Origin of the sequence: Pseudomonas sp. OA65 (assembly GCF_017498305.1) — a bacterium.
Classification (GTDB): domain Bacteria; phylum Pseudomonadota; class Gammaproteobacteria; order Pseudomonadales; family Pseudomonadaceae; genus Aquipseudomonas; species Aquipseudomonas zanjanensis.
This window is the reverse complement of record NZ_JAGDEZ010000002.1, coordinates 57,672-115,202: the sequence shown is the minus strand read 5'-3', so window position 1 is coordinate 115,202 and position 57,531 is coordinate 57,672. Positions and strand designations below refer to the sequence as shown.

General features: G+C 61.7%; 51 protein-coding genes (2 of these 51 running past the window's edge). 27 read left to right on the top strand and 24 right to left on the bottom strand.

Annotation, left to right across the window (positions count from 1 at the left end; translation table 11 throughout):
* The 4 genes in view from J3361_RS02220 to yghU are tightly spaced (at most 43 nt apart) and all read left to right on the top strand, a layout consistent with a single transcriptional unit that may run on beyond the window.
* Positions 1-647, top strand: the 3' portion of a protein-coding gene (locus tag J3361_RS02220) for a transporter substrate-binding domain-containing protein (RefSeq protein WP_207962041.1). It extends 112 nt beyond the left edge of the window; 647 of the gene's 759 nt are visible here — the last part of the coding sequence; its start codon lies beyond the left edge, outside the window; its stop codon occupies positions 645-647.
* A gap of 1 nt (position 648) precedes the next feature.
* On the top strand, positions 649-1,992 hold the full coding sequence (locus J3361_RS02215; protein ID WP_207962039.1) for a diguanylate cyclase: 1,344 nt from the start codon (positions 649-651) through the stop codon (positions 1,990-1,992).
* Between the two features lie 26 nt (positions 1,993-2,018).
* Entirely contained in the window at positions 2,019-2,753 is a 735-nt protein-coding gene (locus tag J3361_RS02210) for a transporter substrate-binding domain-containing protein (RefSeq protein WP_207962037.1), read from the top strand.
* A gap of 43 nt (positions 2,754-2,796) precedes the next feature.
* The gene (gene yghU / locus J3361_RS02205; RefSeq protein WP_207962035.1) at positions 2,797-3,636 is read left to right on the top strand and encodes a glutathione-dependent disulfide-bond oxidoreductase; all 840 of its coding nucleotides are present in this window, start codon (positions 2,797-2,799) and stop codon (positions 3,634-3,636) included.
* Positions 3,637-4,672: 1,036 nt separating this feature from the next.
* Here yghU and J3361_RS02200 read toward each other — a convergent pair.
* Positions 4,673-6,775, bottom strand: a complete 2,103-nt coding sequence (locus J3361_RS02200; protein ID WP_207962033.1) for a DUF6311 domain-containing protein — start codon at positions 6,773-6,775, stop codon at positions 4,673-4,675.
* A 702-nt stretch (positions 6,776-7,477) separates the two neighbouring features.
* On the opposite strand from J3361_RS02200, the gene J3361_RS02195 reads away from it, so the two are divergent.
* Positions 7,478-9,505, top strand: coding sequence for a methyl-accepting chemotaxis protein (locus J3361_RS02195; protein WP_207962031.1), 2,028 nt, complete (start codon positions 7,478-7,480; stop codon positions 9,503-9,505).
* Between the two features lie 188 nt (positions 9,506-9,693).
* On the opposite strand, the gene J3361_RS02190 is transcribed toward J3361_RS02195, so the two are convergent.
* Positions 9,694-10,089, bottom strand: a complete 396-nt coding sequence (locus J3361_RS02190; protein WP_053122765.1) for a DUF4280 domain-containing protein — start codon at positions 10,087-10,089, stop codon at positions 9,694-9,696.
* 198 nt (positions 10,090-10,287) lie between these two features.
* Between J3361_RS02190 and J3361_RS02185 the strand changes: the two genes are divergently transcribed.
* The 3 genes from J3361_RS02185 to J3361_RS02175 all read left to right on the top strand — a co-directional run bounded on the left by J3361_RS02185 (position 10,288) and on the right by J3361_RS02175 (position 13,474).
* A complete protein-coding gene (locus tag J3361_RS02185) occupies positions 10,288-11,355 on the top strand; it encodes a phosphotransferase family protein (protein ID WP_207962029.1) in 1,068 nt (355 codons plus the stop codon).
* 23 nt (positions 11,356-11,378) lie between these two features.
* Positions 11,379-12,146, top strand: coding sequence for an SDR family oxidoreductase (locus J3361_RS02180; protein WP_003180553.1), 768 nt, complete (start codon positions 11,379-11,381; stop codon positions 12,144-12,146).
* A 212-nt stretch (positions 12,147-12,358) separates the two neighbouring features.
* The gene (locus tag J3361_RS02175) at positions 12,359-13,474 is read left to right on the top strand and encodes a Gfo/Idh/MocA family oxidoreductase (RefSeq protein WP_207962027.1); all 1,116 of its coding nucleotides are present in this window, start codon (positions 12,359-12,361) and stop codon (positions 13,472-13,474) included.
* 183 nt (positions 13,475-13,657) lie between these two features.
* Here J3361_RS02175 and J3361_RS02170 read toward each other — a convergent pair whose 3' ends face one another.
* A complete protein-coding gene (locus J3361_RS02170; protein ID WP_207962025.1) occupies positions 13,658-15,100 on the bottom strand; it encodes an FAD/NAD(P)-binding protein in 1,443 nt (480 codons plus the stop codon).
* Positions 15,101-15,120: 20 nt separating this feature from the next.
* On the bottom strand, positions 15,121-15,684 hold the full coding sequence (locus J3361_RS02165) for an XRE family transcriptional regulator (protein WP_207962023.1): 564 nt from the start codon (positions 15,682-15,684) through the stop codon (positions 15,121-15,123).
* 12 nt (positions 15,685-15,696) lie between these two features.
* On the opposite strand from J3361_RS02165, the gene J3361_RS02160 reads away from it, so the two are divergent.
* The 7 genes from J3361_RS02160 (at position 15,697) to J3361_RS02130 (ending at position 23,123) form a co-directional block, all read left to right on the top strand.
* Entirely contained in the window at positions 15,697-16,701 is a 1,005-nt protein-coding gene (locus J3361_RS02160) for a DMT family transporter (protein WP_207962383.1), read from the top strand.
* 361 nt (positions 16,702-17,062) lie between these two features.
* Positions 17,063-19,987 (top strand): monovalent cation/H+ antiporter subunit A, encoded by a 2,925-nt coding sequence (locus tag J3361_RS02155; RefSeq protein WP_207962020.1) that lies wholly within the window; start codon positions 17,063-17,065, stop codon positions 19,985-19,987.
* Entirely contained in the window at positions 19,987-20,331 is a 345-nt protein-coding gene (locus J3361_RS02150; protein WP_003202835.1) for a Na+/H+ antiporter subunit C, read from the top strand. Before J3361_RS02155 ends, J3361_RS02150 begins: the two co-directional genes overlap by 1 nt.
* Positions 20,328-22,013, top strand: coding sequence for a monovalent cation/H+ antiporter subunit D (locus J3361_RS02145; protein WP_207962018.1), 1,686 nt, complete (start codon positions 20,328-20,330; stop codon positions 22,011-22,013). The genes J3361_RS02150 and J3361_RS02145 overlap by 4 nt, the downstream gene beginning before the upstream one ends.
* Positions 22,010-22,498, top strand: a complete 489-nt coding sequence (locus tag J3361_RS02140; RefSeq protein ID WP_207962016.1) for a Na+/H+ antiporter subunit E — start codon at positions 22,010-22,012, stop codon at positions 22,496-22,498. Before J3361_RS02145 ends, J3361_RS02140 begins: the two co-directional genes overlap by 4 nt.
* Entirely contained in the window at positions 22,495-22,773 is a 279-nt protein-coding gene (locus J3361_RS02135; protein ID WP_003202841.1) for a K+/H+ antiporter subunit F, read from the top strand. The genes J3361_RS02140 and J3361_RS02135 overlap by 4 nt, the downstream gene beginning before the upstream one ends.
* Positions 22,770-23,123 (top strand): Na+/H+ antiporter subunit G, encoded by a 354-nt coding sequence (locus J3361_RS02130; protein WP_207962014.1) that lies wholly within the window; start codon positions 22,770-22,772, stop codon positions 23,121-23,123. Before J3361_RS02135 ends, J3361_RS02130 begins: the two co-directional genes overlap by 4 nt.
* 209 nt (positions 23,124-23,332) lie before the next feature.
* Here the strand turns inward: J3361_RS02130 and J3361_RS02125 are convergent, their stop codons facing one another.
* From J3361_RS02125 to J3361_RS02115, 3 genes are all read right to left on the bottom strand, one after another.
* Positions 23,333-23,770, bottom strand: a complete 438-nt coding sequence (locus J3361_RS02125) for a DUF3995 domain-containing protein (RefSeq protein ID WP_207962012.1) — start codon at positions 23,768-23,770, stop codon at positions 23,333-23,335.
* 128 nt (positions 23,771-23,898) lie between these two features.
* Entirely contained in the window at positions 23,899-24,909 is a 1,011-nt protein-coding gene (locus tag J3361_RS02120; protein WP_207962010.1) for an ABC transporter substrate-binding protein, read from the bottom strand.
* Positions 24,910-25,062: 153 nt separating this feature from the next.
* Positions 25,063-25,512, bottom strand: coding sequence for a hypothetical protein (locus J3361_RS02115; RefSeq protein ID WP_207962382.1), 450 nt, complete (start codon positions 25,510-25,512; stop codon positions 25,063-25,065).
* Between the two features lie 468 nt (positions 25,513-25,980).
* Here J3361_RS02115 and J3361_RS29785 point away from each other — a divergent pair, with 468 nt between their 5' ends.
* From J3361_RS29785 to J3361_RS02105, 3 genes are all read left to right on the top strand, one after another.
* Entirely contained in the window at positions 25,981-26,202 is a 222-nt protein-coding gene (locus J3361_RS29785) for a hypothetical protein (RefSeq protein WP_347709609.1), read from the top strand.
* Positions 26,203-26,304: 102 nt separating this feature from the next.
* Entirely contained in the window at positions 26,305-26,535 is a 231-nt protein-coding gene (locus tag J3361_RS02110; RefSeq protein WP_207962008.1) for a hypothetical protein, read from the top strand.
* An 85-nt stretch (positions 26,536-26,620) separates the two neighbouring features.
* A complete protein-coding gene (locus J3361_RS02105) occupies positions 26,621-26,857 on the top strand; it encodes a DUF2789 family protein (RefSeq protein WP_207962006.1) in 237 nt (78 codons plus the stop codon).
* A 163-nt stretch (positions 26,858-27,020) separates the two neighbouring features.
* Here the strand turns inward: J3361_RS02105 and J3361_RS02100 are convergent, their stop codons facing one another.
* The 14 genes from J3361_RS02100 to iolC all read right to left on the bottom strand — a co-directional run bounded on the left by J3361_RS02100 (position 27,021) and on the right by iolC (position 44,389).
* Positions 27,021-28,625, bottom strand: a complete 1,605-nt coding sequence (locus J3361_RS02100) for a methyl-accepting chemotaxis protein (protein WP_207962004.1) — start codon at positions 28,623-28,625, stop codon at positions 27,021-27,023.
* Positions 28,626-28,802: 177 nt separating this feature from the next.
* Positions 28,803-29,207: a TraR/DksA C4-type zinc finger protein gene (locus J3361_RS02095; RefSeq protein ID WP_003202859.1), complete on the bottom strand. Its 405-nt coding sequence runs from the start codon at positions 29,205-29,207 to the stop codon at positions 28,803-28,805.
* Between the two features lie 327 nt (positions 29,208-29,534).
* On the bottom strand, positions 29,535-30,557 hold the full coding sequence (locus J3361_RS02090; protein WP_186710404.1) for an ABC transporter permease: 1,023 nt from the start codon (positions 30,555-30,557) through the stop codon (positions 29,535-29,537).
* A gap of 146 nt (positions 30,558-30,703) precedes the next feature.
* Entirely contained in the window at positions 30,704-32,257 is a 1,554-nt protein-coding gene (locus J3361_RS02085) for a sugar ABC transporter ATP-binding protein (protein ID WP_207962002.1), read from the bottom strand.
* 74 nt (positions 32,258-32,331) lie between these two features.
* A complete protein-coding gene (locus J3361_RS02080) occupies positions 32,332-33,255 on the bottom strand; it encodes a sugar ABC transporter substrate-binding protein (protein WP_207962000.1) in 924 nt (307 codons plus the stop codon).
* A 51-nt stretch (positions 33,256-33,306) separates the two neighbouring features.
* A complete protein-coding gene (locus tag J3361_RS02075; RefSeq protein WP_172436103.1) occupies positions 33,307-33,459 on the bottom strand; it encodes a hypothetical protein in 153 nt (50 codons plus the stop codon).
* A gap of 123 nt (positions 33,460-33,582) precedes the next feature.
* The gene (locus J3361_RS02070; RefSeq protein ID WP_207961998.1) at positions 33,583-34,653 is read right to left on the bottom strand and encodes a Gfo/Idh/MocA family oxidoreductase; all 1,071 of its coding nucleotides are present in this window, start codon (positions 34,651-34,653) and stop codon (positions 33,583-33,585) included.
* Positions 34,654-35,052: 399 nt separating this feature from the next.
* Positions 35,053-36,063, bottom strand: a complete 1,011-nt coding sequence (locus J3361_RS02065) for a Gfo/Idh/MocA family oxidoreductase (protein ID WP_207961996.1) — start codon at positions 36,061-36,063, stop codon at positions 35,053-35,055.
* 29 nt (positions 36,064-36,092) lie between these two features.
* A complete protein-coding gene (iolD, locus tag J3361_RS02060; RefSeq protein ID WP_207961994.1) occupies positions 36,093-38,024 on the bottom strand; it encodes a 3D-(3,5/4)-trihydroxycyclohexane-1,2-dione acylhydrolase (decyclizing) in 1,932 nt (643 codons plus the stop codon).
* A 167-nt stretch (positions 38,025-38,191) separates the two neighbouring features.
* Positions 38,192-39,013: a TIM barrel protein gene (locus tag J3361_RS02055; RefSeq protein ID WP_207961989.1), complete on the bottom strand. Its 822-nt coding sequence runs from the start codon at positions 39,011-39,013 to the stop codon at positions 38,192-38,194.
* Positions 39,014-39,049: 36 nt separating this feature from the next.
* Positions 39,050-40,552 (bottom strand): CoA-acylating methylmalonate-semialdehyde dehydrogenase, encoded by a 1,503-nt coding sequence (locus J3361_RS02050; protein WP_207961981.1) that lies wholly within the window; start codon positions 40,550-40,552, stop codon positions 39,050-39,052.
* A gap of 30 nt (positions 40,553-40,582) precedes the next feature.
* Positions 40,583-41,392: a 5-deoxy-glucuronate isomerase gene (gene iolB, locus J3361_RS02045; RefSeq protein WP_207961979.1), complete on the bottom strand. Its 810-nt coding sequence runs from the start codon at positions 41,390-41,392 to the stop codon at positions 40,583-40,585.
* Positions 41,389-42,282 (bottom strand): myo-inosose-2 dehydratase, encoded by an 894-nt coding sequence (iolE, locus tag J3361_RS02040; protein ID WP_207961972.1) that lies wholly within the window; start codon positions 42,280-42,282, stop codon positions 41,389-41,391. The genes iolB and iolE overlap by 4 nt, the downstream gene beginning before the upstream one ends.
* 169 nt (positions 42,283-42,451) lie before the next feature.
* On the bottom strand, positions 42,452-44,389 hold the full coding sequence (gene iolC, locus J3361_RS02035) for a 5-dehydro-2-deoxygluconokinase (protein WP_207961970.1): 1,938 nt from the start codon (positions 44,387-44,389) through the stop codon (positions 42,452-42,454).
* Positions 44,390-44,701: 312 nt separating this feature from the next.
* Between iolC and J3361_RS02030 the strand changes: the two genes are divergently transcribed.
* Together J3361_RS02030 and J3361_RS02025 are read left to right on the top strand one after the other, a co-directional pair.
* Entirely contained in the window at positions 44,702-45,625 is a 924-nt protein-coding gene (locus J3361_RS02030) for a MurR/RpiR family transcriptional regulator (RefSeq protein ID WP_003202885.1), read from the top strand.
* Between the two features lie 29 nt (positions 45,626-45,654).
* Positions 45,655-46,266 carry a glutathione S-transferase gene (locus J3361_RS02025; RefSeq protein ID WP_207961968.1) on the top strand — a complete coding sequence of 204 codons (612 nt, stop codon included), beginning with the start codon at positions 45,655-45,657 and terminating at the stop codon, positions 46,264-46,266.
* Positions 46,267-46,348: 82 nt separating this feature from the next.
* Here the strand turns inward: J3361_RS02025 and J3361_RS02020 are convergent, their stop codons facing one another.
* Positions 46,349-47,410, bottom strand: coding sequence for a hypothetical protein (locus tag J3361_RS02020; protein ID WP_243458708.1), 1,062 nt, complete (start codon positions 47,408-47,410; stop codon positions 46,349-46,351).
* 323 nt (positions 47,411-47,733) lie between these two features.
* Here J3361_RS02020 and J3361_RS02015 point away from each other — a divergent pair, with 323 nt between their 5' ends.
* The 6 genes from J3361_RS02015 to J3361_RS01990 all read left to right on the top strand — a co-directional run bounded on the left by J3361_RS02015 (position 47,734) and on the right by J3361_RS01990 (position 54,742).
* Entirely contained in the window at positions 47,734-48,603 is an 870-nt protein-coding gene (locus J3361_RS02015) for a triacylglycerol lipase (protein ID WP_207961966.1), read from the top strand.
* A 97-nt stretch (positions 48,604-48,700) separates the two neighbouring features.
* Positions 48,701-48,982: a peptidylprolyl isomerase gene (locus J3361_RS02010; protein WP_207961964.1), complete on the top strand. Its 282-nt coding sequence runs from the start codon at positions 48,701-48,703 to the stop codon at positions 48,980-48,982.
* A 204-nt stretch (positions 48,983-49,186) separates the two neighbouring features.
* Entirely contained in the window at positions 49,187-51,055 is a 1,869-nt protein-coding gene (locus J3361_RS02005; RefSeq protein WP_207961963.1) for an extracellular solute-binding protein, read from the top strand.
* Positions 51,055-52,113, top strand: coding sequence for a microcin C ABC transporter permease YejB (locus J3361_RS02000; protein ID WP_207961961.1), 1,059 nt, complete (start codon positions 51,055-51,057; stop codon positions 52,111-52,113). Before J3361_RS02005 ends, J3361_RS02000 begins: the two co-directional genes overlap by 1 nt.
* Positions 52,113-53,135: an ABC transporter permease gene (locus J3361_RS01995; protein WP_207961959.1), complete on the top strand. Its 1,023-nt coding sequence runs from the start codon at positions 52,113-52,115 to the stop codon at positions 53,133-53,135. The genes J3361_RS02000 and J3361_RS01995 overlap by 1 nt, the downstream gene beginning before the upstream one ends.
* A gap of 26 nt (positions 53,136-53,161) precedes the next feature.
* Positions 53,162-54,742 carry an ABC transporter ATP-binding protein gene (locus J3361_RS01990; protein ID WP_207962379.1) on the top strand — a complete coding sequence of 527 codons (1,581 nt, stop codon included), beginning with the start codon at positions 53,162-53,164 and terminating at the stop codon, positions 54,740-54,742.
* A 5-nt stretch (positions 54,743-54,747) separates the two neighbouring features.
* Here J3361_RS01990 and J3361_RS01985 read toward each other — a convergent pair whose 3' ends face one another.
* Both J3361_RS01985 and J3361_RS01980 read right to left on the bottom strand, forming a co-directional pair.
* Entirely contained in the window at positions 54,748-56,082 is a 1,335-nt protein-coding gene (locus J3361_RS01985) for a PAS domain-containing methyl-accepting chemotaxis protein (RefSeq protein ID WP_207961950.1), read from the bottom strand.
* A gap of 161 nt (positions 56,083-56,243) precedes the next feature.
* Positions 56,244-56,459, bottom strand: a complete 216-nt coding sequence (locus J3361_RS01980) for a TIGR02450 family Trp-rich protein (protein WP_207961948.1) — start codon at positions 56,457-56,459, stop codon at positions 56,244-56,246.
* 145 nt (positions 56,460-56,604) lie between these two features.
* Between J3361_RS01980 and J3361_RS01975 the strand changes: the two genes are divergently transcribed.
* Positions 56,605-57,531, top strand: partial view of a sigma 54-interacting transcriptional regulator gene (locus J3361_RS01975; protein WP_207961946.1) — the 5' portion only. Its footprint extends 489 nt past the window's final position; 927 of the gene's 1,416 nt are visible here — the first part of the coding sequence; it begins with the start codon at positions 56,605-56,607; its stop codon lies beyond the right edge, outside the window.

Below are 57,531 nucleotides of genomic sequence, written 5' to 3'. Positions count from 1 at the left end.
ACAACATGACGCAGAACGGGCGCGTGACCGGCATGAGCACCGAGGTGGTCCAGGCCGTGCTCAAGGAAGTCGGCATGGACGCCCCCATCCAGCCCATGCCCTGGGCCCGGGCCTACGAAATGGCGCTCAATGAAAGTAATGTGCTGATCTATTCGATCGTCCGCACGCCCGCACGGCAATCGCTTTTCCAGTGGGTGGGCACCATTGGCCCGACGCAGTGGTACATCTATTCCCTGGCGGACCGGCCGGTCAAACTCAATTCGCTGGCCGATGCCCATGGTTACCAGATCGCCACGGTCAATCAGGATGTGGGCGAGCAGTACCTGGTCTCGAAGGGCTTCCGCATCGGCGAAGACTTGCAGTCGAGCACCAAGTACGAACACAACTACCGCAAGCTCAAGGTCGATCACGTGGAGCTGTGGATTTCCAATGAGCTCAACGCGCTGTACCTGACGCGCCAGAACGGCGAAGACCCGGACAAGGTGCTGATCCGCTCCCTGGCGCTTCCCGAGCTGAGCAGCTCGGACGGCCTGAACATGGCGTTCAGCCGCAAGACATCGGCCGAGACCGTGGAGAAGTTCCGCGTCGGCCTTGAGACCATCCGTCGCAATGGGGTCTACGACGCCATCCTGCGTAAATGGTTATGACATGGGTGACCCTTTCCGCACGACGTCCTCCCTGCCACCAGCGACCAAGGCGTTCAGCTCCCTGGGCCGGCGCCTGGTGCTGGCAACGCTGTTGTTCTGCCTGGTCTTTACCCTGGCGATGGTGACCTGGCGCACCTGGCTGGCCTGGGAAAACAACCTGGCGGACATGAATTCGGAATTGGCCCTGATCGATCAGGTGTTCCAGAACACCCTGGCCTACGCCATTTGGGAACTGGACCGTGAATCCCTCGACCAGCAAATCACCAGCGTCGCCGCGGCCGCTCCCGTGGGTCGCGTGGTGTTGAACATCTTGCGCCCCGGACAAGCGCCGGAAGTCATCGAACTCAAGCGCTACACCGTCGATCAATCGGGCGTGGTGCCGGTGCTGCATCGCCAGCTCATCGCCCACCCCTACGCCGGGGCCCATGAAAAAGTCGGTGAGCTGACCATCGAAGGCGACAATAACCTGCTGTGGGAGCGCCTCTGGAGCGAAGCACGCAGCATCGTCATCACTCAGCTCATCCAGTCCCTGTTGCTGGCCGGATTGGTTATGACCATGTTCAACCGCCTGGTGACCGTGCATGTGGTGCATATCGCCCGTCACCTGGGTGAACTCGCGCCGCACACCCTCAAGCATCATCTCAAGCTGCAACGAGCGGTGCAGCGCCAGGACGAACTGAGCCTGCTCGAGTTCCAGGTCAATGAACTCCAGGACAACCTGCGCGCCCACCTCGAACGCCAACGTTCGGACGAACTGGCCCTGGCCGCCAGCCGCGATCAAATGGCCGAACTGGTCGAGGCACGCACCGCGGAACTGAAGGCGGCCAACCAATCCCTCGAAGCGCTGTCCCGTCACGATGCCTTGACGGGCCTGGCCAACCGTCGCTACTTCGACGAATTGAAGGAGATCGAGTTTCGCCGGGCGATCCGCCACAACACCCCGCTGGCCGTGCTCATGTGCGACGTCGATTTCTTCAAGATCTACAACGACACCTACGGCCACATGCAGGGCGACCTGTGCCTGAAAGAGATCGCCGAAACCCTGCGCACTGTGTTCGGCCGCTCTGGCGAACTGACCGCCCGCGTTGGCGGTGAAGAGTTCGTCGTGGTCCTGCCCAACATCGACGCTGCCCAAGCCTGCGAAGCCGCCCAACGTTTCCGTAAAAGCCTGGCGGAGCGTGAGCTGCCCCACAGCGGCTCCAAAGTCTCGCCTTTCGTCACCGTGAGCATCGGCGTCGCCGAGCTGGACACGGAGACCATGGACCATTTCGATCAACTGCTGCAACGCGCCGATCAGGCGCTGTACCGGGCCAAACACCAGGGTCGCGACTGCGTCGCCCTGTAATACATCGCATGCCATGAGGTCTGTCTATGCACTATCGCCTGATACTCTGCTCGTGCTTGCTACTCACCTCGATCAGCCTGCGCAGCCACGCCGACACAATCGAAGTCGTGACCGAAGACTCCCTGTACGCCCATCAGCGTGAGGACAAGGTCGTCGGGCCAGGCATTCGGATTGCCGAAGAGACGCTGAAAAGCGCGCAACTCACCGACTACAGCCTGTCGCTGTACCCCTGGGCCCGGGCCTACGAAAAGGCGCTGCATGAGCCCAACGTACTGATCTTTCCGTTGGACCGCACCCCGGCCCGCGAACAATTATTCAAATGGGTGGGTGAAATACATCGCGTGGCGAGCCGGCTCTATAAATTGCGCGACAATAAAGACATCGCCGTCAACAGCCTCGAAGAAGCCAAGCAGTACAGCATCGGCGTGGTGCGAAACGACGCCAAGCAGATCTACCTGCAACAACGTGGATTCACCCGGCTGGTCATCTCGGCCAACAACCACGACAACTTTCAAAAACTGCTGAATCGCCAGATCCAGTTGCTACCGATGCCGGAGAATACCGCGCGCCTGATGAGCAAGGATGCCCAGGTGGATTTCACTTCGCTGGAAGAGGTCTATACCCTCGACGAACAACCCCACAGGGTCCACTTGGCCTTCAGCCTGAGTACGCCGGATGACGTCGTCGCCAAGGCCCAACTCGCTTTCGAAAAACTCAAGGCGTCCGGTGAAGTCGCACGGATCATGAACGAACAGCGGTAGACTCTGGGGGATCACACCGCAAGCAACGATGAGGTATGTCCCGATGAGTAAAGCGTCCTACGTTCCGCCCAAGGTCTGGAAAAACGACGCCCCGTCTGGCGGCCAGTTCGCCAGCATCAACCGCCCTGTCGCCGGGCCGACCCACGAAAAAACCTTGCCCGTTGGCAAGCACCCACTGCAGCTCTACTCCCTGGCCACGCCCAACGGCGTGAAGGTGACCATCCTGCTGGAGGAATTGCTGGCGCTGGGTCATACCGGCGCGGAGTACGATGCCTGGTTGATCCGCATCGGCGAGGGCGACCAGTTCTCCAGCGGCTTTGTCGAGGTCAACCCCAACTCCAAGATCCCGGCCCTGCTGGACCGCAGCGTGGAACCCGCCATTCGAGTCTTCGAATCCGGCTCGATCCTGCTGTACCTGGCAGAAAAATTCGGCGCCTTCCTGCCCACCGATCCAGCGGGCCGCACCGAAACCCTGAACTGGCTGTTCTGGCAGATGGGCTCCGCCCCGTACCTGGGCGGTGGATTCGGGCATTTCTATGCCTATGCGCCGGAGAAATTCGAGTACCCGATCAATCGCTTCACCATGGAAGCCAAGCGCCAACTCGACGTGCTGGACCGCCGCCTTGGCGAATGCCAATACCTGGCAGGCAGCGACTACACCATCGCCGACATCGCGGTCTGGCCCTGGTATGGGCAACTGGTGCGCAACAACGTGTACGGCGCTGCCGAATTCCTCAGTGCTCACGAGTACACCCATGTGCAGCGCTGGGCGGAAGAGATCGCCAAGCGCCCGGCCGTACAGCGTGGGCAGCGGGTCAACCGCACGTGGGGCGATGAGGCGAGCCAAGTGCCGGAGCGGCATGCGACTGGGGATTTGGCCTGAGGCCCTGTGGGAGCGGGCTTGCTCGCGAAAGCGGTGGATCAGCTGGCATCGATGCTGAATGTGCCGATACCTTCGCGAGCAAGCCCGCTCCCACACTGGATCGGTGGTGAACCTCAGTTTTCCGACCGGCACCGCCCCCTGTGGGAGCGAGCCTGCTCGCGAAAGCGGTGGATCAGCTGGCATCGATGCTGAATGTGCCGACATCATCGCGAGCAGGCTCGCTCCCACACTGGATCGGCGGTGAGCCTCGCTTTTCCGACCGGCACCGCCCCCTGTGGGAGCGGGCTTGCTCGCGAAAGCGGTGGATCAGCTGGCATCGATGCTGAATTGTGCCGACGCCTTCGCGAGCAAGCCCGCTCCCACACTGGATCGGCGGTGAACCTCAGTTTTTTCCGACCGGCACAGCCCCCTGTGGGAGCGGGCTTGCTCGCGAAAGCGGTGGGTCAGCTTGCATCAATGTTGAATGTGCCGACATCATCGCGAGCAGGCTCGCTCCCACATTGGATGGGTGGTGAACCTCGGTTTCTCGACTGGCACCGCCCCCCTGTGGGAGCGGGCTTGCTCGCGAAAGCGGTGGATCAGTTGGCCTCGACGCTGAATGTGCCGACGCCTTCGCGAGCAAGCCCGCTCCCACACTGGATCGGAGGTGAGCCTCAGTTTTCCGACCAGCACAGCCCCCTGTGGGAGCGAGCCTGCTCGCGAAAGCGGTGGATCAGCTGGCATCGATGCTGAATGTGCCGACGCCTTCGCGAGCAAGCCCGCTCCCACACTGGATCGGCGGTGAACCTCGGTTTTTTCCGACCGGCGCAGCCCCCTGTGGGAGCGGGCTTGCTCGCGAAAGCGGTGGATCAGTTGGCCTCGACGCTGAATGTGCCGACGCCTTCGCGAGCAAGCCCGCTCCCACACTGGATCGGCGGTGAACCTCGCTTTTCCGACCAGCACCGCCCCCTGTGGGAGCGGGCTTGCTCGCGATGGCGGTGGGTCAGCTTGCATCAATGCTGAATGTGCCAGCGTCGTCTCTGCGTCACCAATACAGTTAATTGACAGTCAACGTTTTCAAACCAATCGCGAGCACCCGGGCATCATCACCCAAGCCGAGCTGCTGCGGACTTATCGCGTCCGCAAATTGCAAGTGCATCCTCAAGAAACCCTGATCCGCAATGCGCTGTTGCATCAAGGGCGTAACGGGTATGTCGAGGATGTTGCCTTCTGACTTCTCAAGCGTATGGGCCGATGCCGGCAGGCCATTGATAAGGACAGTGACTTTCTGCTGCGCATGCCCCGGCACAAGAAAGGCGGAGGCCTCCATGCGGACGGAATGTACGAGGCCTGACGCCCGCACTACTATTTGCGCCTCGGTTCCCTCGGACCAAGTGCCCCATTGCTCCGCGTCAAGCCACCCCATGGCCAGATACGGCGTACCTGAATCACGTTCATCGAATCGCACGGTATGCCCAAGCTCAAGTGAGGCGGCTGTCGGCGCCTGTTCATGTGTCAACTCTGGGCATTCGCTGCACTGCTTCCAACCAGGCGCAAGTACGGTAAAACCGTCAACTCTGGCGAAGAGATCAGCGGAGGTATCAACGGTGCCCAACGCACACAACATCGCCCGGTTGTCCATCAAGTACAGCGAGTCCGGTTCATACTTTGCCGAGGCTACGGCCAGGGTGGCTTTTTCGTCAGCCTGCCGCCATTGCTCCATACTCATGCGCCCAAGGTAGGGGGCATCCGTGGACAAATGATGGAGACCTGCAAAGGCAGAAATAGAAAGCCAATGCGGGGAAAGATTCTGCGGTACGACCCATCGAACTTTTTGGTAATGAGATGCAGCGTTTTTCCAAAATGGATCGACAAAAGGTGTTGCCCATTCGGACGCGGACTTGACCATGAATTTCTTTCTGGGGTCCGACCAACCACTGTGAGTATCGAAAACTTGTATCAAGAGTGCCACCCCCAAAAGACAGGCGGCAGCTCTTGACGTGTTGGCGCGAACGACCAAGAAGATAATGACAAAAATCAAAACGTAGTAAACCGGCCAGAACATTCGCCCCGAGGCACGAAAGATGTTCGCGATAGAAATCACTTGAGGGGGCAAGGAATAACCAAACTCGAACGAACCGATCGCGACATGGTTCGAGAACGAAAAAATCGCCAGGCCGATCAACGCCAGCCCTAGCATCGGCCGTTTATACAGCGCGGAACCAAGCCCTGTATTACCGCGCAACCCTCCTGCAAAGGCACAGATCGATAAAACAATCAGGCCCGCCCCCAGGAAAGCGAAACCGTCACTGTCCCCCGGTACACCCGGGAGATTTTTCAACGCATACGACCAGTTCTGGGGATTGAACAGCGTCAATACGTTTGCCCGGTACAGACCGAATCCGGCAGAAGTGACGCCTTCGCGCTCGACGGTGAAATAACCGGCCTGCCAGCAACAGACGGTGACCAGGGCAAACAGCACCCCCAACTCGACGACCGCAGCGCCAAGCGACAACCGGCGTTTAACGTATTGAGCGGCAAGGTCGGCCAGCCAAATAAGTGCAATCATCGCCAGAAAGTAAGCATGGACCAGCGCAGCCGCCGCCAACAATGCTCCCCAGGCCATGCGTCTTCTGCGTAAGGCTGGATGCAGGTTCAGGTACAACGCTGCGAGGACCAAAAAATGCCCGCCCAAAGACAGGTGTACGGTCATGCGCAGGATCATCGGAGGCACAAAGAGGAACAGCGCCGCGCCGAGGGCTCGGATAGCAATACTGGGCGTAATCAATCCCATCAACTTCCAGGCAAACCAGGCCTGAAGCATGAAGCACGCCAGCAACCAGAGACCAAAGTACTGAAACGGCTCAGGAAGCAACGCCGCGAAGGGTTTGAAAATGAAGGCCAGGAGCGGATTGGAATCCGAAAAAATGATGCTGTTGCTAAGTTCGAGCCCATAGGATGGATTCAGACCGATCGGAAACGACCACGGCGACTGCCTGAAGAACACCCAGCCCAAATAATGAGTGGCCGGATCGCCATTTCCCAACCAGGCGATATTTTGCGGATCTAATGCGCGCGGGCCGATGACCATAAAAAAAGCCATTGCACCCATCAACAACGGCAGCAGGTTCAGGGCCCAGCCCTGGCCTAGCGGCTTCATTGCCTCGCCTGCGGCGTGATACAACACAGCGATCAAGTTTCGGTTTGCAAGTGGTCGTGGCGTCCAAGTGCGCCTAGTTTGCGTACTGTGCTGGTGAGTCAATTGTTTTACTCTTTTTTATAGTGTTTTTTTACAACTCGCCGATCCAACGGCGGCTGTTGCGGCCCTGCCACTTCGCTTTAAGCCCTACCCGATCCCACCGACGCTACCTGCTATCCACTGGCCATCATTCTTGCATGGTTTATCGGTATCCCGTCCAGCAAAGGCGCCACTCAGTAACATTTGAAAAGGCGTGAGCCTGCCCAATTCAACCCAATAAAAGCCAGGCAACTCCAGACACTGCTATTTATTCATGGATCATCTTCGCAAAAAGGAAATGACCAGCAGATTCTTGTCTCATTTCGGGGATTGGTTGTGGCGGGCATGACAAGTAGCAGTACGCCATCATCCAAGGATAACGGGTGTCGTTTTCTCGTCCAAGGGTTAGAAACTGATTTTCCCCGCCAGGTTCTCGTGGAACCCATACGAAAGTCGCTAACCAACAGACGCAGCAAACCCCAACCAAAAGCCCCTATGGACTATCCCCGCAAATAGCACAAGCTCACGCCCACACAAGCCTTTCCCCCAGCCGTGACCGCTACAGCGAAAGCACTCCCCACGCATCCCTCGTACCCATCACGTCGCGCTCAACCGAGTCCAGCCATGAACCTACCGAACCTCTTCAACAAAGCCCGAACCCGCACTCAAGGGACGGTCAGCGTGGCCTGCGCTTCGGGTGAACTTGACCAAACGCTGGCCAACCTACGTATCACCCCAGTCCTGATCACCGGTTTCATCTCCCCTCACCTGGACATCGACCAGGTCGCCGCCAAGGTCAAGAAGCGCTTCGCCCACAGCGCCATCAGCCTGTGCACGACCTCGGGTGAACTGTGCAACGCTGCGAACACGCTGTATTGCCAGACCGGCGAGACCTGGGATCGGGTGGTGCTGCAGTTGTTTGACGCCAGTGTGATTGCGTCGGCCGAGGTGGTGATGGTGCCGCTGGAGTGCGAGGACATTCGCGGTGGCGGCAAGCGCTTGGCCATGCGTGAGCGAATCACGCGGTTGGTGAATAACATCAAGCAGGCGCAGGTGCGCACGCCCATTGATCATCGCGATACCTTGGCCTATGTGGTGTTCGATGGTCTTTCGGCCTCCGAGTCGTTCTTTATGGAAGCGCTGTATGAGTCTGGACGCTTCCCCTGCCTGTTCGTCGGTGGTTCGGCCGGGGGCAAGGCTGATTTCAAGAAGACCCTGATCAGTGATGGGCAGCGCAGTTATCAGAACCATGTGCAGATTGTCTTCCTGAAAACCGCGGCGGATGTGCGCTTCGGGGTGTTCAAGAGCCAGAACTTCCAGCCGGCGGGACTGACGTTCAGCGTGCTGACCGCGTCGGTCGAAGACCGCACCATCGATCAGGTCATCGACAGCCGGGGCAATATCAAGAGCATGGTCCAGGCGCTGTGCGATGCATTCGAATGCAGTGCCCAGGCGTTGGAGAAGAAGCTGGCCGATTATTCATTTGCCATTCGCGTGGGCGAAGAATTGTTCGTGCGTTCCATTGCCCGCATCGACCTTCAACAGCAGATCATCCAGCTTTTTTGCGACGTGGCGCCTGGCGAAGAGTTGGTGATGGTCAAGCGCACGCCCCTGCGCGAGGCGACCCGGCTCGACTACGAGAAATTCCTCAAGGGCAAAGGGGGTCGGCCGGTGGCGGCTATTCTCAACGACTGCATCCTGCGGCGACTCAACAACAGCAGCGACCTGGGCAGCATGACCGGTATTTTCGGGGATGTGCCGTTGGCTGGTTTCTCGACGTTCGGGGAAATTCTCGGTCTCAATCTGAACCAGACGCTTACGGCGATTTTCTTCTTCAGGGTCACCAAGGGCGCCGGTTTTGTCGATGAGTACGTCGACAACTTCATCGCCCACTATGGCGAGTTCAAGGCGTTTTTCCTGCGCCGCCAGATCAAGAAATTGGCGGGGCTGAACCATGTGGTGGTCAAGCAGATCAATGCGTTCAAGCTGAATGATTTCAGCAGTGCCTTGGACACCCGCGGCCTGGACCCGACGATCCTGCCGGTGTTCGACGGCCTGACGGACCTGGGCCAGGTATTGGCGCAGGCCAGCCAGCAGCAGGCGCAGATGGCGACGCAGATCAAGCATTACTCCGGCGAGCTGCACCTGTCGATGGATGACCTGACAGGCACGATCGACCGGCAACACAGTGTCGCCGAGCAGGCCGGCACGACCGTCGAGCAGTTGGCCACGCAAGCGGGTGAAGCGGTGGTCGGCGCCCGTGCGCTCGCCAGTTCGAGTTTGCGCATTCAGTCGATTGTCCAGGTCATCCAGCAAATCGCCGGTCAGACCAACCTGTTGGCCCTTAACGCCGCCATCGAAGCCGCGCGGGCCGGTGAGATGGGCAGAGGGTTTGCGGTAGTGGCCGATGAGGTCCGCAAGCTGGCGGAGATCACCCGCAAGAATGCGGCGGAAATCGGTGTGGACATTGATCTGCTCTCGACGGAGATCCAAGGGGTCGCCCAGCAGATCGAAGACCAGTCCGTCGCTGTGAGCGCCTTGCGGGCGATGCTCGATGCCCTGGAAGACTCGAGCCGGACCACCGAAGGCACGGCGCAACGTACAAAGGCCATTGCGGACACCTTGACCGGACTGACCCATGCCAATACTTGAGATCGAATCGCCCAGACAGTGAATCGAGGGTAAGCGCCTGCCACAAATCCCTTTGTGAAAGATTCCCTTGTGGGAGCGAGCCTGCTCGCGATGACGGCGGCCCAGTCAGCATCACTGCAAACTGATCCACCGCTATCGCGAGCAGGCTCGCTCCCACAGGGTCAGTGCAATGCCTGCAAGATCGCCTGTCAGGGAATCAACATCTGCACCTGCCCCGGCACGACGATCTTGATCACCCCGGCCCAGCTGCACATCAAGGTGCTGTTGGCGTCGATGGCCGGCATGTTGCCCAGCAACAGGGTCGGGGCGCCGCCGGGGATCCATGGGGCCGCCGTAGCCGGGATGCAGGGCATGGGCGTCAGCACGCCCAGGGCCGCTGCGGTGGCGGCGGCCACGGTGGGGTTCGCCAGGCTCATGCACATGCCGAAAGTGGTGATGTTCACCAGCGGGATGTGATCCATGATGTTCGCCGCCGGCATCCCGCCGGTCAGCAGGCGATTGACCGGCAGCACATTGAGCACCGCCGGGGCTGCGCCGAAACTGCATTGCAAGGTCGCGGTGCCACAGACTTGCGGGCATCCCATCGCGGTTGCTCCTTTGAAAGCGACAGACCCCAAAACCTTAGCTCGCCCCCATCCAACGCGCACGCCGCCATGCATCAAGCCCGCTGATTATCCGGCAACACGCTAACCTATAAGACCCTGGCGTGCTTGTGACGCCTCCCCCGCGCCATTAGATTAGCCAATGATCGATGGCCTCCAAAATAAGCAGAAGGGATAAGCATGGCGTTTACTGATCAGTCCACCCGCGTGCGCGACGGTGAAGAACTCGATGCCAACCTGATCGACCCGTACCTCAAGGCCCACATTCCCGGCCTGACCGGCCTGCCGCAAATCAGCCAGTTCCCCGGGGGCGCGTCGAACCTGACCTACCTGCTGGAGTACCCCGAACAGGAATTCGTCCTGCGCCGGCCGCCGTTCGGCCACAAGGCCAAGTCCGCCCATGACATGGGCCGTGAGTTCCGCATCCTCAACCAATTGCGCGATGCTTTCCCGTACTGCCCTAAAGCCTATGTGCACTGCACCGACGAGTCGGTGTTGGGCGCCGAGTTCTATGTGATGGAACGGGTCAACGGCATCATCCTGCGCGCCGAGCTGCCGCCGGAGCTGGGTTTTGACGCCGAGCGCACCGAAGCGCTGTGCAAGAGCTTCATCGACCGGCTCGTCGAACTGCACCGCGTCGACTACAACGCTTGCGGCCTGGCCGACTTGGGCAAGCCCGAAGGCTACGTGGCGCGGCAGATCCGTGGCTGGAGCGACCGCTACGAAAAAGCCCTCACCCCCGATGCGCCGAAATGGGAGACGGTCAAGGCCTGGCTCAACGACAAGATGCCCGCCGACCACCCGACGTCGAGCATCGTCCACAACGACTACCGCTTCGACAACGTGATCCTCGACCCGGAAAATCCGATGCGGATCATCGGGGTGCTGGACTGGGAGCTGACCACCCTTGGCGACCCGTTGATGGATTTGGGCAACAGCCTCGCCTACTGGATCGAGGCCGAAGACCCGGCGCCGGTACAACTGTTGCGCCGCCAGCCCAGCCACGCGCCGGGCATGTTGACCCGCCGCGAGTTCGTCGATTACTACGCCGAGCGCGCAGGAATCCGCATCGACAACTTCGACTTCTACTACACCTACGGCCTGTTCCGCCTGGCCGGCATCGTCCAGCAGATCTATTACCGTTTTTTCCACGGCCAGACCCAGGACAAACGCTTCGCGCAGTTCGTTCAGATGAACAAACTGCTGGAGCAGATGAGCCTGCAGGTCATCGCTAAATCCACGCTCTGAGCGCCCCATAACAAGGAAACAGCATGTCCAAGACCCAGTTGTTCGACCTCGACGGTAAAATCGCCTTCGTTTCCGGCGCCAGCCGCGGCATCGGCGAGGCCATCGCCAAACTGCTGGCCCAGCAAGGCGCCCATGTGATCGTGTCCAGCCGCAAGCTCGACGGCTGCCAGCACGTGGCCGATGCGATCATCGCCGCCGGCGGCAAGGCCACCGCCATCGCCTGCCACATCGGTGAAATGGAGCAGATCAGCCAGGTGTTCGCCGGCATCCGCGAACAGTTCGGGCGCCTGGACATCCTGGTGAACAACGCCGCCACCAACCCGCAATTCTGCAACGTCCTGGACACCGACCTGGGTGCTTTCCAAAAAACCGTGGACGTGAACATCCGCGGCTATTTCTTCATGTCCGTGGAAGCCGGCAAGCTGATGCGCGAGAACGGCGGCGGCAGCATCATCAACGTGGCGTCGATCAACGGTATTTCGCCAGGGATCTTCCAGGGCATCTACTCGGTGACCAAGGCCGCGGTGATCAACATGACCAAGGTCTTCGCCAAGGAATGCGCGCAGTTCGGCATCCGTTGCAACGCCCTGCTGCCGGGCCTGACCGACACCAAGTTCGCCTCGGCACTGGTCAAGAACGACGCCATCCTGAAGACCGCCTTGGCGCAGATCCCCCTCAAGCGCGTGGCCGACCCGAGCGAAATGGCCGGCGCGGTGTTGTACCTGGCCAGCGATGCGTCGAGCTATACCACGGGTGTGGCGTTGAATGTGGATGGTGGGTTTCTGTCCTGAGGATATGTCCCTTGTGGGAGCGAGCCTGCTCGCGAAGGCGTCAGGTCAGTCGGCCTCGATGTTGACTGGACTGTCGTCTTCGCGAGCAGGCTCGCTCCCACAGGGATGTTTGCCAGCAATAAAATGAATATTTATTCCAATATTTGCAATTAACGAATATTTATTCCATAAAGAGCCCTTCTGAAAATAAAAACTCAAAAGGGCTCTTTCTCATGCGTGAACTCGGCATCGGTCTGATTGGCACCGGCTTCATGGGCCGTGCCCATGCCTTGGCGTTCCACAATGCCAAGGCGGTGTTCGATCTCCCCTTGAACCTGAAACTGGCGGCCCTGGCCGACGCCGATCCGCAGCGTGCCCGGCAATGCGCCCAGAGCTGGGGGTTCGAGACGGCCCACAGTGACTGGCAACGGCTGATCGACGACCCGAAGGTTCACCTGGTCGCCATCACCACGCCCAACCACCTGCACTTCCCGATGGCCATGGCCGCACTGGCGGCGGGCAAATCGGTGTATTGCGAAAAGCCCCTGGCGGTGTCCCTGGAGCAGGCCGAACAGATGCGCCAGGCCGCCAAGGCCGTCGGGGTGGTGACGCGGGTCGGCTACAACTACCAGCACAACCCGATCATCCAACGGGCGCGGGAGATGATCCAGGGCGGCGAGCTGGGGCGGATCATCAGTTTCCAGGGCGAATTCAGCGAAGACTTCATGGCCGATCCGACCTCACCGTGGTCATGGCGCTGCGAAGCGAGCCATGCCGGTGGCGCGCTGGCGGACCTGGGCAGCCATTTGCTCGCCATGGCGCGGCACTTGTTGGGCGAGGTCGAGGCCGTCTGTGCCGACAGCCAGACCGTGCACCACCAACGCCCTGCCAGCGCCGGCAATGCCGAACAGCGGGCCATCGCCGTGGATGATCAAGTCCATGGGCTGCTGCGTTTCGCCAATGGCGCCCGGGGCACGGTGAGCAGCAGTTGGCTCAAGCACGGCTACAAGAACCATCTGAGTTTCGAGATCAGTGGCACCCTCGGCACCCTGGCGTTCGATCAGGAGCGGTTGAATGAACTTCGCCTGTGCCGCGCCGGCCAGCCCGGCTTCCAGCGTTTGCTGGCCGGCCCGGATCTACCCGGCTATGCCGCGTTCAGCCCCGCCGCCGGGCATCAGTTGGGGTACAACGAATTGAAGACATTGGAAGTGCAGGAACTGATCATGGCGCTGGCCGGCGAAGGCGCCGGCGGGACGGACTTTGACGAGGCTTGGGAAGTGGAGCGGCTGGCGGCGGCGATTCGCATCGCGGCACGGGAAGAACGTTGGGTGAAGGTCAGCGAGCAATAACTTGCTGAGCAAACCGCTCATGTGAACGGTTCTTGTGGCGAGGGAGCTTGCTCCCGCTGGGTTGCGCAGCAACCCCAGAGAGGCTGAATGCAATCAATCTGACACACCAGGGTGAATGGTTTTGGGGCTACTTCGTAGCCCAGCGGGAGCAAGCTCCCTCGCCACAGAGGGACTGTGTTCAACCTAGAGAAGGGTTTGCAGTTCAACCAATCGCCCCGCCAACGCCTTGGCCTGGCTCGCCACATCAGTCACCGCCGTGCTTTCCCACCACATCCCCCGCAGCGGCGGGCCCATGGCGAACAGGCGGCTGGCCGGTTCGCCTTGGGCATCCAGCACCGCACCATCAGCACGCGCGGCGATGCCCAAAGCCAGCGGCCCCGGTTGGATCAATCCTCGAGCCAGCAACTGTTGCGGCAACGGTCGCGCAACACGACGCCAGTCATATTCGATACCACTGGAGTTGATCAACGCAGCGCCCTCCACCGCCTCCAGCCCTGCCGCGCCCCGTCGACGAATATTGATCGCCACCGACCCTGCGCCAGACGATACAAGTCCCTTGTACGAAGCCGCCTGGATCCGCAACCGCCCTTCCCCATGCAGGCGCGCCACCAACTCCGCGCTTAATGGCGGTGAGCGATGGTGATGACTCTCCCACCACGGCCGCACATGCCGCACGAATTGCCGGCGTTGCACATCGCTGGCCTGGTTCCACAAGCGCCCGATGTGCGCACGGACGGTGTCCAGCGGCGCTTGCCAATCGATGCCTTGGGCTTGGGCCTGGCGGCATTGCTCGCGCAGGGCCCGCATCAGTTGGCGGGGCGAGCGCAGGCGGTGATCTTCGGCAAGGAAATCCACCCAGGCGGGTGGCTGGCGGCGCACATGGGGCAGCAGGCCGTGGCGGGAAAACACTTCGATCGGGCCGCGATGCCCGGCTTGCTCCAGCGACACCACGGCATCGACCATGGTCAGACCCGAGCCGATGATCAGCACCGTGGACTGCGGGTCGAGCTGACGCATCGCAGCCACATCCCAAGGATCCAGCGCCGCAGCATTCAAGCCGCTGGATTCGGTTTGCGGAGTGCGGGCCGCCGGGAACATGCCGGTGGCCAGGACTGCAAAGCGACCACGCAAAATTTGGCCGTCGCCCAGCGTCACCATCACGGCATCTTCAGCAACCCGCAGGTCCACGGCCTCCCCGCGCACGTGCTCGGCGGTTGAGCCGTTCCGTGCGCCCAACTCGCGGGCCTCAGCCAGCCGTTGTTGCACATAGAGGCCAAACATCCCTCGGGGCGGGAACAGCTCACTGATCGGCACGTGCTGCTGATCCGACTCGGGCCAGCCGCCAGCCTCGATGAACGCGGTGAGCCATTGGGTCAAATCATCGGCATTGTCCGGGTCGACGCTCATCCGCGCCGCGTTGCCGTTCAAGGTGTGGCCAAGCTCCACGGCACTGTAGGCCTCGCCCCGGCCCAGTTCGCTGCGCGGCTCGACGATCAGCACCTCACGCCGGCCCGGCAGGCGCAGCAGTTGCGCGGCCAGCATGGCACCGCTCAGGCCGCCGCCGATGATGAGGATGTCGGCTTCGCGGATGAGGCCGCTGCCCTGTCGCTCCAGCGCTGTGTCCATACCGCTCTTCTCCCAGGGAATTAAATCACCACGTTGCGTACGAATCTCGCCGCCACCGGGCCATCGTTGCGATAGGCATGGGGCTGGTTGCTGGCGAACATGAAGAACTCACCGACGCCTATGCGGCGCTCTTCGCTGCCCAGCAGCAACGTCAGGCAGCCTTCGAATACATAAAGTTGTTCGCTCCATCCCTCTGCGTCGCACTCGGAATGGTAATGCTCGCCCGGCTCCAGCCGCCATTCCCAGAGTTCTACCTCACGGCTGGCGGTGGCCTTGGCGAGCAACACCGCTTTGCTGCCCGGGATCACACCGGCCCAGACCAGTTCGTTGATGCGGCTCGGGTCGCGGGCTTCCGGGGCTTGGATCAAGTCGCTGAAGGCGACATCGAGGGCTTCGGCGACCCGGTCCAGGGTCGTCAGGCTGACGTTCTTTTCGCCGGCCTCGATGGCCACCAGCATTCGCCGGCTGACCCCCGACAGCTCGGCCAGCGCCGTCTGGCTGAGCTCGGCGGCATGCCGCAGGCGACGGACGTTCTGGCTGACGTGTTGCAGGACGGAGGCCCGCTGACCGGATTCTTTGTGCACTATATTGCTCACATGACAGGGTTGCGCATTATACTGCCCAACTTCGGGCGCATTGTGCGTCCGCCTCAAGTAGCGCGCAAGGTCATGGCATCGTCGAACTCCCCGCAAGCGTCCTCCCGTTTCTCAAGGTTCAGCAAGGCCGAGTGCGTGCTGGTGCTGATCACCATGATCTGGGGCGGAACGTTCCTGTTGGTGCAGCATGCCATGACCGTCAGCGGACCGATGTTTTTCGTCGGCCTGCGTTTCGCTGCCGCGGCCGCGTTTGTCGCGCTGTTCTCCTGGCGGCACCTGCGGGACCTGACACTGTTCGAACTCAAGGCCGGGTGCTTCATCGGCGTGGCGATCATGCTCGGCTATGGCCTGCAGACCGTCGGCCTGCAAACCATTCCCAGCAGCCAGTCGGCGTTCATCACCGCACTTTACGTGCCGTTCGTGCCCTTGTTGCAATGGCTGGTGCTGGGCCGTCGACCGGGCTTGATGCCGAGCATCGGCATCATGCTGGCGTTCACCGGGCTGATGCTGGTGTCTGGCCCGGCCGGGGCCTCGCTGAATTTCAGCCCCGGTGAAATCGCCACGCTGATCAGCGCCATCGCGATTGCCGCCGAAATCATCCTGATCAGCGCCTACGCCGGCCAGGTCGATGTGCGCCGAGTGACCGTGGTGCAACTGGCGAGCACGGCGGTGCTGGCGTTCCTGATGGTGGTGCCGACCCAGGAAGCGATCCCGGATTTCTCCATGCTGCTGCTGGCCAGCGCCGTGGGCCTGGGGGCCGCCAGCGCCGCGATCCAGGTGGCGATGAACTGGGCGCAGAAAAGCGTCTCGCCGACCCGCGCCACGCTGATCTATGCCGGTGAACCGGTATGGGCCGGCATCGCCGGACGCCTGGCGGGCGAGCGGCTGCCGGCGATTGCCTTGTTCGGCGCGGTGCTGATCGTAGCGGCGGTGATTGTCAGTGAGCTGAAGACTCGGAGCAAAGGTAGCGTCGAGGTGGATGAGGGGCTTGAGCGCGAGCAGTAACGCCGGTTACCTGCGATGGTGATTGGACCTGTGGCGAGGGAGCTTGCTCCCGCTGGGTTGCGCAGCGACCCCAAGGAAGCCGAATGCAATCAACCTGACACACCCGGGTGAATGGTTTCGGGGCTACTGCGTAGCCCAGCGGGAGCAAGCTCCCTCGCCACAGGGATAAAGCGCGACATTGCGCAGGACCTCGCCCCAGCGGCTCCAATACGCGTGCTGATTCCTGAGCGGTGCCCCCTGCCCAAACGACGCAAAGTCAGAAAACTCCACCTACCCTGTAGGATTCTGCGACACCCTCGCGGTTGGTGATCGGGAATACGCCACGTATGATCCCTCACAACCTTCCGCCGAATAGAAGCCTATGTCACTGATAGTTCTATTGCTTTTGCCCTTCATCGGCAGCTGTGTCGCGGCGCTGCTGCCGCATAACGCCCGTAACGCCGAATCACTGCTGGCCGGCCTCGTCGCCCTGGCCGGCACGGTTCAGGTGGCCTTGCTGTACCCGCAGGTCGCCGACGGTGGCGTGATCCGCGAGCACTATGAGTGGCTGCCCAGCCTGGGCCTGGATTTCGTGCTGCGCCTGGACGGTTTCGCTTGGCTGTTTTCATTGCTGGTGCTGGGCATCGGCACGCTGGTGTCGCTGTACGCCCGCTATTACATGTCGCCGAACGATCCGGTGCCGCGTTTCTTTGCTTTTTTCCTGGCGTTCATGGGGGCCATGCTCGGGTTGGTGATCTCCGGCAACCTGATCCAGATGGTGTTTTTCTGGGAACTGACCAGCCTGTTCTCATTCCTGCTGATCGGCTACTGGCACCACCGCGCCGACGCCCGGCGCGGCGCCTATATGGCCCTGATGGTCACCGGTGCCGGTGGGCTTTGCCTGTTGGCCGGGGTGATGCTGCTCGGCCATGTGGTGGGCAGCTATGAATTGGACAAGGTCCTGGCCGCCGGCGACCTGATCCGTGGCCATGCCCTCTACCCCATCCTGTTGCCGCTGATCCTGATCGGCGCCCTGAGCAAAAGCGCGCAGTTTCCGTTTCATTTCTGGCTCCCCCACGCCATGGCCGCCCCCACGCCGGTGTCGGCATACCTGCACTCGGCGACCATGGTCAAGGCCGGGGTGTTCCTGTTGGCGCGGTTATGGCCGTCGCTGTCGGGCAGTGAAGAATGGTTCTATATCGTCAGCGGCGCGGGGGCCTGTACGCTGCTGCTGGGCGCCTACTGTGCGATGTTCCAGAATGACCTCAAGGGCCTTTTGGCCTACTCCACCATCAGCCACCTCGGGCTGATCACCCTGCTGCTGGGCTTGAACAGTCCGTTGGCAGCCGTGGCCGCGGTGTTCCATATCCTCAACCACGCCACGTTCAAGGCGTCACTGTTCATGGCCGCCGGGATCATCGACCACGAAAGCGGCACCCGGGACATTCGCAAGCTCAGCGGCCTGGTGCGGCTGATTCCGTTCACCGCGACCCTGGCGATGGTGGCCAGCGCGGCGATGGCCGGGGTGCCGCTGCTCAATGGCTTCTTGTCCAAGGAAATGTTCTTCGCCGAGACCGTGTTTATCTCGGCCACGGCCTGGGTCGAGCTGGCGCTGCCGATCATCGCCACCCTCGCCGGGACGTTCAGCGTCGCCTACTCCCTGCGCTTCACCGTGGACGTGTTTTTCGGCCCCACCGCCATCGACCTGCCCCATACCCCCCACGAACCGCCGCGCTGGATGCGCGCACCGGTGGAGTTGCTGGTGTTCACCTGCCTGTTGGTGGGGATCTTTCCGGCCCAGGTGGTCGGCTCGTTGCTCGCGGCTGCCGCGTTGCCGGTGGTGGGCGGCACGCTGCCTGAATACAGCCTGGCGATCTGGCACGGCCTGAACGCGCCGATGATCATGAGCCTGGTGGCGATGTCCGGCGGCATCGTCCTGTACCTGTTGCTGCGCAAGCCATTGCGCCAAGGGCACATCAAGCATCCGCCGTTCATTGGCCGGCTCAGCGGCAAGCGCCTGTTCGAACGCTGCCTGGTGCTGATGATGCGTCAGGGCCGGCGGCTGGAGCGCAGGATCAGCACCCGGCGCCTGCAAGCCCAACTGTTTTTCCTGGTGCTGGCGGCAGTATTGGCCGGGCTGATCCCGATGCTGAACAGCACGCTGGTCTGGGGCGACCGGCCGAAGATTCCCGGCTCCATCGTCTTCGTCACCCTGTGGCTGCTGGCGATCGCCTGTGCCCTGGGCGCGGCCTGGCAGGCCAAGTATCACCGGCTCGCGGCCCTGACCATGGTCAGCGTCTGCGGCTTGATGACCTGCGTGACCTTCGTCTGGTTCTCCGCTCCCGACCTGGCCTTGACGCAACTGGTGGTGGAGGTGGTCACCACGGTGCTGATCCTGCTGGGCCTGCGCTGGCTGCCACGGCGGATCGAGGACGTCTCGCCCCTGCCCAACAGCGAGCGGCGGGCGCGCATCCGGCGCCTGCGGGACTTGCTGCTGTCCATCGCCGTCGGCGGCGGCATGGCGCTGTTGTCCTATGCGATGCTCACGCGCCAGACGCCCAACGACATTTCGTCGTTCTACTTGAGCCGGGCCTTGCCCGAAGGCGGCGGCAGCAACGTGGTCAACGTGATGCTGGTGGATTTCCGGGGCTTCGACACCCTCGGGGAAATCACCGTGCTGGTGGCGGTGGCCCTCGCGGTGTTCGCCCTGCTGCGACGCTTCCGTCCGCCAAAGGAAAGCATGCAGCTGCCGGCGCAACAGCGGCTGCTGGCGCCGGACGTGGTCACCGACCTGGTCAACCCGCGCCATGCCAGCGATACCGCCCTGGGTTTCATGATGGTGCCGTCGGTGCTGGTGCGCCTGCTGCTGCCAGTCGCCCTGGTGGTGTCGTTCTACCTGTTCATGCGCGGCCACAATCAACCTGGTGGCGGCTTCGTGGCCGGGCTGGTGATGTCCGTCGCGTTCATCCTCCAATACATGGTCGCCGGCACCCAGTGGGTCGAGGCGCAAATGAGCCTGCGACCGCTGCGCTGGATGGGCACCGGGCTGTTGTTCGCCACCGCCACAGGCCTGGGGGCCATGGCCGTGGGTTATCCGTTCCTGACCACCCACACCTGGCATATCGAATTGCCGCTGTTGGGCGACATCCATGTCGCCAGCGCGCTGTTCTTCGACATCGGCGTGTACGCCGTGGTGGTCGGTTCCACCCTGTTGATCCTCACCGCCCTGGCTCACCAGTCGGTACGGGCCCATAAACCGGGCCTACAACCCAAACCCGTCGCCGCCGCCAAAGGAGCCACCGCCTGATGGAAGAAGTCATCGCAATCGCAATCGGCGTACTGGCCGCCTCCGGTGTCTGGCTGGTGCTGCGGCCACGGACCTTCCAGGTGGTCATGGGCCTGTGCCTGCTGTCCTACGGCGTGAATCTGTTCATCTTCAGCATGGGCAGCCTGTTCATCGGCAAGGAGCCGATCATCAAGGACGGCGTGCCCCAGGACTTGCTGCACTACACCGACCCGCTGCCCCAGGCACTGGTGCTGACCGCCATCGTGATCAGCTTCGCCATGACCGCGCTGTTCCTGGTGGTGCTGCTGGCATCCCGGGGACTGACCGGCACCGACCACGTGGACGGTCGGGAGCCCAAGGAATGATATTGACGCCTCATCTGATCGCCGCGCCCATCCTGCTGCCGCTGCTGACCGCCGCGGTGATGCTGATGCTGGGCGAGAAGCACCGCCCGCTCAAGGCCCGGATCAATCTGTTGTCCAGCCTGCTGGGCCTGGGCATCGCCGTGCTGTTGCTGCATTGGACCCAGGACCAGGCCCTGCCCGCGTCCATTGGCGTGTACCTGCCGGGCAACTGGCAGGCACCGTTCGGCATCGTCTTGGTGGTCGATCGCCTGTCGGCGCTGATGCTGGTGCTGACCGGCATCATCGCCGTCAGCGCCCTGCTCTTCGCCATGGCCCGTTGGCACGGTGCCGGTGCCAGTTTCCATGCATTGTTCCAAATCCAGTTGATGGGCCTCTACGGCGCCTTCCTTACGGCGGACCTGTTCAACCTGTTCGTGTTCTTCGAAGTGCTGCTGGCGGCTTCCTACGGCTTGATGCTGCACGGCTCGGGCCGGGCGCGGGTGTCGTCGGGGCTGCATTACATTTCCATCAACCTGTTGGCCTCGTCGTTGTTCCTGATCGGTGCGGCGCTGATCTACGGCGTCACCGGCACGTTGAACATGGCCGACCTGGCCCTGAAGATCCCGCTGGTGCCAGAGGCCGACCGTGGCTTGTTGCACGCTGGCGCAGGCATCCTCGCGGTGGCGTTCCTGGCCAAGGCCGGCATGTGGCCGCTGAATTTCTGGCTGGTGCCGGCCTACAGCGCCGCCAGCGCACCGGTGGCGGCGCTGTTTGCGATCATGACCAAGGTCGGCGTCTACACCCTCCTGCGCTTGTGGACGTTGCTGTTCTCCGGCCAGGCGGGAGCCTCGGCGTATTTCGGCGCCGACTGGCTGGTCTATGGCGGCATGGCGACCATCGTCTGCGCCGCCATCGCGATTCTGGCGGCCCAACGCCTGGAGCGCATGGCGAGCCTGAGCATCCTGGTTTCGGCGGGGATCCTGTTGTCGGCCATCGGCTTCGCCCAACCGAACCTGGTGGGCGCGGCGCTGTTCTACCTGGTGAGCTCGACCCTGGCGCTCTGCGCGCTGTTCTTGCTGGCCGAGCTGATCGAACGTTCGCGCTCAGCCAATGAACTGTCCCTGGACGACGACTTCGACACGTTGCCGCGACCGCTGGAATCCTTGCAGCCGCCCAAGGGCATCAACCTCGATGACGAGCAGAAAGCCGTGGTCGGCCAAGTGATTCCCTGGACCATGGCCTTCCTCGGCTTGAGCTTTATCTTTTGTGCGCTGTTGATCATCGGCATGCCGCCGCTCTCGGGGTTCATCGGCAAGCTGAGCCTGCTGAGCGCCTTGCTCAATCCCCAAGGATTCGGCGCCAGTGCCGGGGCGCCGGTGTCGAACCAGGCGTGGGGCTTGTTGGCACTGCTGATCCTCTCGGGGCTGGCCTCGTTGATCGCCTTCTCGCGCCTGGGCATCCAACGCTTCTGGACGCCTCAGGAACGCCCGTCACCGTTGTTGCGGCCGTTCGAATGCCTGCCGATCGTCCTGCTGCTGGGCCTGGGCATCGCCCTGACTTTCAAGGCCGAGCCGTTGCTGCGCTATACCCAGTCGGCCGCCGATGCGCTGAACACCCCGGAACATTACGTGATGTCGGTACTCGCCACCCGCGCCGTGCCCAACCCCGAAGCCCGCGCCGCGTTGCAGGAGGTGCAGCCATGAAGCGCCTGTTTCCCGCCCCATGGTTGTCCCTGGCGTTGTGGTTGCTGTGGCTGGTGTTGAACGTGTCCGTCAGCGCCGGCCATCTGCTGCTCGGTGCTGCTCTGGGCTTCCTCGCCCCGTTGATGATGCGCCCGTTGCGCCCACGGCCCATCCGTATCCGCCGGCCGTGGGTGGTGTTGCGCTTGTTCCTGCTGGTGGGCCGTGACGTGCTGGTGTCCAACCTGGCGGTGGCCTGGGGGGTGCTCAACGCGGGGCGCCGCCCGCCTCGCTCGCGCTTCATCAAGGTGCCGCTGGACCTGCACGACGCCAACGGCCTGGCCGCGCTGTCGATGATCACCACGGTGATCCCGGGGACCGTCTGGTCGGAACTGGCCCTGGATCGCAGCATCCTGTTGCTGCACGTGTTCGATCTGGCAGACGAAGCGTCATTCATCACGCACTTCAAGGCCACCTACGAGCGCCCGTTGATGGAGATTTTCGAATGAGCCCGTTGCTGTCCAATGCGATCCTGTTGAGCCTGTTCCTGTTTTCCCTGGCGATGGTGCTGACCCTGTGGCGACTGTTCAAGGGCCCCTCGGCCCAGGATCGGGTATTGGCCCTGGACTACCTGTACATCGTGGCGATGCTGATGATGCTGGTGCTGGGCATCCGATATGCCAGTGACACCTATTTCGAGGCGGCGCTGCTGATCGCCCTGTTCGGCTTTGTCGGCTCGTTTGCCCTGGCCAAATTCCTGTTGCGTGGCGAGGTGATCGAATGACCGGCGAACTGTCGATGTGGGTGGAAATCCCGGTGGCGATCCTGCTGGTGCTCAGCAGCCTCTTCGCCCTGGCCGGAGCGATCGGTCTGGTGCGCTTGAAGGATTATTTCCAACGCATGCACCCACCGGCCCTGGCCTCTACGCTAGGGGCCTGGTGCGTGGCGCTGGCTTCGATCATGTATTTTTCAACGCTCAAGTCCGGGCCCGTGTTGCACGCCTGGCTGATCCCGATCCTGCTATCGATCACCGTCCCGGTGACCACCCTGCTGCTGGCCCGAGCGGCGTTGTTCCGCAAGCGCATGGCCGGGGATGATGTGCCGGCGGAAGTGAGCAGTCGCCGAAACGACTGACAGATATCTCGAGCCGGTACAGCTTTTTTGGCTAGGGAGCTTGCTCCCGCTGGGTTTGTGTAGGAGCTGCCGAAGGCTGCGATCTTTTGATCTTTTGATCTTTCGCTTGAGACTCAAGTGTCTGGGGAAAGATCGCAGCCTCGTTGCACTCGACAGCTCCTACACAGCTCTTACATAGCTCTTACACCTCGGCCGGGTGACGGCGTGACTCAGGCCCAGGCCACCGTCAGCAACCCTGCCCCAAGCACCACGCACAGCGGCGAGTAGACCCAGGTGTCGAGCCTGGCAAAGGTCGAGTCCTTGACCTCCTTGAAGAAACCCACCAGCTCCGACTCGCCAATGGCCCGGGCGAACATCAGCAAGGCAATCGCGCTGATCAGCCACTGCAACGCCCGATGAGTGACCGGCTGCGCCAGCAGGCCCACTCGCAGGCACACCAGCAGCGCAACCATCAGCAGCGCCAGGGCCACCAGCAAGGTCAGCCAGCCCGAGGGGTTGAATGCCGGCCGCAACGCCTCTCCCTGCTTCACCGGCACCTGCGGCACCACAGCCTTGGTCGCCCACCGCCCACCCAGGGCCCAATACATATGAATCAAGCTGATGGTCGCAAACACTGCGACCAGCGACCGAGCCAATAAAAGCGTCATTCGCCAGCCTCCTGAAAAAGGTTGAACAATCATCCTAGCTCGAATTTGGCATTTCGCTGGACTGGCGCAGGTTGCCAGTTTCCAGCGAATCATTCATTGCCCAGGATCAAGGGTTCAACCCGCTGGCACTAGAGACCGGCGGACACTTTGTCGGCCACCTCCTTGGGCAACCAGGTCTGCCAGACCTCAGGATGGGCCTTGAGGAACGCCTCGGCGGCTTCGCGGGGTGGCGTGCGTTTCTCGCTCATGTCGGCCAGGGCCTTGTTCAACGGCTCGATGGGCAAGTCGACCTTGCTGAAGAACTCGGCAATGTCCGGGTATTGCTTCTGGAACGGCGCGGAGACGCCAATCGACAGTTTCGAGGCCAGTGAGCGGGTCGGCTTCGGGTTGGGGTTATCGGCATCGGTCAGGGTTTTCCAGGCCTCGGCATCGAATGGCGGCTCTTGCAACTGCACCAGCTTGAAGCGCCCGAGCAGCGGCGTGGGCGACCAGTAGTAAAACAGGATCGGCTTGCCCCGGCGGATCGTCGAGCTGATTTCCGCATCCAGTGCCGCCCCCGAGCCGCTGCGAAAATTCACGTAGCTGTCGGACAGGCCATAGGCCTTGAGCTTCTGTTTGTTGACCACCTCGGAGGTCCAGCCGATGGGGCTGTTGAGAAAGCGGCCCTTGTCGGGGCTCTCCGGGTCCTTGAACACGTGCTTGTAGCGCGCCAGGTCTTCGACGCTGCGCAGGTCCGGTGCCAATGGCTTGATGCCCTTGGCCGGGTCGCCCTTGATGACGTACTCGGGCACCCACCAACCTTCGGTCGCACCTTTGACCGTATCGCCCAAGGCGACCACCTTGCCTTCAGCCTCGGCCTTGACCCACACCGGGCTGCGGCCGGCCCATTCCTCGCCGATCACCTGGATGTCGTTATTGGCCAGGGCGGTTTCCAGGGTGATGGTGGTACCGGGCAAGGTGTCGGTCTGCAATCCATAGCCCTTTTCGACGATGACTCGCAGGATATCGGTGATCAGGCTGCCGCTTTCCCAGTTCAAGTCGGCAAAGTGGATCGGCGCTGTGGCGGCCGACACCGGAAGGGGTGAAACCAACACAGCAAAGGTGGCCCAGGCAGCCAGCCACTGTCGAACTCGTCTCATGCTTTGCACCTCGTGCCAGATAACAGCAATCCCTGAACGGCCCTGCGTAACGAAACGCAAGCCCCTGAATAGTTCAGTCAATTGACTGTAGCCGAGGTTCCAGCGAGATCTTGAGAAACTATCAGCGGTTTGGGCGCGCCGGCTCCAGAACGGTCACTCACTGGCCTTGAAAGTGACCAGTTCGCCCTTGCGCCACTTGGCGGCCTTGGCAGTGACCGCCTTCAAGGTCTTGGTCAAGCCTTCCTGTAACTGTTCGTTGGCCGCGAACACGGTCACCACGCTGTGGCCTTCCTTGAACAGGATGGCATGACCACCAGGGGTCGTGACGAAGGCGTAATCGCCAAGGCCATAAACCGTCAGCTTGATCTCGCGAAAACGGATTTCAAACTTGCCGCCTTCACGGCTGGGCAATACCGCCGCGCGAAAATGATCACCGACCTTGAGCTCCAGCCTGGGTTTGTCATCGACCACCAGGGCCGACTCGGTGTCGATTTCGGCAACATAAATACCTTCGGCGGTCTGCTCGGTGACGTAGACGAAACGTGACTGGAATAGTTTGACCAGTTTTGCCCGCAGGTCACCGAGTACGAACAACGCATGCATGTCGAGATTACTTACTGCCAAGGAAACATCCCCATCTTTGAAAAAGACCCGCCCTGCGCAAAGGACGGACCACGAGAACCCGTACCGACTGTAGTGTCGTAATGGACCTGTCACTGAAATTCGAAATGAACGGCGCGCCCTGTCCCGGGCCGAGAGCAGACTAAAGGTTGCCGCCCTCGCCGTCTTTCCCGGGGGGTCGCCAGAGGCTGAAGGAAAACGCCACTCTGAGCATCGGAAAAGTTGGGACTACTAACTTTAGGGAAATTTCTCACTTAAAAAAGCATTTTTCTGACATCGAGCCCAAAAAAAATTGCTTTAGATAGGCGCAACCGTTCACACGCCCTGCTGATTCTAGAGCAGCCGACGGCGTGGAGACTACTCGAAGTACCCGGCAATTCGTCGGTAAACCATGAAAAGGAATTCATAATGACTAGCTTCGCCACCCAGCCCTACCCCGTCGCCCCTCGCATCGTTGAAACAGCCAACAGCTTTGACGAAGGTGAATGCCTGCCAATTTCGTTGATTCAACCCCGATATCGGGTCGTCTTGGCCGGTAAGTGTTTTTTCCACATTGAAGAAACATCGACTGGACGTGTAAGAGGTTTCCGAACCGACCATAACGAGGCTTGCTACCTGGCCAGGCGTCTCGAACACAGTGCCTCGACACATCCGTGCCCGTCCATGACTTAACTCAGCCGCCGAGGGGAAACTGCTGCCATACTGCCCGCCGAGCGAAAACCGTGGTTCATCGACGGATCGCGCAACCCTAATGATTCAAGGAGCAGGCGCGACGTGACGGAATTTGATATTGGCGAATTTTTTATCCGGGGCGAAGCCAGAGAAGTCGAAGGCGAGTTCCAGGCTGTCATCGTGATGCGTGCCAAGCCGCCGTTGACCACCGTCAGCTGCCATCAGGTGGAAAAGGATCGCTGGTTCAAGACTTCCCAAGTCGCTGCCGAGGCCGCCAGAGAGGCAGCCAAGGCGTTAAAGGCGGCCGTGGACGAAGGCGCCTTGAAAGACTGATTCCAATCGAACTCCTGATAAGCGCTTGCCTCAGATATAGGAAGCACCGAGGCGCCATGATGGCGCCCGATCAAAGGAGACTTCCATGGAACAACCTTCCCACGACCTCAAGACCCTGTTCGACCAACTCGGCCTGCCCTCCGACGGCAATGCCATTGACGATTTTATCGTGGCCCACCCACTGCCCCCGGAAACTAAGTTGGTGGAGGCTGATTTCTGGACGGACCAGCAGAAAGAGCTGCTCCAGGAATGGCTGCTGGCCGACGGCGAAGAAGCGGTGCTGGTAGACCAACTGAACGTGCGCCTGCACGACGGCAACTAGCGGCAAGGCCCATTAATAGCATTCACCACCGCTCTTGTGGCGAGGGAATTACCTGTGGGAGCAAAGCTTGCTCGCGATGCAAGCGCCTCGGTTTCCTGGAAAACCGCGTCGTCTTCATCGCGGGCAAGCCTTGCTCCCACAGTCATATCTGTGGCGTCGAGGCTTAGCGCGGCTTCTCGGGTTTGTAGCCCAGGCGCAAGCCGCCCCAATGACGCCCCTTGAGCATGATCGGCACCGAGAGATCATGCATTAACTCCCCCGTATCCCGAGTATAGGTCTGCAGTAGCACCGGCTGCTGGTGGCTGCCGCAGCGGATCCCGGTGCGATCGGAAAACTTGCGCTTGGTGCGGTTATTCAGCGTGTCCACCTGGGGATCCCCCGTCAGCGGCTGGCTGAAGACCTTGTTATGGGTCGGCACATAACCCTGCTGAGTGCAGGCGATCGCAAACACCAGGCCCTCGTGGCGGGCCAGCAGGGGTTCCTGAATCGCCGGAAGAACCTGGTCGGTGTAGCGGTCGAAGCGGGTCTGGTATTTGGCCGGCTGGGTATTGGGGATCGGTTGATAGTTACGGTCGAACAGGTCGTCGAGACTGACACGGCCCTGGTCGATATCGGCCTCGAACTGCGCGGCGATCTGGCTCGCCCCTTCCCGCGCCAGGTCGTAGACCCGTTGGTGATAATCGTCGAGGCCCACCTCGGCCAGGCGTTCGCTGATGGTTTCGGCCTGGCCTTCCATCTGCACCGCCGCCTCGGCCAGGCGCTGGGTCTGCTGGTCGCTGATGGACAGGTCGCTGCGCATCTGTTCGATGGCGTGGAACAGGCTGTCGAGTTGTTCGCGATTGGTGTCGGTGCCCTGGGCAATGGCACCGACCTGGGTTTCAACCCCTTCTGCAAGCCGGGCGATGTTCTCCAGGTGCTGGCCGGTGTGCTCGACCTGCTGCACGCCACTGTCCAGGTCGGCGGCCAGTTGGCGGATCTGCTCCACCACCTGGGCGGTGCGCTGCTGGATGTCGGCCACCATCACCCCGACTTCGCCGGTCGCCGCGGCGGTACGCCCGGCCAGCCCGCGAACCTCATCGGCCACCACCGCGAACCCACGGCCGTGCTCACCAGCCCGGGCCGCCTCGATGGCCGCGTTCAGTGCCAGCAGGTTGGTCTGGCTGGCGATCGATTGGATCACCAGGCTGACCCGCTGGATTTCATCGCTGCGTACACTCAGGGCTTCGATCAGTTCACGGCTGTCATTCGCCCGCTGGCTGAGCTGGTGCATGCGGCTGATGGACTCCACCAGTTCGCTGCGCCCGGCCACGCTGCTGCGATGGGCCTCGCTGGCGGCGCCCAGGGCTTGCTGGCTGAGTTGTGAAGTGGCCTGTTCGGTGGCGATCATCGATTCGGCATTGCTGACGATCTGCGCCGCCGCATCGAGTTGGGACTGGACCTTGCCGGCCAGTTGCTTGACCGAATAAGCAACACCGGCGGCCGACAGGGCGTTATGACTGGTGGTGTAGGACAAGTCGCGGGTCAACTCGGCCAGGGTGTCGGTGCTGGGTGCGGCTGCCGCGGCCACGCGTGAACGCAGGCGCGGCAACCAGACGATCAGCATCACCAGCGGCAGGCCCAGGTACAACGACCAGCCGCCCAAGGCCATGCCGCACAGCAGCAAGGCCAGGGCCAGACTCTGCAAGGTTGGCGTCAGCCAGCGCGCCGCGCCTTTCGTTTCGGGTACCGAGGCCGGCACCGCACCCGCCAGCGTTCCGTCTGTCGCCATGTTCGTCACCCACATTCTCGTTGTTATGACTGCATTAAACGCCACTACCGAGCCATTATCCATGGTCCATTAGTCGTGTTCTTGCAGCAGGTCAACGGGAGTAGACAAACGAGCACAGGCGAAAGCAAAAGATCGCGGCCTTCGTCAAAAGGTCGCGATCTTTTTGAACAATGCGAATCAGGCCTGACGCTGGTGCTTGTCGATCTGTTCGTGACGTTCCTGGGCTTCGATGCAGTACTTGGTGGTCGGGCTGATCAGCAGGCGCTTGAGGCCGATCGGCTCGCCGCTGTCGTCGCACCAGCCGAAGCTGTCGTCGTTGATGCGGTCCAAGGCCTGCTCCAGTTGAGGCAGCATGCGCTGGTCGCGATCGATGGCGTTGACCAGCCAGGTACGCTCTTCTTCTACGGAAGCAGCGTCCGCCGGGTCGGCCGGGGTGTCCAGGCTCTCAATGGCGATTCGGTTCTGTTCGATGCGCTCGTGGGTTTCGACCTTCATGTTCTGCAACAGCTTGGTGAAGAAAGCCAGCTGCTCGGCATTCATGTAGTCATCCGCCGGCATGGCCAGCAACTTTTCCTTTGTCATTGATTTCTCTATAAAAAAACGTGCATTAAGGCGAATTATGGAGCGTCCCGCAGCGCAGCTGCCACGCTCATCGGGAAAGGCGCCGTCTATTCCAAGCGCCACCCGGCACTCAATTTACGAGGGGCGGCAGTCTAAGGCCGAGTCGAGGCCTCAGCAACTGAAAACATAGGGAAAATGTCCGACAACCCCCTCAAATGTTCTCTGACAGGCGTTTGGCAGTCATCGGAGTGCGTTTATAACAAGAAATTCGCTGCAATTGCTGTATTAAGAAGACAAATGGCAGCGCCACGCGGGTCAGGCGTGGCGCTTTGTCGCAACTTTCGCTGATCAGCGCTTGAGTTTGCGCTTGTTGCGGTACTGGTCGATGACCACCGCCACCACGATGATCAAGCCCTTGATGATGTCCTGGATGTAGGCATCGACCCCGACGAAGGTAAAACCGCTGGCCATCACCCCGAGGATCAGCGCGCCGATCACGGTGCCGGTGATGCGCCCCACCCCGCCCGCCAGGCTGGTGCCACCGATCACCGCCGCCGCAATCGCGTCCAGCTCATAGGACATGCCCATGCCCGCCTGCCCGGTCGCCGCCCGTGCCGAGGCCACCACGCCGGCCAACCCTGCGAGCAAACCGGCGATGCTGTAGACGATCACCAGGTGGCGCTTGACGTTGATGCCCGAGGTCCGCGCCGCCTGCATGTTGCCGCCAATGGCGTAGGTGTACTTGCCGTACTTGGTGTAGCGCAGGGCGATGTGGAAGATAACCGCCACCACCAGAAAGATGATCACCGGCATCGCACCGTGACCAATGGCGGTATAGGAATCGGACAACATGCTCACCGGCTGACCTTCGGTGTAGTAGCGCGCCAGGCCACGGGCCGAGACCATCATGCCGAGGGTGGCGATGAACGGCGGGATGCCGGTGATGGCAATGATGCTGCCGTTGATCGCCCCGGCCAGCAGCCCGACGCCGAGCCCGGCCACCACCGGTATCCACACTGGCAAGTCCGTCAGCGAGGGAAACACCGCCCGGGCGAAGTCCGAGGTCTGGGCCAGGCTGGCAGCGATCATCGCCGACAGCGCCAGCACCGAGCCGGACGACAGGTCGATCCCGGTAGTAATGATCACCTGGGTCACGCCGATGGCCAGCAGACCGATGATCGACACTTGCAGGATCATCAGCACCAGGCGCTGGGAGTTCATCAGGAAACTCTGGTCACGCATGATCCAGCCGAACATTTCGAACACCAGGCCGATGCCGATCAGCACCAGGAAGATGCTCAGTTCCGTCGGCAACCGCCGCCGGGTCCTGTTCGGTGCTGCCGCGGGTTTGTTTTCCAGTATCGCGTTCATAGCCAATCACCTTTTTTGATCCGTGGCCAGGGAACTTGCTCCGCTGGGCCGTATTGCGAGCCGACACAGGGCCGCTTCGCGCCCCAGCGGGAGCAAGCTCCCTCGCCACATTTTTGCTCGACTTTATTTACCTGAGCCGAAAGGCATCAGGACAGGCCCGAGGCCAGTTGCATCACGCGTTCCTGGGTCGCTTCGCTGCGGTCGAGGGTGCCCATCAGGTCGCCTTCGTGCATCACCATGACCCGGTCGCTCATGCCCAATACTTCCGGCAGCTCCGAGGAAATCATGATCACCGCCATGCCTTCGCTGGCAAGGAAGGCAATCAGCCGATAGATCTCCGCCTTGGCGCCGACATCGATGCCACGGGTCGGCTCGTCGAGGATCAGGATCCGCGGGTTGGTCATCAACCAGCGCGCCAGCAAGGCTTTCTGCTGGTTGCCGCCGGACAAGGTGTCGATGCACTGTTCCAGCGACGGGGTCTTGACCCGCAGCTTCTTGCACATGTCCTCGCACAAGGCGCGCAGGGCTTTCTGCTGGATGAAGCCGTTGCCGACGTAATGGGGCAGCACGGCCATCTCCATGTTTTCCAGCACCGACAGGCACGGGAACAGGCCGCTGAGCTTGCGGTCCTCGGTCAACAGCGCGAAGCCTTTTTCGATGGCCATGTGCGGGTCGGTGATGCGCACCGGTTGGCCGTCGAGGAGGATTTCGCCGCCGGTGCTCGGGGTCACGCCGAAAATCGCTTCGGCCACGTTGGTCCGGCCCGAGCCCATCAACCCGGCGATGCCCAGGATTTCCCCGGCATGCAGGTCGAAGGACACGCCTTTGAAGATGCCGTCCAGGCTCAGGTCGCGCACCGACAGCACCAGCTCGCCGATGGGTTGCTCGCGCACCGGGAACAACTGGCTCAGCTCGCGCCCGACCATCATCGAAATCAGGCTGTCGCCGTCCATGCTGTCGGCCCGTTGCAGGCCGATATAGGCGCCGTCGCGAAACACCGCTACTTCATCGGCGATAGCGAATACTTCGTTCATCTTATGGGTGATGTAGATGATGCCTTTCCCCTGGGACTTGAGGTCGGCAATGATCGAGAACAGGTGGGCGACTTCAGTCTCGGTGATGGCCGAAGTCGGCTCATCCATGATCAGGATGTCGGAGTCATACGAGACAGCCTTGGCAATCTCCACCATCTGCCGCTCGGCAATGCTCAGGTTGCCGACCTGCTCCTCGGGGTCGAGCTTGATGCGCAGGCGTTCCAGCAGCCGGGCGGTGCAGCGGTGCATTTCGCCATGGTCGACCATGTGCAGGCCGTTGAGCTGCTCGCGGCCGATCCAGATGTTTTCGGCGATGCTCATGTGGGGCATCAGGTTCAGTTCCTGGTGGATCATCGCGATGCCGGCCTGCAACGCCGCCAGCGGCGTGTCGAACGTCACCGGCTTGCCCCGCAGGCGCAGCTCGCCGGCGTCCGGCTGGTAGATGCCGGCAATGATCTTCATCAAGGTGGATTTGCCCGCACCGTTCTCGCCCATCAGGGCCAGCACGGAACCGGGGCGTACACGCAATTGAACATCGGACAGGGCCACCACACCGGGAAAGCCCTTGCTGACATTGACGACTTCCAGCAGGTACGGCTCATCAAGTAATACGTCCGGCTGGAAAGTCATGGCCGGGGCGCTCGAAGCAGTCGCTGAAGCGAACATGATCAGGTACTCCCTCGGCAAGGTCGGCGTTGCAACCTTGCCTGCTTATTGTTGTGGTGGGACCGGGTTGAACGTCACTTGAACTGATCGACGTTTTCCGGCGTGATCAGGCGGTACGGCACCACGACGGACGCCATTTTCTCGCCCTTGGCCATTTTGACCGCCGTGTCGATGGAGCCATCGGCCTGGCCCTTGGCGTCCTGGAACACCGAGACCGCCATGTCGCCTTTCTTGATGGCGTTCAAACCGTCCGGCGTGCCATCGACCCCGGCTATCAATACGCTGCCTTTCTGGGTGCCCGCTTGCTTGAGGGCCATGGCCGCGCCGATGGCCATTTCGTCGTTGTTGGACACCACCGCATTGAATTCACGGCCTTGGGTCAGCCAGTCGTTGACCAGGGTCATGCCCTTGTCCCGCGACCAGATGCCGGTCTGTTCCTGTTCGATCTTGATGCCTGGGTACTTGGCCAGCACTTCCTTGACACCCTTGGTGCGGTTGGTGGTGGAGTTGTTGGCGAGGTCACCCAGCAGGATCACAATGTCACCCTTGCCGCCCATCTTGTCGGCCAGGTATTGCATCTGCATGCGCCCGGCTTCGAGGTCATCGGAGGCCACGGTGACCACCCCTTCCGGCAACTTCGGATCGTCCGGGCGACGGTTGACGTACACCAGCGGAATACCGGCGGCCACCGCGGCCTTGGTGATGCGCTGGGTCGCGGCGGTGTCCACCGGGTTGACGATGAGCGCATCGACCTTCTGGCTGATGAAGCTTTCCACCTGGCTCAATTGCTTGACCACGTCACTGCGCGCATCTTCGAACTGCAGGGTGACGCCATCGGGCAGGGACTTGGCTTTCTTGTCCATGGATTCGCGCAGGTAGGTCAACCAGGTGTCGTCGAACTGGGACATGCTGACGCCGATCTTCAGGTCCGCCAGGGCAGCGCCGCTGGTGAGCATCAACGACAGGGCCAGCGAGGCAATGCGGGTCTTGGTTTTCATGAACGGTCTTTCTCCACTTTTTTGTTGGTTTTATGGATAAGGCGTGACGGATCAGGAACGGGGCAAACGCACGATGGGCGCACCGGGCATGCAACAGACCACGGCGCCCTTGCGCTGGATACACAGGGATTCGAACAGGGGAAGGACTGCGGACAGGCGCAGTAGATGGGGCAGGTGAAACGCAGAGCGGCTGAAGGTTTTCATCGACGGTACCTAGCTGTGTTTCTTGTTTTTGTTTCGTCTCTCTCCATTCAAGGCTGGCTTGGCAGAAGGCAGACAGGGTTGTCGGTAACCTGGAATCGACTTTATTGGAAAATATTTTCCATATCAACTGATTTTAGAATTTAATTCGTTTTTTATTCCATGCCCTACAGGCGCGGATAAACACACCACTTCGCCCTGCTCGGCACTTCGCCTGGCCGCGTCGAGGATACGCGTGGTGGCCAAGGCATCACGGGCCGCCACCGGCAGCGGGCCGGCTTCCTGCAACGCGCTTTGCAGTTGTTGGTAGAACGCCAGCCAGCAGCCTCGCTCGGAGGTCACCCGCTCGCGCTCGGTGCCGTGTTCGAACCAGCCCCAGCGTCGATGTTCTTCCGCCCCCCAGCGTTCGCCCTCGGTCGCCGGACTCAAGCCGGCCAGCGCCTGGGCCTCCTGCCCGTCCAGGCCTTCGACGGTGTAACAACCCTGGGTGCCGTTGACCCGAAAACGTGGACGCGCTGCGTTTTGCACACAATGGCCGCTCAAGTGGGAAATCACGCCGCTGGCATGGCTCAGGGACATGAAAAAGCCGTTGTCGAACACCTGGTCGGGCTGCCGGTAGTCCAGCTCGGCGTAGACCCGCACCACCGGGCCAAACAGTTGCAGTGCCTGGTCCACCAGATGACTGCCGAGGTCGCGCAGGAAACCGCCGCCGCTGCCTTTGCCCACCGAAGCTGGCGAATAACGCTCGACGCTGGATTCAAAACGGATGATTTGCCCGAGGGCACCAGAGGCCAGCAGTTTGCGCAGGGTCAGGAAATCCGAATCCCAACGGCGGTTCTGGTACACGCTCAACGGCACGCCGCGTTGTTCGGCGGCCAACACCATGGCCTCGGCCTGGGCGGCGTCAGGGGCGAACGGTTTGTCACTGACGACCGCCACGCCGAGCTCGATGGCTTGCATCACAATGGCCGGGCGACCGTCCAAAGGGGTGGAGACCACCACTGCATCAACGCCGGCTGCGACCAGTTGTTCGAGGGTGTCGAAGGCCTGGGCATCCGGGTGATCGCTGGCCAATTGTTGACGGCGCTCGGCGGACCGCGTCACCACGCCGACAAACGTAGCCCCTGGCAGGCTGCTGATCAGCGGCGCATGAAAGAACCGCCCACCCTTGCCGTAGCCGACTAGTCCGATTCGCATGAAAGCTCCTTATCTGGAAATAACGCCGGGCCCTGTGGGAGCGAGCCTGCTCGCGATGGCGGTGGATCAGCCAGCATTGTGTTGACTGACCCACCGCTATCGCGAGCAGGCTCGCTCCCACAGTTTGTTCCCTGGTGACTGCGGGAACTCTGCTCACCACAAATCCCTTGTGGGAGCTGAGCTTGCTCGCGAAGGCGGTGTACCAGTCGACATCAATGCAAGCTGACCCACCGCCACCATCGCGAGCAAGCTCGGCTCCCACAATTTGACCGAGTACCTTTGAGGGGAACGCAGCCGACTGTGGGAGCGGGCTTGCTCGCGAAGGCGGCGGTACATTCAGCATTGATGGCGACTGACACTACGCCTTCGCGAGCAAGCCCGCTCCCACAGAGAATGAATCTAGCCGTAAAAATGGGGGCGCTCGGGCAAGTCGACCTTGACGATCTGCCCACTCTGTTGCGCCTCGACACAAGCATCCGCCGCCACCGCCGCGGCAAACCCATCCCAGGCCGACGGCCCGCCCACTTGCCCGGCGCGCACGCCATCGATGAAGGCCTGCAACTCGACGTCGTAGGCCGCGATGAAGCGGTCCTTCCAATCCATCAGGATCGCGTTGGACAGCTTGGCGCCGCTGCGCAATTGCACCTGGGACGGTTCCGGCAGCTTGGCGATGCCGGTCTCCCCCACCACTTCGCACTGGATGTCGTAGCCGTACTGGCAGTTGACGAACACTTCCACGTCGATGCGCGTGCCCCGGGCGGTTTCCAGCAGGACGATCTGCGGGTCGCGCAAGTGGGCCAGGGCCTTGCTGGTCTTGCGCGGAAACACCACCTGCACCGAGACGTAGTCATCGGCCAATAGCCAGCGCAACACGTCCAGCTCATGGATCAAGGTGTCGGTGATCGCCATGTCGGTCTTGTAGTTCTCGCCCACGCTCGGGTTGCGGTGGGCGCAGTGCAGCATCAGCGGTTCACCGATCTGACCACTGTCGATCACCGCTTTCAGTGCCCGATAGCCTTCATCGTACGGACGCATGAACCCGACCTGCACCAGGCGCTTGCCATGGGCCACTTCGGCTTCGACGATCTTGCGGCAACCTTCGGCCGTGACCGCCAGGGGCTTTTCACAGAACACCGGCTTGCCCGCCGCAATCGCCGCCAGCACGAATTCTTCGTGGCTCGGGCCCCAGGAGGTGACGAGGATCGCCTCCACGTCCGGCGCCTTGATCAAAGCATGACCGTCGGGGTAGACCTCGGCGGTCAATTTCAAGTCGGCCACCACCTTCGCCGCCTGGGCGAGGTTGATGTCGGTCACCGCCACCACCTGGCTGTTGAGCAAGGTCTGGCTGCAACGACGCATATGGTCCTGGCCGATGGCCCCGGTGCCGATGACGCCCAGCTTCAAAGACATGTGGAACTCCTTTCGTAGGGTTGGGGCAATCAGTATTGACGGGCCTTGGCCAGTCGTTCGTTGAGGGTCTTGGCGACGGCATCGGTGCGGGCGCTGGTGGACACTTGCGCCACGCCGACCCGCCACCACGACAGGTATTTGTGGATCATGGTCTTGGGCAAGACTTTGATGTCGATCAGCGTCGAAACCGTCTGGCGCCGCGCATCGGCCAGCGCCGCGTGCAACTCATCCAGCGTCTTGACCTTGTAGGTCTTGCAACCGTAGGCCGCCGCGCTCATGGCGAAATCCACTGGCACAAAGGCACCGTCGAGCTTGCCGGTCTCGGGGTTGCGGAAACGGAACTCGGTACCGAAGCTGTCCATGCCGTGTTCCATTTGCAGGTTGTTGATGCAACCGAACGTCATGTTGTCCAACAGCACCACGTTGATCTTGCGGCGCTCCTGGATCGAGGTCGCCAGCTCCGAGTGCAGCATCATGTAGGAGCCGTCACCCACCAGCGCATAGACCTCTTTGTCCGGCTCGGCGAGCTTCACGCCCAGCGCCGCATTCACCTCATAGCCCATGCACGAATAACCATACTCGACGTGATAAGTGTCGACGCCCTTGCTGCGCCAGCTGCGCTGCAAATCGCCGGGCAGGCTGCCAGCGGCGGCGACGATGATGGCGCCATCCGCCAAGGTTTCGTTGAGCGTACCGAGCACGCGGCTCTGGGTCAGGCAGGAACCGGTGAGCTCGATGAATTCGCGAAACACCGCCGGGTCCATGTGGTCGTTGATCTCCGGAACAAAATCCTCGGCCTGGAAGTCCGCCTGATAGATCCGGTCCACTTCCGCGTCGAGCTGGGCCTTGGCGTCGACGATCTGCCCGCCCCATTCGGCGCGATAGTCGCCCATCGCGGAGGACAAGGCATCCAGGCCCGAACGGGCGTCGGCCAACAGTTGCACGCCATCGAGTTTCAAGGCATCGCACGGGCTGATGTTGAGGTTGAGGAATTGCACTTCGGGGTGCTGGAACAGCCATTTCGACGCGGTGGTGAAATCGCTGTAGCGGGTGCCGATACCGATGATCAAGTCGGCTTTCTTGGCCAACAGGTTCGCCGCCAGACAACCGGTTTCGCCGACACCGCCAACGTTTAGCGGATGGCTGGACACCACCGCGCTTTTCCCCGCCTGGGTCTCGGCAAAAGGAATCTCGAAGCGCTCGGCAAATGCCTGCAACGCCGCGTTGGCGCCGGAGTAGCGTACGCCACCACCGCAGATAATCAACGGTGTGCGCTTGCCCTTGAGCAGCGCCAGGGCATCGCCAAGCATCGCTTCGGTGGCCGGCCGGCGGTCGATGCGGTGCACGCGTTTTTGCAGGAAGTAATCCGGGTAGTCGTAGGCTTCGGCTTGCACGTCCTGGGGCAGCGCCAGGGTCACCGCGCCGGTTTCGGCCGGGTCGGTCAGCACCCGCATCGCCTGGATCGCGGCGGTCATCAACTGCTCTGGGCGGTTGATGCGGTCCCAGTATTTGCTCACGGCCTTGAAGGCATCGTTGGTGCTGATGCTCAGGTCGTGGAACTGCTCGATCTGTTGCAGCACCGGGTCCGGCTGGCGACTGGCGTAGACATCGCCGGGCAACAGCAGCAACGGGATGCGGTTGGCCGTGGCGGTGGCCGCGGCGGTCAGCATGTTCGCCGCACCGGGGCCCACCGATGAGCTGCAGGCGTAGATCTTGCGCCGCAGATGCTGCTTGGCAAACCCGATGGCGGCATGGGCCATGCCCTGCTCGTTGCGGCCCTGGTGGACCACCAGGTCGCCGTTGTCCTGCTCCAGCGCCTGGCCCAGGCCCAGCACGTTGCCGTGGCCGAAAATGGTAAAGACCCCGGCGACGAACTTGCTCTGGACGCCATCGACTTCGATGTACTGGTTATCGAGAAATTTCACCAAGGCCTGGGCCATGGTCAGTCGTGTTGTGGTCATGCTTGCACCTTGTCTGGAATGCAAATCTGGCGGTTTGCTCACTCCTCTGTGGGAGCGGGCTTGCTCGCGAAAGCGGTATGTCAGGCCACATCAATGTTGGATGTACTGCCGCCTTCGCGAGCAAGCCCGCTCCCACAAGGGGGATCTTCATCAGGTTGATAACGGGCTCATGCCTGCGAGCTTTGCAGGTGGTTCATGCTCGCCCCCAACGCCTGGCGGATGTCGGCCAGCTCATGGACGCTCTCGGCAAATGGCTCGAAAGACAGGTAACCGTCATAACCGCCACTGAGCAACGCCTCGATCTGCTTGGCATTGCCAAGGATGTCAGCCTCGCCCACCAGCACTCGATGGCCGTCACGGATCGTCGCCAACGGCGCTTGGGCATCCTCGACGCCGGAGATGTGCACCAGCCCGGTCAGTTCGGGGAAGAATTCCTGCTCCCCCGCCAGATGATGGTGAAAGGTGTCGTGCACCAGGCGGAACACATCCAGCCCGCCGATGGCCTTGATCGCTTCCACCGCCGTGCGCTTGCGGCGCAACGAGCACTCTTCGAACCCCAGGGGCTCGATGAAACCATAGATGCCGAAGGCGCGCAGGATCGGCGCCAGTTCACTGAGGGCGGTACGCAGCCCAGCCGCACGCTCGGCTTCGCTGCGTGGGTCGGCGCGGTCATTGAGCGGGCACATCACCAGCCCCTCGGCGCCGCATTCGCGGGCGTAATCGGCCAGGCGCACGGCCTGGGCGCGGCGCTCTTCGTTCCACACATCGAAGGGGTACAGGGCGTTGATCGACAGCACCTTGATGCCACGGGCCTCGCACAACTCACGGACGCGGGCCGGCGGCATGCCGTCTTCGATCTCGACACCCTTGAGGTCGTTGCGAATCTCGATGGCATCGGTTTTCAGCGCCAGGGCCAAGTCGATGAACGCGGGCAGTGACAGGCGCGGGGCAACCATTCGGTTCAAGGCAAAACGCAGGGGCTTGTTCATTGTTGTTCTCCCTCCGGCAGTCATTCAAAAAATGCGTTATTGGGCAGTCGGCATGCTGAATTCAGGACCCTTGGCGATGCTGTCGGGCCAGCGCTGCATCACGCTCTTGTAGCGGCTGTAGAAGCGCAGGCCTTCCTCGCCGTAGGCATGGTGATCGCCGAACAGCGAACGCTTCCAGCCGCCAAAGGAATGCCAGGCCATCGGCACCGGAATCGGCACGTTGATGCCCACCATGCCGACCTTGATGCTGCGGGCGAACGCCCGGGCGATGCCGCCGTCGCGGGTGAAGCACGACACACCGTTGCCGAACTCATGGGCATTGATCAACGCGACTGCGGTGGCGAAATCCGGCACACGAACGATCCCCAGCACCGGGCCGAAAATCTCTTGCTGGTAGATACTCATCTCGGCCGTGACCTGATCGAACAGCGTCGCCCCGACAAAGAACCCCTGCTCCGCCCCCGGCACTTTGAAACCCCGGCCATCGACGATCAGCCGGGCACCCTCGGCCACGCCGGCATCGATGAAACCTTCGACCTTGGCCTTGTGCTCGGCGGTGACCAGCGGCCCCATGTCAGTGCCGGGCTGCTGGCCGTTGCCGACCTTCAACTGGTCGATACGCGGCAGCAGGCGAGCGATCAGTTCGTCGCCGACGTCGCCCACTGCCACGGCAATGGAAATCGCCATGCAGCGTTCACCGGCCGAACCGTAGGCCGCGCCAATCAGGGCATCCGCCGCCTGGTCGAGGTCGGCATCGGGCATGACGATCATGTGATTCTTCGCCCCGCCCAGGGCCTGCACACGCTTGCCGTGGGCCGTGCCCTGCTGGTGGATGTACTCGGCAATGGGCGTGGAACCGACAAAGGAGATCGCTTCGATGTCCGGGTGCTGCAACAACGCATCCACCGCGACCTTGTCACCCTGGACCACGTTGAACACGCCGTCCGGGAGGCCGGCTTCGGTCAGCAAGCGGGCCATCAGCAAACTGGCGGAAGGGTCGCGTTCCGAAGGCTTGAGGATGAAGCAGTTGCCCGCAACCAGCGCCAGGGGAATCATCCACAACGGCACCATCACCGGGAAATTGAACGGTGTGACCCCGGCGCAAACGCCCAGGGGCTGGCGCAGGTTCCAGTTGTCGATGCCGCCACCGATGTTGTCGCTGAAATCGGTCTTGAGCAGGTTCGGCGCACCGCAGGCGTACTCGACGATCTCGATGCCGCGGGTGACTTCGCCGTGGGCGTCGGACAGCACCTTGCCGTGTTCACGGCTGATGATTTGGGCCAGTTCGTCGTGGTGACGATCGAGCAGCTCCTTGAACTTGAACATCACCCGCGAACGACGCAATGACGATTGCTCGGACCAGGCCGGGAACGCCGCCAGCGCCGAGGCCACCGCCGCGTCGACGGTACTCGGCTCGGCCAGGGCCACCCGCGCCTGCACCGCACCGGTGGCCGGATTGAAGACGTTGCTGGACCGCGGATTGTCGCTGTCCTGCACCTGACCGTTGATGTAATGGCCTACTACCGGGGCGTCGCTCATCGTGCTTGTTCTCCCTGCGTATGTGTGGGGTCAGAGATCCAGCAGCCAGCTGTGCTGCGGATCGTTGTGAAATTGCCAGACCCGCTTCGGGCCGGCCATGACGTTCAGGTAATACGACTCGTACCCATAGGGCACGCTGACCGGGTGATAGCCCTTGGGGACGACCACCAGGTCGTTGTTCTCCACGGCCATGGCCTGGTCGATGCTGCGGTCGTCGGTGTAGACCCGCTGGAACACGAAGCCTTGGGACGGGTTGACCTGGTGGAAATAGGTCTCTTCGAGGAAGCTCTGGTGCGGCAGGTCGTCGGTGTCGTGCTTGTGGGGCGGGTAGCTCGAGGAATGCCCCGACGGCGTACGCACTTCCACCACCAGCAGCGAATGGGCCGGTTCGCTGTCTGGCAGGATGTCGCAGACATAGCGGGTGTTGGCGCCCTTGCCGCGCACGCTGCGCTTCATGCTGTCCGGGCGGATCAGCCGTGGGACATAACTGTTTTGCACCGAACCCGGTGCGGCGCACACAGCAATCTGCACATCGCTCAGGGCGGTGACCTGGGCCTGGCTGCCCGGCGGCAGATAAGCGGCATAGGGTGACTTGTCTTCGAACACCGACTGGCGATCACCGAGGTTGTCCCAATCGAAGGCGCCCTGCCCCGGCGCTTCGCCCTTCAGGCTGATGCGACCACTGAGCAGCACCAGGCACAACTCCTTGTCCCCAGCGGCCACTGGCAGGGTTTCACCGAGACGCAGGCGGTAGGCAGCGAAGCCGACGTATTCCAACTCGCCTGCCGGCAACTGGACCATGGTTCGGCCGCTGGATTGGCTCTTGATCAACAGGCTCATGACCGGCTCCTTTCGTTCAGCAAGGCGCGCAGGGTGTCATAGCCCTTCTTGGCGTAGGCATAACTTGGCGCTACGGCAGGGTCCTGCTCGGCTTCCACCACCAGCCAGCCTTGATAGTCGGCGGCCAGCAGCACGTCGAGCAACGCGGCGAAGTCGATGTCGCCATCCCCCGGCACGGTGAAGGTGCCGTTGATGATGCAGTCGGGGAAGCTCCAGAGGTTGTTGCGCGCCAGTTGCACCACCGGTTTGCGCACATCCTTGAAGTGCACGTGGCAGACCCGCTCGATGTGTTTGCGCAGCACCTGCAACGGCTCGCCACCGCCCATGTAGCAGTGACCCGAGTCGAACAACAGGCCCACTTCGCTGCCAGTCAGGGCCATCAGTTTATCGATGTCCGTAGGCGATTCGACGTAGGCGCCCATGTGGTGGTGATAGGCCAGGCGCACGCCTTGGGACAAGGTGAAGCGCGCCAACTCGGTGAGTTTGTCGGCGTAGGCTTGCCAGGCGTCATCCGTATGGAAACGCGGCCGCTCGACCAATGGAATCCGCTGGCCCTGGATGGAATCAGCCACTTCGCCGTAGACCAGCACCGTCGCGCCGTTCTGCGCCAGCAGCTCGACGTGGCTGGCGATGGCGTCGATTTCCTCGGCCGCCGAACGCCGGGCCAGGCGACTGGAATACCAACCGGAGACCAGCGCCAGGTCATAAGGCCGCAGCACATCGCCGACGCCCTTGGCGTCCTTGGGGAATTTGCCGTTGAGCTCAAAACCTTCGTAGCCGATGGCCTTGCCTTCACTCAGCGCCGTACTCAACGGCGTCTCGCCGCCCAACGACGGCAAGTCATCGTTGCTCCAGGAAATCGGGTTGATGCCAATTCGAATAGCGGGCATGGCTGCACCTTTTTGTTGTTTTACATAACCATTGAAGGCGACGATGACCCCTGTGGGAGCGAGCCTGCTCGCGAAAGCGGTGGGTCAGTCACATTAATGCTGGCAGGCCCGACGCCATCGCGAGCAGGCTCGCTCCCACAGGTTCAGTGTTCACAATCTTTGACTTCCTTTAACTGCGGGCACTGCGCCACGCCTCGATCAATTCCACAAACCTGCCCTGCACATCCCGGATCAGCGTTTCGTCATCAATTTCCCCGGCCAGCCAGGCCCGGCTCGGTTCCTGGAAGATCGTGCGGCCCACGGCAAACCCACGGCAGGTGGTGCTTCGACGGGCCTGGCGAAAGCCTTCGGCCAACGCGGCGGCCGGAGCGTTGAGGCCCAACAGCACCACGCCACGGCAATACGGGTCGCGCTGTTGGATCAGCTCATCGAGCTGCTGCCACTCCTGCGCGCCCTGGGCTTCGATCTTCCACCACGCCGGGAAGATACCGAGGTTGTAGAGGCGCTTGAGGGCACGATAGAGCACGTCCGGGTGCGGTGATGGGTGATCCTTGGGCGGTATGACTTCCAGCAGTAGTTCATGGCCGCTGGCCTGGGAAGCCTTGTACAACCCCATCAACTGCGCCTCTTGCTCCAGGCGCAGCAGCGGTTCATCGTCAGGGTGAAATTGCACCAGGCACTTGATGATCTGCTCCTGTGGCCAAGCGATCAGGTTGCTGCCAATGGAACGCCCATGTTCGAACGCCAGCGGCCGCGAACCTTGCACTTCCACCGGCCGCGCCACCCACCAGCCGCGCCCGGTGGCAGCGTTCAGCGAATCCTGGCCGAAGCGCTGATCGGCCAGCAGACCGACGTCAGCCTCGATGCCCTGGTGCCGCAGGTCGGCCTCGACCCGCGCCACTGCCTGGATAAACAACTGCTTGAGTTCGCCGATGCTGCTCAACTCGCGACCGCCCTTTTGGGCCAGTTCCACCAATTGTCCGCGATGGTCGAAGGCAAAGATGAACAACTGTTTCCAAACCTTGCGGGGTACGCTGACCTGGTGCAGCCGTTGCAGCACGGCGTCCTGGTCGGGCCGGGTGATCGGCACCGGGCTTTGGAATAAATAGTCGAGCTCGGCGCGGGTCGGCATCGCGGGGGCGCAGGCATGACGCGAAACCACCAGGCCGCCGCAGGCGTTGGCCAACTGGCAGCAGCGTTCATCGCTGGCATCTTCCAGCCAGCCGGCGAGAAAGCCCGACATGAACGCATCACCGGCGCCCAGTACGTTCAAGACTTCGACCCGTACGCCTGGGTAAATCGCACCGTCTTCGAGCCGAGCCGGGATGGCGCCATGGATCACCGTGCAGCCCTGGGGACCGAGCTTGACCACCAAGGTCGCCGCCGTCAGCGAGCGTACGGTGCGCAGCGCGGTCAGCAGGTCTTCGCTGCCACCGGCGATGAGGAATTCTTCTTCGGTGCCGACGATCAGGTCGAAACGCGGCAGGATGCCTTGCACGTGCTGGCTGACCTTCTGGTCGGCGACGAACCGGGTTTCTCCGTCAGCCTTGGCCGCCAGGCCCCAGAGCACCGGCCGATAGTCAATGTCGAGGACGCGCTTGACCTGGTGCTTTTGCGCGTAGTCCAGCGCCTGGATACTGGCCTGGTAGACGCCATCGGTGGAGAAATGCGTGCCGGTGATCAGCAGGGCCTTGCTGGAGGCAATGAACGTTTCGTCGATGTCTTCGGCGCGCAGCGCCATGTCCGCGCAATTTTCCCGGTAGAACACCAGGGGGAAGGTTTCCCGGTCCTTGATTCCCAGCAGGACCATGGCCGTCAGGCGTTCAGGGTCGACCTTGATGCCACTGACATCGCAGCCTTCGCGAGCCAGGGATTCCACCAGGAAGCGCCCCATGTGGTCGTCCCCGACCCGGCTCAGCATCGCCGACCGGAGCCCCAGGCGTGCCGTGCCGAACGCGATGTTGGCAGAGGAACCGCCCAGGTACTTGGCGAAGCTCGAGACATCTTCCAGGCGCGCGCCGACTTGCTGCGCATAGAGGTCGACGCCCAGGCGTCCCAGGCAGATCACATCCAATTGACGCCCACTGGCAAAACGAGTCTGGCCCATGCTGGCTCCTGTTATTTTTATCAGCCTGCGCTTGTCGCCGACACCGGCGCCAACGCTGTTGGTGAATGCAGACTAAAACGAGCCGCGGGCAATAATCAATAATTATTCTATAAATTTTTTACGTGGAATATTTTTTCTAATACGCTACAGCCCAAGCGAACCAGACACAGTGCATCGTTTCAGCACTGCTGCAACATTTGTCCGCCCATGATTTTCCCTGCGCCTACGCTGTAGACTGCGACCAGCCAACCTATTGTCGAGGGCCGACCTTTTTTCGGGCCGCCCTATAAGAACAAGCCAGAAGGATTTTCTATGACCCGCCCCGATGATCTGCCGGCGCCGTCCGAGAGCGCGTCCGAACCCGCCCTCCCGAGCCCACCGATCAATGCCGAGCGCCTGTTGCAACTGATCACCGATGAATACGAAAGCCTGCCGCGCCAACTCAAACGCATCGCCAGCTACATGAGCCAGCAGAGCGACCGGATCATGGTGGATCGCATCAGCGACATTGCCCGGGAATGCGAAGTGCACCCCTCGGCCATCGTCCGGTTTTCCCAGCGCTTTGGCTTCAGCGGGTTCAGCGAGATGCAGGCATTGTTCCGCGAGGCCTACACCCACAAGACCACCCCGGTACAGAACTACCAGCAGCGTATCCGCAGCATGATCGCCAACAAGTCGCAGAAGGCCAGCGGCGGCGACCTGGCCCGCGAATGCGTCAACGCAACCTTGTCAGGCATCGAGCGCCTGGGGTTGGAGCTGGACGACCAGGCTTTTGAAAAAGCCGTGGACCTGGTGGTCAACGCCGACAACATCTATGTAGTGGGCGTACGCCGTTCGTTCGCGGTTGCCGACTACCTGGTCTACAACCTGCAGCACACCAACAAGCGCATTCACCTGGTGTCCGGCCTGGGGGGCAGTTACCGCGAACAGATGCGCAGCGTACGGGCCAATGACCTGGTCATCGCCATCAGCTTCACGCCCTACGGCAAGGAAACCCAGCACTGTCTGCGCATTGCCCAGCATCACCAGGCCAAGACCCTTATCATCACCGACAGCAACCTTTCGCCCCTGGCCAAGCGGGCCAATGCGGTGTTGCTGGTAAACGAAGGCAGTTCGTTCGCCTTCCGTTCGTTGAGCGCCACGTTATGCCTGTGCCAGGCGTTGTTCATCGCCGTGGCTTACCGGCTGGAACTCAAGGTCGATGAAATCCATGAACAGGTCGGGTTCGAGGATTAACACCCGCAAGTTTTTTTGAAGGAGGCGTCATGAAACTGATCGGCATGCTGGATTCGCCCTATGTGCGACGCGTCGCCATTTCCGCCAAGTGCCTGGGGGTCGCCCTGGAACACGAATCCGTTTCGGTGTTCAGGCATTTCGACCAATTCCAGCGCATCAACCCGGTGGTCAAGGCTCCGACCCTGGTGCTGGACGATGGCAACGTGCTGATGGACTCGACGTTGATCATCGACTATCTCGAGGCCTTGGCCGCGCCGGGTAAAAGCCTGGTGCCGGTCGACAGTGGGCAGCGGCTGCGCTCACTGCGCCTGATTGGCCTGGCCCTGGCGGCGTGCGAGAAGTCGGTGCAGATCTACTACGAACGCAATCTGCGTCCGACAGAAATCCAACACGCTCCCTGGGTTGAGCGCGTGGAAGGCCAACTCGCGGCAGCCTATGACCTGCTGGAGCAAGAACTGGGGAAACAGCCACTGGCCACCGATGGCACACTTGATCAGGCCGGTATCACCGTGGCGGTGGCCTGGAGTTTCACCAACCTGGTGGTGCCGGACCAAGTGCAGGGCAAGTCATTCCCGTCGATTAGCGCGTTCACCGCCTATGCCGAAGGGCTGGAGGCGTTTGTCAGCACGCCGATGGAATAACCGCTGCGAACAAGGAATCCTGGAGGCGACCAGAGTCCAGTGGGAGCAAGCTCGCTCCTACAAAGGCTGCGCACGCCTTGAATCAGCCTGGCGTCTGGGAGCGCACCCGGACCGTCACCCATTCGGACCGCTGGCTGACGTCATCCAGGCGCTCGACCTGATAGTAAACATTCACCGTTCTGCCTAGCTGCTCCTGCCAGTAACTTGCAGGTACCACAAAAAACAGCGGCTGGCCTGCCGTGGCCACGGTGATTTCACGCTCAAGAACATAAGCGTAGCTGCCATCGCACCGTAACCAGACCAGCTCGCCCGCCTCGAGCCCGGGATCATCGATCACAATCGTTACCCCTTCTCGCAGTTCGTCGACCTCCAGCCATCCATCGTGCGCCTCTCGAATCTGCGGGATTTTCAATGCAGGGCGCAACAGCGGACCGATGTGCAACGACAAGGGTTCGGCACGACGCACCGAATGTCCACGCCTGACGACATAGACCAACGCCAAGTGGTGGCCAACATGGGGCGCGAACAGCGAATGATCGACCCAGATCGATACCTCACGACCAACCGCATGGACCTCGATATCTAGCACATCGCGCCACAGCGCCTCCGAACCCTTTCTGGCAGTCAGGATCAATCGATCGCCGACCGCCATCCGGGCGTAGGGCCGAATTCGCACCCACGTGCCTTCCGATACCCGATTCGGATCAAGGCTTCCACCAACCGCATCACTGGCAATGGCAGGCAACAGTTGCGGCGATGGATCACCGATTTCCAACTGCAATTGCTCCGAAACCAGGGAGGCCGGCAGCCGTTTGCCCGTCACTTGGTAGGAAATTTCCAGCGAGCCACCGTCCAGCTCGGCGATATGCGGCTCGCGCACGACGAACACAACGTCTCGCCCTACTTGCCGTTCCGTGACGAACCCGGCCATTTCGTGCCGGTAGGGCTCGCCATCATTATTCAGGCCGTGCCAACGCAGCAGCACCTCGTCCCCGCACGTCATCATTGGGTACGGCTTTACGGCAATCACAACTTTGCGCCAAGCGGGGTTGATCACCCCTTTTTTGGCCGCGGCCAGGATCGGCGGCGGCAGCCTTGTTCCCGAGACTGGACGGGATCGTTGAAGAGATGGGTAGGTGATCATATACAGGCTCCAATCCTTGGATGAGGGCACCTTTTGCGTAACGGCGCCCGGTGAAGCCATTAAAACCCACTCGCGCCAAACCCACAGCCAGACAAGACGACAGCGGGGGTGGTCCTTTGCATTCGAAACTGTAGCTGGAAGCGACAAGGACTATAGGAGGCCTCCTACATCTTTGAGCGCCGCCGGGCCACACCCCACTTTTCCCACTTTTTCTATTCCGGTTTCCCTTGATCGTAGCGGCCTCTTCCTACACCGCCCATGACGAGCCTGCATTAGAGTTAAGTCGCAAATTCAAGGTGAACCTCTTCGAAAAAGGTACGAACATGCAAAGGAATGCAACTACTCAATTTCCCATCCTGCTGGTCCATGGGTTGTTCGGGTTTGACAGGATCGGCGGCTTCGAACTTTTCCATGACATCAAACAGGCTCTACGTACAGGCGGTGCCCGGGTGTTCATCCCGTACTTGTCAGCCACCCATTCCAACGAGACCCGGGGCGAACAACTGCTGGCGCAGATCGATCGGGTCCTGGCCGGCACCGGTACCGCCCGGGTCAACCTGATCGGCCACGGCCAGGGGGCGTTGGCCGCCCGGTATGCCGCCGCGCTGGCACCCGACAAGGTGGCCTCGGTCACCTCGGTCAGCGGCCCCAACCACGGCTCCGAATTGGCCGACTTTCTGGAAAAGGCCCTTACCCCCGGGCGATTGCCAGGGCATGTGGCGAGAAGCATTGCCACGCTGTTCGCCGATTTCATCTCATTGCTCAATGGCCAGCCTCAGTTACCATCGGCCGCGGTCGCCGCGCTGGCAGCACTGACCACAGAGGGCGTGGGCGCCTTCAATGACAAATACCCCCAGGGCCTGCCGAAGCACTGGGGCGGACACGGTCCGGAGAAGGTCAACGGTGTGCGCTACTACTCATGGAGCGGCACGTTGCGAGAGTCGACGGATACAGAACCGGAGCCTTTACAGGTTTTCTGCCGCGCCTTTTCCGAATACTTCATTACTGAAGCCGGGCAGAACGACGGCCTGGTGGGACGTTTCAGTTCACACTTGGGCAAGGTCATTCGCTCCGACTATCCCATGGACCACATGGAAGCCATCAACCCTGGAAGTGGTAAGGCATGCAGGGGAACAGACCCCACAGCGCTTTACCTGCGCCACGCCGAGCGCTTGCGCAAAGCCGGCCTTTGATCGCCGGGCCGACGGTTTTGACGCAATTTTGACAACACCCCGTCGATGAATCCGGTAGGCTCGACACCTTTAAATACATCGAAAGGAATTTTGCCCCATGGCCAAAGCCACTGCCCGCCACATCCTGGTTTCCACCGAAGAAAAGTGCAACGAACTCAAGGCCCAGATCGAAGCCGGCGCGGATTTCGCCGAAATCGCCAAGGCCAACTCTTCCTGCCCGTCCAGCCGCCAGGGCGGCGACCTGGGTTCGTTCGGTCCGGGCCAGATGGTCAAGGAATTCGACACGGTGGTGTTCAGCGCACCGATCAACACGGTCCAGGGCCCGGTCAAGACCCAGTTCGGCTACCACCTGCTGGAAGTCACCAGCCGCCAGGATTGATTCCGGTACAGAGACCCTTCACTCAAGGGTGATGTGATTCATTGTGGCGAGGGAGCTTGCTCCCGCTGGACTGCGAAGCGGGCCCAACCATTGGCGGCTGCTGCGCACCCGAGCGGGAGCAAGCTCCCTCGCCACAAGGGCTGGCGATTCAGGCGCAGCTCGCGTACAAATCGTGTCATCGATCACCCGGCTTTAAGGCTGACAATGCGACTGGCGTTCCCTTCACTGCTATTGACTGCCGTGGTCCTGCTGACAGGCGCCTGCGGCGTCGATGCAGCGCCGCAACATGCTCTGACCGTCTATGGCGAACCCGCCAAATATGCCGAAGGCTTCGGCCACTTCGCCTACGCCAATCCCCAGGCCCCCAAAGGTGGGACCATGCGCCGCTCGGCCATCGAGATCGGCCACTTCGACCACATCCTGCCCTACATCGACAAAGGCATCGGCGTCAGTCAGGTCGACGGGATGCTGTATTCGCCACTGGCGCAGCGCTCGCTGGACGAGCCCTATACCGTTTATGGCCTGGTGGCGCAGAAGATGGAGCGTGCCGACGATGGCCTGTCCCTGCGCTTCTACCTGAACCCCAAGGCCCGCTTCGCCGATGGCAAGCCCATCACCGCCGAGGATGTGCGCTACAGCTTCGAGCTGTTGATGACCCAAGGCAGCCTGCGCTATCGCACCCAGTTCGCGGCGGTCAAGGATGTCGTGGTCGAGGACGCGCGGACCGTGCGCTTCAACTTCAAGAACAACGAAAGCCGCACGCTGCCCCTGGACATCGCCACCCTGCCGGTCTTTCCCGAACATTGGTGGAAGACCCGCGATTTCGCCAACGGCGGCGGCTACGAGGCCCCGCTGGGCAGTGGTCCTTACCGAGTGAGCAAGGTCGATTCCGGACGCAGCATCACCTTCGAACGTAATGCCGATTGGTGGGGCAAGGACTTGCCGGTCAGTCGTGGGCTCTACAATTTCGATCATTTCAGCATCGAATATTTCGGCGACACCGATGTCGCCCGCCAGGTGCTGCGCGGCGGCGCCTATGACTACAATCGCGAATTCTCCGCCACCGGCTATTCCATTGGCTATGACGGCCCGGCCCTGCAAGACGGGCGCCTGCAAAAGGCCCACCTGGCCAAAGAGGCGCCCCAGACGGCCCAGGGTTTTGTCTTCAACCTGCAAAAACCGCAATTCCAGGACCGCCGCGTGCGCCAGGCCCTGGCCATGCTCTGGGATTTCGAATGGAGCAACCGCCAGATGATGCGCAACCTTTACGTGCGTCAGCAGAGTTTTTTCTCCAATACGGACCTGGCCGCCCGCAAACTGCCGGACGCCGGCGAGCTGGCGATTCTCGAGCCGTTGCGCGGACAGATTCCCGACGAAGTCTTCACCCAGGTCTTCCAGGCCCCGAAGACCGATGGCAGCGGCGTGATCCGCGACAAACAACTGCAAGCCCTGGCCTTGCTGGAACAGGCCGGCTGGAAACCCGACGGCGACCGTTTGGTGAACGCCGAGGGCAAACCGCTGAGCTTCACCTTCCTGAACAGCCAGAACGGTATCGACCGCCTGCTGCTGCCCTACAAGCGAACCCTGGCGCAGATCGGCATCGACATGAGCATCCGCCGCATCGACGCCTCCCAGTACGTCAATCGCCTGATGAGTCGCGACTACGACATGATCATCACCGGCTATCCCGTCAGCACTTCGCCGGGCATGGAACTCTACAATTACTTCGGCTCGGCAGCGGCCAACGACCCGGGGGCCAACAACTACATGGCCTTGAAGAACCCGGCGGTAGACACGCTGATCGACGGCCTGGTCAAGGCCACGACCAAAGCCGACATGCTCCACCATGCCCACGCCCTGGACCGGGTGCTGCAATGGAATTACTACTGGATCCCCAACTATTACCCGCCGGGCAGCTCCACCGTGTGGTGGAACCGCTTCGGCATGCCAAAGGTCCAGGCCAGCAATGACGAAGCCATCGAAAGCTGGTGGGAAGTGAGCACCACACCGCTGACCAACGAGCAGATGCGCGCCGAACGCCTCAGGCGCGGCACGCCCGGAGGGCCGCATTGATGTGGGCATATATCGCGCGGCGCCTGCTGCTGATCATTCCCACCCTGGTGATCATCCTGCTGGTGAATTTCGTCATCGTGCAGGCCGCACCCGGCGGCCCGGTGGAACAGGCCATCGCCCACCTGCAAGGCATCGGCGGCGGCAGCGTCGGCAGCTCGGGCGGTGAGATGACCGGCAGCTCCCGAGCCAGTCGCGGCCTCGACCCGCAGTTGATCAAGGACATCGAAAAACAATACGGCTTCGATAAGCCGGCCCATGAGCGCCTGTGGCTGATGCTCAGCAGCTACGCCCGCCTCGACTTCGGCAAGAGCTTCTTCCGCGGCGCCACGGTCACCGACCTGATCCTGGAAAAAATGCCGGTGACCATCTCCCTCGGGCTCTGGGCAACCTTGATCACCTACCTGGTGTCGATCCCCCTGGGCATTCGCAAGGCCGTGCGCCACGGCTCGGCATTCGATGTGTGGAGCAGCACGGCGATCATCATCGGCTACGCCATGCCGGCGTTTCTTTTCGCGATGTTCCTGATCGTGATGTTTGCCGGCGGCACCTCGCTGAACTGGTTTCCGGTGCGCGGGCTGGTGTCGGACAACTTCGAGTCGCTGTCGACGCTGGGCAAGATCGCCGATTACTTCTGGCACCTGGTCCTGCCGGTCACCTCCCTGGTGATCGGCGGCTTCGCCACCCTGACGATCCTGACCAAGAACTCGTTCCTCAATGAAATCACTCGCCAGTACGTGGTCACCGCGCGAGCCAAGGGCATGAGCGAACGTCGAGTGCTGTACGGCCACGTGTTCCGCAATGCGATGCTACTGGTGGTCTCGGGCATTCCCCAGGCGTTCATCAGCGTGTTCTTCGCCGGGTCCTTGCTGATCGAGGTGATTTTTTCCCTCGACGGCCTGGGACGCATGAGCTACGAGGCCGCCGTTTCGCGCGACTATCCGGTGGTGTTCGGCTCGCTGTTCATCTTTACGCTGTTCGGCCTGCTGATCAAACTCATCGGCGACCTTTGCTACACCTTGGTGGACCCGCGCATCGACTTCGCCGCGAGGAACGCCTGATGTTCAAGCTGTCTCCCTTGGGCCGTCGACGCTTCGAGCGCTTCAAGAAAAACCGCCGGGGCTGGTGGTCATTGTGGCTGTTCATCGGCCTGTTCATCCTGAGCCTGGGCGGCGAGTTGATCGCCAATGACAAACCGCTGGTGGTGAGCTACCAGGGCTCGCTGTACTTCCCGGTATTCAAGCGCTACACCGAGCAGGAATTTGGCGGACAGTTGCCGTTCCAGGCTGACTACCGCAGCAGCTACGTGCAGAACCTGATCCACAAGGACGGCGGCTGGCTGTGGTTTCCACCGATCCCCTTCAGCGACGACACGCCCAATTACGACCTCAACCAACCAGCCCCGAGCCCGCCCTCGGCGGTGAACTGGCTGGGCACCGATGACCAGTCCCGGGACGTGCTGGCCCGGGTGATCTTCGGCGCGCGGGTGTCGATCCTGTTCGCCCTGGCCCTGACCGCCATCAGCGCGTTGATCGGCATCGCCGCCGGCGCGTTGCAGGGCTATTACGGCGGCTGGGTGGATCTGCTCGGACAGCGCTTGCTGGAAGTCTGGTCCGGGCTGCCGGTGCTTTACTTGTTGATCATCCTGTCCGGCTTCGTCGAGCCGAATTTCTGGTGGCTGTTGGGGATCATGGCGCTGTTTTCCTGGCTGGCCCTGGTGGACGTGGTCCGCGCCGAGTTCCTGCGTGGGCGCAACCTTGAGTACGTCAAAGCCGCCAGGGCCCTGGGTTTATCCGACCGCAAGGTGATCATGCGGCACATCCTGCCCAACGCCATGAACGCCACCCTGAGCTACCTGCCCTTTATCCTCACCGGGGCGATCTCCACCCTCACCGCCCTGGATTTCCTCGGTTTCGGCATGCCAGCCGGCAGCGCATCGCTGGGCGAGTTGATCGCCCAGGGCAAGCAGAACCTGCAAGCGCCGTGGCTGGGGTTGACGGCATTTTTCACCCTGGCGCTGATTCTTTCCCTGCTGGTATTCATCGGCGAGGCGTTGCGCGACGCCTTTGATCCACGATCTTGAAAACAGCCATGAAGCGGAACCTTGAGATGAGCGACAACCTGATCGAAATCCGCGACCTGAGCGTGGCCTTCAACGACCAGACGGTGGTGCGCAACCTGTGCCTGGACATCCGCCCCGGCGAATGCCTGGCCCTGGTGGGCGAATCAGGCTCCGGCAAGTCGGTGACGGCCCATTCAATCCTGCAATTGCTGCCCGAGACCGGCACTCGCACCACCGGCAGTATTCGCTACCGTGGCCAGGAGCTGCTGGGCGCCGATACCACGGCCCTGCGGGAGATACGTGGCAATCGGATCGCCATGATCTTCCAGGAACCGATGACCTCGCTGAATCCACTGCACAGCGTCGAAAAGCAGATCGGTGAAACCCTGATGCTGCACCGGGGCCTGGGCGGCAAAGCGGCGCGCCAGCGCATCCTGGAACTGCTGGCCCTGGTGGGCATCCAGAAACCCGCCGAGCGGCTCAAGGCTTATCCCCATCAATTATCCGGCGGCCAGCGGCAACGGGTAATGATCGCCATGGCCCTGGCCTGCGAGCCGGAGCTGTTGATCGCCGACGAACCGACCACGGCGCTGGACGTCACCGTGCAACGCAAGATCCTGCTGCTGCTCAAGTCCTTGCAGCAACGGCTCGGCATGTCCTTGCTGCTGATCAGCCACGACCTCAACCTGGTGCGCAGCATTGCCCAGCGGGTGTGCGTGATGAAAGCCGGGGAAATCGTCGAGCAAGCGCCCTGCGAAACCCTGTTCAGTGCCCCGAAACATCCCTACAGCTGCGAGCTGCTGCACGCCGAACCGGAAGGCGAGGCCCCGCCTCGGGACGAACGCGAAGACGTGTTGCAGGTCCGCGACCTGCGGGTGAGTTTTGCCTTGGGCGGTGGGCTGTTCCGACGCAAGGAATACTTGCGCGCCGTGGACGGCATCAGCCTGAGCATCCAGCGCGGCAAGACCCTGGGCATCGTCGGCGAGTCCGGTTCCGGCAAGTCCACCCTCGGCCAGGCGATCCTGCGGCTGATCGAATCCGAAGGCAGCATCCACTTCCAGGGCCAGGCCTTGGAGCAACTCTCCCAGAAGGCCCTGCGGCCGTGGCGCAAACAGATGCAGGTGGTGTTCCAGGACCCGTTCGGCAGCCTCAGCCCGCGCATGTCGGTGCAACAGATCATCAGCGAAGGCCTCGAAGTCCACAGCCCGTCCAGCGCCGAGGCGTGTGAGGCGCAGGTGATCCAGGCTCTCAAGGAAGTCGGCCTAGACCCGCAGAGCCGCCACCGCTACCCCCATGAGTTTTCCGGTGGCCAGCGCCAACGTATCGCCATCGCCCGGGCCCTGGTGCTCAAGCCGGCCCTGATCCTGCTGGACGAACCGACCTCGGCCCTGGACCGCACCGTGCAGAAACAAGTGGTCGCCCTGCTGCGCCAGCTTCAGGAAAAACACGGCCTGACCTACCTGTTCATCAGCCATGACCTTGCGGTTGTCCGCGCCCTGGCCCACGACATGATCGTGATCAAGGACGGCAAAGTGGTCGAGCAAGGCGCCAGCCATGACGTGTTCGACGCGCCCCAGCATCCCTATACCAAGGAGTTGTTGGCGGCGGCGCATCCGGGCTGGGCCTGACGCGATCAGGCCTCGCCCCGCTGATCCATGGCGTGGGCAAATTCGCCGATCACTTCGACAACCTGCCGGGCACCGCGATGGATGTCCAGGATGACCGTGCCCGCCTGATTCGCCAGCTTCACGCCTTGCTCCGCCTTGAGCGTACTGGATTGCATACTGCTCACCGCCTGCTTGGCCAGCTCGCGATTCTTGCCGACCACATCAGAAATGGCCACGGTGGCCTGGCTGGTACGTCGGGCAAGGTTGCGCACCTCATCGGCGACCACCGCGAATCCACGCCCCTGCTCTCCGGCGCGGGCTGCTTCGATGGCCGCATTGAGTGCCAGCAAGTTGGTCTGCTCCGCAATTCCCCGGATGGCATCGACGATGCTGCCGATCTCCTCGGACTGCGCGCTCAAGGCACCGATGCCCATGGCGACCTGCTGCAATTCATCGGCAATGCTTTGCACCACCGTCACGGTTTGCTGGACAACCGAGGTCCCCAACTGCGTATGTTGGTCCGTTTTGCGAGACGTTTCGAACGCCAGCCGTGCCGCTTTTGATTCAGTTTGACGCTGCTCGACCTCTCGCGTGCTGTCCGTCGCGAATTTCACCACCCCGTACAAACGGCCATTGGCATCGTAGAGCGGGTTGTAAGTCGCTTGCAGCCATACCGTCGCGCCTCGTTTGTCGACACGCTGGAATAGCCCGCTCATGTACTGGCCGCGGTTCAGCCCAGCCCAGAAGCCGCGATAGGCTTCGCCCTGCACTTCGCTGGGATTGCAGAATAGCCGGTGGTGCTGGCCGAGCACTTCTTCGCGTCGATACCCCATGACCTTGAGGAAGTTGTCATTGGCTCGTACCACGGTGCCGCCCAGGTCAAACTCGATGACCGCCATGGAACGGTCCATCGCCTGCATGAAACTGGATTCGGTCTGTGCGCGGAGCACGCGCTCATGACTGTCGCGCACGATCTGGACAATACGCTGCACGCCCGAGCCCTGATCGCACACGGGCGCATAGCTTGCCTCGACCCAGATCCCGCCGCCCTCGCGCCGCTGCTGTAGAAACTGAGCCTCGGCGCTTTCACCTCGCCCCAACTGCTGCCACAACGCCGCGTTTTCCGGACTGCGTGCGTAGGCCGGCTCGCAAAACATCGAGTGGTGCTTACCCACCACCTCTTCGAGAGAATAGCCGGTCATCTTCAGAAAAAGCGGGCTGGCGTCGAGCACCTCCCCCGTCGCCGTGAACTCCACGATGGCCATGGAGCCGCGGAGCGCCGCCCGCTCCGCTTCAAGCTTCGCCTGCCTGGCTTGGATGTCGTGCAAAGCGTCCTGATGCTTGCGAGTACGAATGAACATGGGTACCGCTCCCGGAGACGTTAAGGGCATGCCGCTGACCTGCCTGAAGGGGAAGGCCTTGGTTGGGCATCATTAAGCCACTACCCTCCAAAAAGTTATACATGTTTTTATTTATGTACAACTAAATAATGCCTTCATTCGTTCTCGCAAACGGTATCCGTTCAGTGCCAGCCCATTTTCCATCGCGTGCTGTCACGCAGGGCCTGCCAATCGAGCCATTCGATGCGGGCACTGTGAACGGCCTGTAATTCGACCTTGATCGGCGCACCTTGCTCGTCGCAAAGCAGCTGAAGGACCAGAAAATGCTTCTCTCGGTTGATTGGATTACAGGCCGTCCATTTGGAAAGCCCGAGCTTTCGAGGGTTGAATGTGTTCATGGAACGCTGGCTACCTTTATGTACAGAAAGAACAAACTGTACAACTTTATTGCGCCGTCAACCATGACGAGTCGGAAGGGACTTTTGGTCAACCTTCCTGCCCCGGCATAATGCCGCCGAACGACCGCCCCCCTGGAAATGGCCGATGAACCCCACCGAAAGCCTCAAGGATTACAAGCGCGTGCGCACGCTGGCGATCCGTTCGTTGTTCGAGATCATCGAACAGTCCAGCGAAGGCACGGTGATTGTCGACCGTGACGCGAATATCGTCTGGATGAACGAGCGCTACGCCCGTCGTTTCGGCCTGAACTCGGCGCAGGAAGCGATTGGCCGGGCCTGCGAGAGTGTGATTCCCGGCAGCCTGCTGCGGGAAGTGGTGCGCACCGGGCGTCCGATCCTGCTGGACATGCAGGACACGCCAAAGGAACCGCTGGTGGTGATGCGCTTGCCGATCCACGACAACGCCGGCGCGGTGATCGGTGCCATCGGTTTTGCCTTGTTCGATGAATTGCGCAGCCTGTCGCCGATGCTCAAGCGCTACCTGAGCATGCAGGAAGAACTGGCCTCCACCCGCTCGCTGCTGCGGGCACGGCAGACCAAGTACAACTTTGCCCATTTCATTGGCACCAGCAACGCCGGCCTTGAAGTCAAGCGCCGTGCCCGACGCAGCGCCAGCGCCGATTCGCCGGTGCTGTTGCTCGGCGAAACCGGCACCGGCAAGGAACTGCTGGCCCAGGCCATCCACAGCGCTTCGCCGCGGGCGCACAAGGCGTTTGTCAGCATCAACAGCGCGGCGATCCCTGAATCGCTGCTGGAAGCCGAATTCTTCGGCACCGCACCGGGGGCGTTTACCGGGGCCGACCGCAAGGGCCGCGCCGGCAAGCTGCAGATCGCCCAGGGCGGCACGCTGTTCCTCGACGAGATTGGCGACATGCCGCTGCCGCTGCAAAGCAAACTGCTGCGCGTGCTCCAGGAAAAGGAATACGAACCGGTGGGCTCCAACGAGGTGCTGCAAAGCGACGTGCGGGTGATCGCCGCCACCTCCATGGACCTGGAAGCGGCGATCAAGCGC

Excerpts from the sequence above, each read along its gene's own strand:
- J3361_RS02215 (WP_207962039.1), top strand. The coding sequence starts at position 649 with ATGGGTGACCCTTTCCGCACGACGTCCTCCCTGCCACCAGCGACCAAG.
- J3361_RS02210 (WP_207962037.1), top strand. The coding sequence starts at position 2,019 with ATGCACTATCGCCTGATACTCTGCTCGTGCTTGCTACTCACCTCGATC.
- yghU (WP_207962035.1), top strand. The coding sequence starts at position 2,797 with ATGAGTAAAGCGTCCTACGTTCCGCCCAAGGTCTGGAAAAACGACGCC.
- J3361_RS02200 (WP_207962033.1), bottom strand. The coding sequence starts at position 6,775 with ATGAAGCCGCTAGGCCAGGGCTGGGCCCTGAACCTGCTGCCGTTGTTG.
- J3361_RS02195 (WP_207962031.1), top strand. The coding sequence starts at position 7,478 with ATGAACCTACCGAACCTCTTCAACAAAGCCCGAACCCGCACTCAAGGG.
- J3361_RS02190 (WP_053122765.1), bottom strand. The coding sequence starts at position 10,089 with ATGGGATGCCCGCAAGTCTGTGGCACCGCGACCTTGCAATGCAGTTTC.
- J3361_RS02185 (WP_207962029.1), top strand. The coding sequence starts at position 10,288 with ATGGCGTTTACTGATCAGTCCACCCGCGTGCGCGACGGTGAAGAACTC.
- J3361_RS02180 (WP_003180553.1), top strand. The coding sequence starts at position 11,379 with ATGTCCAAGACCCAGTTGTTCGACCTCGACGGTAAAATCGCCTTCGTT.
- J3361_RS02175 (WP_207962027.1), top strand. The coding sequence starts at position 12,359 with ATGCGTGAACTCGGCATCGGTCTGATTGGCACCGGCTTCATGGGCCGT.
- J3361_RS02170 (WP_207962025.1), bottom strand. The coding sequence starts at position 15,100 with ATGGACACAGCGCTGGAGCGACAGGGCAGCGGCCTCATCCGCGAAGCC.
- J3361_RS02160 (WP_207962383.1), top strand. The coding sequence starts at position 15,697 with ATGACAGGGTTGCGCATTATACTGCCCAACTTCGGGCGCATTGTGCGT.
- J3361_RS02155 (WP_207962020.1), top strand. The coding sequence starts at position 17,063 with ATGTCACTGATAGTTCTATTGCTTTTGCCCTTCATCGGCAGCTGTGTC.
- J3361_RS02150 (WP_003202835.1), top strand. The coding sequence starts at position 19,987 with ATGGAAGAAGTCATCGCAATCGCAATCGGCGTACTGGCCGCCTCCGGT.
- J3361_RS02145 (WP_207962018.1), top strand. The coding sequence starts at position 20,328 with ATGATATTGACGCCTCATCTGATCGCCGCGCCCATCCTGCTGCCGCTG.
- J3361_RS02140 (WP_207962016.1), top strand. The coding sequence starts at position 22,010 with ATGAAGCGCCTGTTTCCCGCCCCATGGTTGTCCCTGGCGTTGTGGTTG.
- J3361_RS02135 (WP_003202841.1), top strand. The coding sequence starts at position 22,495 with ATGAGCCCGTTGCTGTCCAATGCGATCCTGTTGAGCCTGTTCCTGTTT.
- J3361_RS02130 (WP_207962014.1), top strand. The coding sequence starts at position 22,770 with ATGACCGGCGAACTGTCGATGTGGGTGGAAATCCCGGTGGCGATCCTG.
- J3361_RS02125 (WP_207962012.1), bottom strand. The coding sequence starts at position 23,770 with ATGACGCTTTTATTGGCTCGGTCGCTGGTCGCAGTGTTTGCGACCATC.
- J3361_RS02120 (WP_207962010.1), bottom strand. The coding sequence starts at position 24,909 with ATGAGACGAGTTCGACAGTGGCTGGCTGCCTGGGCCACCTTTGCTGTG.
- J3361_RS02115 (WP_207962382.1), bottom strand. The coding sequence starts at position 25,512 with ATGCATGCGTTGTTCGTACTCGGTGACCTGCGGGCAAAACTGGTCAAA.
- J3361_RS02105 (WP_207962006.1), top strand. The coding sequence starts at position 26,621 with ATGGAACAACCTTCCCACGACCTCAAGACCCTGTTCGACCAACTCGGC.
- J3361_RS02100 (WP_207962004.1), bottom strand. The coding sequence starts at position 28,625 with ATGGCGACAGACGGAACGCTGGCGGGTGCGGTGCCGGCCTCGGTACCC.
- J3361_RS02095 (WP_003202859.1), bottom strand. The coding sequence starts at position 29,207 with ATGACAAAGGAAAAGTTGCTGGCCATGCCGGCGGATGACTACATGAAT.
- J3361_RS02090 (WP_186710404.1), bottom strand. The coding sequence starts at position 30,557 with ATGAACGCGATACTGGAAAACAAACCCGCGGCAGCACCGAACAGGACC.
- J3361_RS02085 (WP_207962002.1), bottom strand. The coding sequence starts at position 32,257 with ATGTTCGCTTCAGCGACTGCTTCGAGCGCCCCGGCCATGACTTTCCAG.
- J3361_RS02080 (WP_207962000.1), bottom strand. The coding sequence starts at position 33,255 with ATGAAAACCAAGACCCGCATTGCCTCGCTGGCCCTGTCGTTGATGCTC.
- J3361_RS02075 (WP_172436103.1), bottom strand. The coding sequence starts at position 33,459 with ATGAAAACCTTCAGCCGCTCTGCGTTTCACCTGCCCCATCTACTGCGC.
- J3361_RS02070 (WP_207961998.1), bottom strand. The coding sequence starts at position 34,653 with ATGCGAATCGGACTAGTCGGCTACGGCAAGGGTGGGCGGTTCTTTCAT.
- J3361_RS02065 (WP_207961996.1), bottom strand. The coding sequence starts at position 36,063 with ATGTCTTTGAAGCTGGGCGTCATCGGCACCGGGGCCATCGGCCAGGAC.
- iolD (WP_207961994.1), bottom strand. The coding sequence starts at position 38,024 with ATGACCACAACACGACTGACCATGGCCCAGGCCTTGGTGAAATTTCTC.
- J3361_RS02055 (WP_207961989.1), bottom strand. The coding sequence starts at position 39,013 with ATGAACAAGCCCCTGCGTTTTGCCTTGAACCGAATGGTTGCCCCGCGC.
- J3361_RS02050 (WP_207961981.1), bottom strand. The coding sequence starts at position 40,552 with ATGAGCGACGCCCCGGTAGTAGGCCATTACATCAACGGTCAGGTGCAG.
- iolB (WP_207961979.1), bottom strand. The coding sequence starts at position 41,392 with ATGAGCCTGTTGATCAAGAGCCAATCCAGCGGCCGAACCATGGTCCAG.
- iolE (WP_207961972.1), bottom strand. The coding sequence starts at position 42,282 with ATGCCCGCTATTCGAATTGGCATCAACCCGATTTCCTGGAGCAACGAT.
- iolC (WP_207961970.1), bottom strand. The coding sequence starts at position 44,389 with ATGGGCCAGACTCGTTTTGCCAGTGGGCGTCAATTGGATGTGATCTGC.
- J3361_RS02030 (WP_003202885.1), top strand. The coding sequence starts at position 44,702 with ATGACCCGCCCCGATGATCTGCCGGCGCCGTCCGAGAGCGCGTCCGAA.
- J3361_RS02025 (WP_207961968.1), top strand. The coding sequence starts at position 45,655 with ATGAAACTGATCGGCATGCTGGATTCGCCCTATGTGCGACGCGTCGCC.
- J3361_RS02020 (WP_243458708.1), bottom strand. The coding sequence starts at position 47,410 with ATGATCACCTACCCATCTCTTCAACGATCCCGTCCAGTCTCGGGAACA.
- J3361_RS02015 (WP_207961966.1), top strand. The coding sequence starts at position 47,734 with ATGCAAAGGAATGCAACTACTCAATTTCCCATCCTGCTGGTCCATGGG.
- J3361_RS02010 (WP_207961964.1), top strand. The coding sequence starts at position 48,701 with ATGGCCAAAGCCACTGCCCGCCACATCCTGGTTTCCACCGAAGAAAAG.
- J3361_RS02005 (WP_207961963.1), top strand. The coding sequence starts at position 49,187 with ATGCGACTGGCGTTCCCTTCACTGCTATTGACTGCCGTGGTCCTGCTG.
- J3361_RS02000 (WP_207961961.1), top strand. The coding sequence starts at position 51,055 with ATGTGGGCATATATCGCGCGGCGCCTGCTGCTGATCATTCCCACCCTG.
- J3361_RS01995 (WP_207961959.1), top strand. The coding sequence starts at position 52,113 with ATGTTCAAGCTGTCTCCCTTGGGCCGTCGACGCTTCGAGCGCTTCAAG.
- J3361_RS01990 (WP_207962379.1), top strand. The coding sequence starts at position 53,162 with ATGAGCGACAACCTGATCGAAATCCGCGACCTGAGCGTGGCCTTCAAC.
- J3361_RS01985 (WP_207961950.1), bottom strand. The coding sequence starts at position 56,082 with ATGTTCATTCGTACTCGCAAGCATCAGGACGCTTTGCACGACATCCAA.
- J3361_RS01980 (WP_207961948.1), bottom strand. The coding sequence starts at position 56,459 with ATGAACACATTCAACCCTCGAAAGCTCGGGCTTTCCAAATGGACGGCC.